This window comes from Amycolatopsis sp. H20-H5 (genome assembly GCF_035828755.1).
Classification (GTDB): Bacteria; Actinomycetota; Actinomycetes; order Mycobacteriales; family Pseudonocardiaceae; genus Amycolatopsis.
In genome coordinates this window covers 95,071-152,741 of the sequence record NZ_JAYMZS010000008.1, presented here as the reverse complement: position 1 = coordinate 152,741, position 57,671 = coordinate 95,071, and the positions used below count along the sequence as shown (strand labels likewise).

General features: G+C 67.7%; 51 protein-coding genes and 2 pseudogenes (2 of these 53 only partly in view). 25 read left to right on the top strand and 28 right to left on the bottom strand.

The features are described 5' to 3' along the window. The 5 genes in view from QMK34_RS06925 to QMK34_RS06905 are tightly spaced (at most 20 nt apart) and all read left to right on the top strand, a layout consistent with a single transcriptional unit that may run on beyond the window. Positions 1-1,527: the end of a type I polyketide synthase gene (locus QMK34_RS06925; protein ID WP_326412707.1), read on the top strand. It extends 2,682 nt beyond the left edge of the window; only the last 1,527 of its 4,209 coding nucleotides appear in the window; its start codon lies off the left edge, out of view; its stop codon occupies positions 1,525-1,527. Position 1,528: 1 nt separating this feature from the next. Further along, positions 1,529-2,767: a metal-dependent hydrolase family protein gene (locus tag QMK34_RS06920; RefSeq protein WP_326412705.1), complete on the top strand. Its 1,239-nt coding sequence runs from the start codon at positions 1,529-1,531 to the stop codon at positions 2,765-2,767. Positions 2,768-2,787: 20 nt separating this feature from the next. Continuing rightward, complete coding sequence (locus QMK34_RS06915) at positions 2,788-2,988, top strand: MbtH family protein (RefSeq protein WP_326412703.1); 201 nt, start codon at positions 2,788-2,790, stop codon at positions 2,986-2,988. 7 nt (positions 2,989-2,995) lie between these two features. Continuing rightward, positions 2,996-3,613: an NADPH-dependent FMN reductase gene (locus tag QMK34_RS06910; protein ID WP_326412701.1), complete on the top strand. Its 618-nt coding sequence runs from the start codon at positions 2,996-2,998 to the stop codon at positions 3,611-3,613. Positions 3,614-3,621: 8 nt separating this feature from the next. Beyond that, a complete protein-coding gene (locus QMK34_RS06905; protein WP_442785106.1) occupies positions 3,622-5,211 on the top strand; it encodes an acyl-CoA carboxylase subunit beta in 1,590 nt (529 codons plus the stop codon). Positions 5,212-5,352: 141 nt separating this feature from the next. On the opposite strand, the gene QMK34_RS47720 is transcribed toward QMK34_RS06905, so the two are convergent. The 3 genes and pseudogenes from QMK34_RS47720 to QMK34_RS06895 form a co-directional block, all read right to left on the bottom strand. Then, on the bottom strand, positions 5,353-5,589 hold the full coding sequence (locus tag QMK34_RS47720) for a hypothetical protein (protein WP_442785107.1): 237 nt from the start codon (positions 5,587-5,589) through the stop codon (positions 5,353-5,355). A gap of 4 nt (positions 5,590-5,593) precedes the next feature. Then, a pseudogene (locus tag QMK34_RS47715) lies at positions 5,594-5,644 on the bottom strand (hypothetical protein); the annotation flags it as partial. A 297-nt stretch (positions 5,645-5,941) separates the two neighbouring features. Next, positions 5,942-8,866 (bottom strand): helix-turn-helix transcriptional regulator, encoded by a 2,925-nt coding sequence (locus tag QMK34_RS06895; RefSeq protein ID WP_326412699.1) that lies wholly within the window; start codon positions 8,864-8,866, stop codon positions 5,942-5,944. A gap of 530 nt (positions 8,867-9,396) precedes the next feature. Here QMK34_RS06895 and QMK34_RS06890 point away from each other — a divergent pair. The 3 genes from QMK34_RS06890 to QMK34_RS06880 all read left to right on the top strand — a co-directional run bounded on the left by QMK34_RS06890 (position 9,397) and on the right by QMK34_RS06880 (position 13,001). Continuing rightward, on the top strand, positions 9,397-10,479 hold the full coding sequence (locus tag QMK34_RS06890) for a ferritin-like domain-containing protein (RefSeq protein ID WP_326412697.1): 1,083 nt from the start codon (positions 9,397-9,399) through the stop codon (positions 10,477-10,479). A gap of 68 nt (positions 10,480-10,547) precedes the next feature. Beyond that, positions 10,548-12,038 carry a DHA2 family efflux MFS transporter permease subunit gene (locus QMK34_RS06885; protein WP_326412695.1) on the top strand — a complete coding sequence of 497 codons (1,491 nt, stop codon included), beginning with the start codon at positions 10,548-10,550 and terminating at the stop codon, positions 12,036-12,038. 219 nt (positions 12,039-12,257) lie between these two features. Beyond that, positions 12,258-13,001: an SDR family NAD(P)-dependent oxidoreductase gene (locus tag QMK34_RS06880; RefSeq protein ID WP_326412693.1), complete on the top strand. Its 744-nt coding sequence runs from the start codon at positions 12,258-12,260 to the stop codon at positions 12,999-13,001. A gap of 387 nt (positions 13,002-13,388) precedes the next feature. Here the strand turns inward: QMK34_RS06880 and QMK34_RS06875 are convergent, their stop codons facing one another. From QMK34_RS06875 to QMK34_RS06865, 3 genes are all read right to left on the bottom strand, one after another. Continuing rightward, complete coding sequence (locus QMK34_RS06875) at positions 13,389-13,835, bottom strand: acyl-CoA thioesterase (RefSeq protein ID WP_326412691.1); 447 nt, start codon at positions 13,833-13,835, stop codon at positions 13,389-13,391. Positions 13,836-13,933: 98 nt separating this feature from the next. Continuing rightward, positions 13,934-15,127: a cytochrome P450 gene (locus QMK34_RS06870; protein ID WP_326412689.1), complete on the bottom strand. Its 1,194-nt coding sequence runs from the start codon at positions 15,125-15,127 to the stop codon at positions 13,934-13,936. A gap of 30 nt (positions 15,128-15,157) precedes the next feature. Further along, the gene (locus QMK34_RS06865; protein WP_326412687.1) at positions 15,158-16,177 is read right to left on the bottom strand and encodes a methyltransferase; all 1,020 of its coding nucleotides are present in this window, start codon (positions 16,175-16,177) and stop codon (positions 15,158-15,160) included. A gap of 149 nt (positions 16,178-16,326) precedes the next feature. Between QMK34_RS06865 and QMK34_RS06860 the strand changes: the two genes are divergently transcribed. Continuing rightward, the gene (locus QMK34_RS06860; protein ID WP_326412685.1) at positions 16,327-17,244 is read left to right on the top strand and encodes a proline iminopeptidase-family hydrolase; all 918 of its coding nucleotides are present in this window, start codon (positions 16,327-16,329) and stop codon (positions 17,242-17,244) included. Here the strand turns inward: QMK34_RS06860 and QMK34_RS06855 are convergent. From QMK34_RS06855 to QMK34_RS06840, 4 genes are all read right to left on the bottom strand, one after another. After that, positions 17,234-18,433: a cytochrome P450 gene (locus tag QMK34_RS06855; protein WP_326412683.1), complete on the bottom strand. Its 1,200-nt coding sequence runs from the start codon at positions 18,431-18,433 to the stop codon at positions 17,234-17,236. The two genes, QMK34_RS06860 and QMK34_RS06855, sit on opposite strands and share 11 nt — an antisense overlap. A 296-nt stretch (positions 18,434-18,729) precedes the next feature. Further along, positions 18,730-18,879, bottom strand: a complete 150-nt coding sequence (locus QMK34_RS06850) for a hypothetical protein (protein WP_326412681.1) — start codon at positions 18,877-18,879, stop codon at positions 18,730-18,732. A 69-nt stretch (positions 18,880-18,948) separates the two neighbouring features. After that, the gene (locus tag QMK34_RS06845; RefSeq protein ID WP_326412679.1) at positions 18,949-19,194 is read right to left on the bottom strand and encodes a hypothetical protein; all 246 of its coding nucleotides are present in this window, start codon (positions 19,192-19,194) and stop codon (positions 18,949-18,951) included. Positions 19,195-20,026: 832 nt separating this feature from the next. Beyond that, positions 20,027-20,620 carry a TetR/AcrR family transcriptional regulator gene (locus QMK34_RS06840; protein WP_326412677.1) on the bottom strand — a complete coding sequence of 198 codons (594 nt, stop codon included), beginning with the start codon at positions 20,618-20,620 and terminating at the stop codon, positions 20,027-20,029. A 143-nt stretch (positions 20,621-20,763) separates the two neighbouring features. On the opposite strand from QMK34_RS06840, the gene QMK34_RS06835 reads away from it, so the two are divergent. Continuing rightward, on the top strand, positions 20,764-21,846 hold the full coding sequence (locus QMK34_RS06835; RefSeq protein ID WP_326412675.1) for a nucleotide disphospho-sugar-binding domain-containing protein: 1,083 nt from the start codon (positions 20,764-20,766) through the stop codon (positions 21,844-21,846). An 855-nt stretch (positions 21,847-22,701) separates the two neighbouring features. On the opposite strand, the gene QMK34_RS06830 is transcribed toward QMK34_RS06835, so the two are convergent. The 5 genes from QMK34_RS06830 to QMK34_RS06810 form a co-directional block, all read right to left on the bottom strand. Further along, positions 22,702-22,905 (bottom strand): cold-shock protein, encoded by a 204-nt coding sequence (locus QMK34_RS06830; RefSeq protein WP_326412674.1) that lies wholly within the window; start codon positions 22,903-22,905, stop codon positions 22,702-22,704. 263 nt (positions 22,906-23,168) lie between these two features. Next, complete coding sequence (locus QMK34_RS06825; protein WP_326412672.1) at positions 23,169-25,247, bottom strand: AMP-binding protein; 2,079 nt, start codon at positions 25,245-25,247, stop codon at positions 23,169-23,171. Between the two features lie 27 nt (positions 25,248-25,274). After that, positions 25,275-25,697: a hypothetical protein gene (locus QMK34_RS06820; protein ID WP_326412670.1), complete on the bottom strand. Its 423-nt coding sequence runs from the start codon at positions 25,695-25,697 to the stop codon at positions 25,275-25,277. Next, entirely contained in the window at positions 25,694-26,602 is a 909-nt protein-coding gene (locus QMK34_RS06815) for a hypothetical protein (protein ID WP_326412668.1), read from the bottom strand. Before QMK34_RS06815 ends, QMK34_RS06820 begins: the two co-directional genes overlap by 4 nt. Positions 26,603-26,638: 36 nt before the next feature. Next, the gene (locus tag QMK34_RS06810) at positions 26,639-27,595 is read right to left on the bottom strand and encodes a hypothetical protein (protein WP_326412666.1); all 957 of its coding nucleotides are present in this window, start codon (positions 27,593-27,595) and stop codon (positions 26,639-26,641) included. 556 nt (positions 27,596-28,151) lie between these two features. On the opposite strand from QMK34_RS06810, the gene QMK34_RS06805 reads away from it, so the two are divergent. Then, entirely contained in the window at positions 28,152-29,390 is a 1,239-nt protein-coding gene (locus QMK34_RS06805; protein WP_326412664.1) for an extracellular catalytic domain type 1 short-chain-length polyhydroxyalkanoate depolymerase, read from the top strand. A 998-nt stretch (positions 29,391-30,388) separates the two neighbouring features. On the opposite strand, the gene QMK34_RS06800 is transcribed toward QMK34_RS06805, so the two are convergent. The 4 genes from QMK34_RS06800 to QMK34_RS06785 all read right to left on the bottom strand — a co-directional run bounded on the left by QMK34_RS06800 (position 30,389) and on the right by QMK34_RS06785 (position 33,173). Continuing rightward, positions 30,389-30,619: a response regulator transcription factor gene (locus QMK34_RS06800; RefSeq protein ID WP_326412662.1), complete on the bottom strand. Its 231-nt coding sequence runs from the start codon at positions 30,617-30,619 to the stop codon at positions 30,389-30,391. 373 nt (positions 30,620-30,992) lie between these two features. Beyond that, positions 30,993-31,262 (bottom strand): hypothetical protein, encoded by a 270-nt coding sequence (locus QMK34_RS06795; RefSeq protein ID WP_326412660.1) that lies wholly within the window; start codon positions 31,260-31,262, stop codon positions 30,993-30,995. A 181-nt stretch (positions 31,263-31,443) separates the two neighbouring features. Beyond that, positions 31,444-31,845, bottom strand: coding sequence for a hypothetical protein (locus QMK34_RS06790; protein WP_326412658.1), 402 nt, complete (start codon positions 31,843-31,845; stop codon positions 31,444-31,446). A 71-nt stretch (positions 31,846-31,916) separates the two neighbouring features. Then, positions 31,917-33,173, bottom strand: coding sequence for a cryptochrome/photolyase family protein (locus QMK34_RS06785; RefSeq protein WP_326412656.1), 1,257 nt, complete (start codon positions 33,171-33,173; stop codon positions 31,917-31,919). A gap of 138 nt (positions 33,174-33,311) precedes the next feature. Between QMK34_RS06785 and QMK34_RS06780 the strand changes: the two genes are divergently transcribed. From QMK34_RS06780 to QMK34_RS06760, 5 genes are all read left to right on the top strand, one after another. Beyond that, entirely contained in the window at positions 33,312-34,307 is a 996-nt protein-coding gene (locus tag QMK34_RS06780; protein WP_326412654.1) for a LacI family DNA-binding transcriptional regulator, read from the top strand. A gap of 119 nt (positions 34,308-34,426) precedes the next feature. Then, entirely contained in the window at positions 34,427-36,196 is a 1,770-nt protein-coding gene (locus tag QMK34_RS06775; protein WP_326412652.1) for a glycoside hydrolase family 35 protein, read from the top strand. Between the two features lie 37 nt (positions 36,197-36,233). Next, the gene (locus tag QMK34_RS06770) at positions 36,234-37,613 is read left to right on the top strand and encodes an ABC transporter substrate-binding protein (RefSeq protein ID WP_326412650.1); all 1,380 of its coding nucleotides are present in this window, start codon (positions 36,234-36,236) and stop codon (positions 37,611-37,613) included. 9 nt (positions 37,614-37,622) lie between these two features. Next, positions 37,623-38,573 carry a carbohydrate ABC transporter permease gene (locus QMK34_RS06765; RefSeq protein ID WP_326412648.1) on the top strand — a complete coding sequence of 317 codons (951 nt, stop codon included), beginning with the start codon at positions 37,623-37,625 and terminating at the stop codon, positions 38,571-38,573. Positions 38,574-38,632: 59 nt separating this feature from the next. Beyond that, a complete protein-coding gene (locus QMK34_RS06760; protein WP_326412717.1) occupies positions 38,633-39,448 on the top strand; it encodes a carbohydrate ABC transporter permease in 816 nt (271 codons plus the stop codon). A gap of 422 nt (positions 39,449-39,870) precedes the next feature. Here QMK34_RS06760 and QMK34_RS06755 read toward each other — a convergent pair whose 3' ends face one another. The 7 genes from QMK34_RS06755 to QMK34_RS06730 all read right to left on the bottom strand — a co-directional run bounded on the left by QMK34_RS06755 (position 39,871) and on the right by QMK34_RS06730 (position 47,581). After that, on the bottom strand, positions 39,871-40,623 hold the full coding sequence (locus QMK34_RS06755) for a 3-keto-5-aminohexanoate cleavage protein (RefSeq protein WP_326412646.1): 753 nt from the start codon (positions 40,621-40,623) through the stop codon (positions 39,871-39,873). Positions 40,624-41,552: 929 nt separating this feature from the next. Then, on the bottom strand, positions 41,553-42,602 hold the full coding sequence (locus QMK34_RS47710) for an NAD(P)/FAD-dependent oxidoreductase (protein ID WP_442785105.1): 1,050 nt from the start codon (positions 42,600-42,602) through the stop codon (positions 41,553-41,555). A gap of 34 nt (positions 42,603-42,636) precedes the next feature. Beyond that, complete coding sequence (locus QMK34_RS06750; protein WP_326412644.1) at positions 42,637-43,752, bottom strand: terpene synthase family protein; 1,116 nt, start codon at positions 43,750-43,752, stop codon at positions 42,637-42,639. A 283-nt stretch (positions 43,753-44,035) separates the two neighbouring features. Then, positions 44,036-44,404 (bottom strand): hypothetical protein, encoded by a 369-nt coding sequence (locus QMK34_RS06745; protein ID WP_326412643.1) that lies wholly within the window; start codon positions 44,402-44,404, stop codon positions 44,036-44,038. 529 nt (positions 44,405-44,933) lie between these two features. Then, positions 44,934-45,749: a class I SAM-dependent methyltransferase gene (locus QMK34_RS06740; RefSeq protein ID WP_326412641.1), complete on the bottom strand. Its 816-nt coding sequence runs from the start codon at positions 45,747-45,749 to the stop codon at positions 44,934-44,936. An 87-nt stretch (positions 45,750-45,836) separates the two neighbouring features. Continuing rightward, a complete protein-coding gene (locus QMK34_RS06735) occupies positions 45,837-46,370 on the bottom strand; it encodes a hypothetical protein (protein ID WP_326412639.1) in 534 nt (177 codons plus the stop codon). A 128-nt stretch (positions 46,371-46,498) separates the two neighbouring features. Further along, positions 46,499-47,581, bottom strand: a complete 1,083-nt coding sequence (locus QMK34_RS06730; RefSeq protein ID WP_326412637.1) for an IS630 family transposase — start codon at positions 47,579-47,581, stop codon at positions 46,499-46,501. Positions 47,582-47,766: 185 nt separating this feature from the next. Between QMK34_RS06730 and QMK34_RS06725 the strand changes: the two genes are divergently transcribed. The 8 genes and pseudogenes from QMK34_RS06725 to QMK34_RS06690 all read left to right on the top strand — a co-directional run bounded on the left by QMK34_RS06725 (position 47,767) and on the right by QMK34_RS06690 (position 55,919). After that, positions 47,767-48,453 (top strand): hypothetical protein, encoded by a 687-nt coding sequence (locus tag QMK34_RS06725; protein WP_326412635.1) that lies wholly within the window; start codon positions 47,767-47,769, stop codon positions 48,451-48,453. Further along, entirely contained in the window at positions 48,443-50,140 is a 1,698-nt protein-coding gene (locus tag QMK34_RS06720; protein WP_326412633.1) for a GH3 family domain-containing protein, read from the top strand. The genes QMK34_RS06725 and QMK34_RS06720 overlap by 11 nt, the downstream gene beginning before the upstream one ends. Beyond that, positions 50,133-50,993, top strand: a complete 861-nt coding sequence (locus QMK34_RS06715; protein WP_326412631.1) for a class I SAM-dependent methyltransferase — start codon at positions 50,133-50,135, stop codon at positions 50,991-50,993. Before QMK34_RS06720 ends, QMK34_RS06715 begins: the two co-directional genes overlap by 8 nt. A 22-nt stretch (positions 50,994-51,015) precedes the next feature. Beyond that, on the top strand, positions 51,016-52,419 hold the full coding sequence (locus QMK34_RS06710) for an NAD(P)/FAD-dependent oxidoreductase (RefSeq protein WP_326412629.1): 1,404 nt from the start codon (positions 51,016-51,018) through the stop codon (positions 52,417-52,419). A 53-nt stretch (positions 52,420-52,472) separates the two neighbouring features. Beyond that, positions 52,473-53,549, top strand: a complete 1,077-nt coding sequence (locus QMK34_RS06705; RefSeq protein ID WP_326412627.1) for a hypothetical protein — start codon at positions 52,473-52,475, stop codon at positions 53,547-53,549. Then, positions 53,546-54,280 carry a DUF6182 family protein gene (locus QMK34_RS06700; protein ID WP_326412625.1) on the top strand — a complete coding sequence of 245 codons (735 nt, stop codon included), beginning with the start codon at positions 53,546-53,548 and terminating at the stop codon, positions 54,278-54,280. Before QMK34_RS06705 ends, QMK34_RS06700 begins: the two co-directional genes overlap by 4 nt. Then, positions 54,270-54,947: a LysR substrate-binding domain-containing protein gene (locus QMK34_RS06695; RefSeq protein WP_326412623.1), complete on the top strand. Its 678-nt coding sequence runs from the start codon at positions 54,270-54,272 to the stop codon at positions 54,945-54,947. The genes QMK34_RS06700 and QMK34_RS06695 overlap by 11 nt, the downstream gene beginning before the upstream one ends. A 98-nt stretch (positions 54,948-55,045) precedes the next feature. After that, positions 55,046-55,919 (top strand): annotated as a pseudogene (locus QMK34_RS06690) (IS5 family transposase). A gap of 110 nt (positions 55,920-56,029) precedes the next feature. On the opposite strand, the gene QMK34_RS06685 reads toward QMK34_RS06690, so the two are convergent. Beyond that, positions 56,030-56,212: a hypothetical protein gene (locus QMK34_RS06685; protein ID WP_326412621.1), complete on the bottom strand. Its 183-nt coding sequence runs from the start codon at positions 56,210-56,212 to the stop codon at positions 56,030-56,032. Positions 56,213-56,566: 354 nt separating this feature from the next. Between QMK34_RS06685 and QMK34_RS06680 the strand changes: the two genes are divergently transcribed. Beyond that, positions 56,567-56,731, top strand: coding sequence for a hypothetical protein (locus tag QMK34_RS06680; protein ID WP_326412619.1), 165 nt, complete (start codon positions 56,567-56,569; stop codon positions 56,729-56,731). A gap of 182 nt (positions 56,732-56,913) precedes the next feature. Here QMK34_RS06680 and QMK34_RS06675 read toward each other — a convergent pair whose 3' ends face one another. Next, on the bottom strand, positions 56,914-57,671 hold the final stretch of the coding sequence (locus QMK34_RS06675; protein WP_326412617.1) for a recombinase family protein. It continues 1,153 nt past the right edge of the window; 758 of the gene's 1,911 nt are visible here — the last part of the coding sequence; the start codon falls outside the window, past its right edge; it ends in the stop codon at positions 56,914-56,916.

The window sequence follows — 57,671 nt, the reverse complement described above, 5'->3', positions numbered from 1 at the left end:
AGCTTCGAGTACGCCGGGCCCGTGCCCGAAACCCCGGCGGAGCCGGTGACCGCACCGGACGAGTCGGCCGGCGCGCCGCGCAACGACCGGGAGCGGCGCATCGCGCGGATCTGGTGCGACCTGCTCGGCCTGGACGAGGTGGGCGTCCACGACGACTTCTTCGACCTCGGCGCGCACTCGCTGATGGTCACCCAGCTCACCAAGGAACTGCGGCGGATGGGGGCGACCGCGCTGGCCGCGAGCGACGTCCTGCGGGCGCCCACCGTGGCGGCGATGGCGGCGCTGGTGGACAGCGCGCTGAGCGGCGAGCCGGTCGTGGTGCCCGCGGGTCCGGTGCTGACCGACGAGGTCGTGCTCGACGGGTCGATCACCGCCGCCGGGTTGTCCCCGGTGAGCGGCGAACCCGCGAAGGCGGTGCTGCTCACCGGCGCCACCGGGTTCGTCGGCGCGTTCCTGGTCGCGGAGCTGTTGCAGGCCACCACCGCCACGGTGTACTGCCTGGTGCGGGCGGCCGACGAGGAAGCGGGCCGCGAGCGCGTGCTGGCGAAGCTGGACTCGCTCGGACTCGGCGCGACGGTCCGGCCCAGCCGCCTCCGGATCGTCGTCGGCGATCTGGCCAAGCCCCTGCTCGGCCTGACGGAGGAGCGGTTCGCCGCGCTGGCCGACGACATCGACGAGGTCTACCACTGCGGCGCCTGGGTCAACTTCGTCCGGCCCTACCGGGTGCTCAAGGCGACGAACGTGCTGGGCACCCAGGAGGTTCTGCGGCTGGCCACCACGAAGCGGCTCAAGCCGGTGCACCACGTGTCCACCCTCGCCGTGCTCGCCGGGGCGATGCTTTCGGGCGCGGGCGTGATCCGCGAAAGCGATCCGCTGCCGCCGCCGATCGGCCACGACACCGCGTACAGCCAGAGCAAATGGGTCGCCGAAGGACTGGTGGAGCTCGCGCGCGAGCGTGGCGTGCCGGTGTCGGTCTACCGCGCGGGCGGGGTGCTGTCGGACAGCCGCAGCGGCGCCACCAACAGCGAGGACTACGTGACCAAGGTGATCCAGGGTTGCGTGCAGCTGGGCGCGGCGCCGTCGCGGCGCTACCTGCTCGCGGTCGGCACGGTGGACCACTTCGTCCGTGAGGTGGTCGCGCTCGCGGCCAGGCCGGAGTCGCTCGGGCGCACCTACCACGCCATCGACCCGGAACCGTTCCCCTGGAACGAGATCTTCGAGCGCATCCGGGACTTCGGTTACCCGGTGCGGAGCGTTCCGTTCGACGAGTGGCGCGCCGAGCTGATCGAGCACGTCGACCGCGACGGGGAGGACAACGCGCTCGCCCCGCTGATGGCGATGCTGGGCGACACGCCAGATCGGGACATGCCGGTGATGTCGTGCGAGCAGGTGCTGGCCGCGCTACCCGCCGAGGTCGCCGCGGCGCCGCCGCTGGACAAGGCCTACTTCGAGCGGATGCTCCGTTTCTTCGTGCGCGGTCGGCTGCTGCCGCCCGTGTCCACCGCTGTGTCTACCTCGGGAGTTTGAGATGTCGTTGCTGCTGACCGGTGCCACGCTGATCGACGGGCTGGGCGGCGATCCGGTCCCCGGCGCCACCGTGGCGGTCTCCGGCGACCGGATCGCCGGTGTCGGCCGGACCGCCACGGCGCCGGCCGACGCCGACCTGGTCGACCTGAGCGGGCTCACCCTGCTGCCCGGCCTGATCGACGCGCATGTCCACATCGGACATTCCAGTGAGATGCGCGCGGTGCTCAACAACGAGCTGTCGGTGGCCGAACGGGCCGCGGACATCTTCCGCACCCTGCGCGAGACGATCGACGCCGGGTTCACCGCGGTGCGCGACTGCGGCGGCATCGACCACGGCGTGCTGCGCACGGTGGGCCGCGGCCTGGTGCCCGGCCCGCGGATCTGGTCCTCGGCCTCGCCGCTGGTGCAGTGCGGCGGGCACGGGCACCTCGGCTCGCCGTTCCAGGCCCCGGACGAGTCGTTCGCCTTCCGGGTGCGCGGGCTGACCGCCGTCGGCCGGATCTCCGACGGACGCGACGAGGTCCGCAAGGCCGCCCGCGAATGCTTCCGCCAGGGCGCGAGCTTCCTCAAGATGGCGGTCACCGGCGGCGTCGTCTCGATCGCGGACACCCTCGACGACACCCAGTTCAGCATCGAGGAGATCGCCGTCGCGGTCGAGGAGGCCAAGGCGCGCCACACCTACGTGACGGTGCACGCGCACAACATCGCCGGTATCCACAACGCGGTCAAGGCCGGGGTGGAGTGCGTCGAGCACGGCACCGGCATCGACGAGGAGACCGCGGCGCTGATGGCGGCCGGCGGGGCCGCGCTGGTGCCGACGCTGGCGATCGCCAAGGTGCTCACCGAGGACTTCGAACAGCACGGCCTGCCCCCGCAGATCCGCGAGCGGGTCGGCGACACGATGCGCGGCATGACCGACGGCCTGCTGGCCGCCCGCGCCGCGGGTGTGCCGGTCGGCTCCGGCTCCGACCTGATCGGGCCGAAACAGAACCGGCGCGGGCTGGAGATCGCGCTGAAGGCCGAGATCCTCGGCGCGATGGAGGCCATCGTGTCGGCCACCTCGGTCAACGCCTCGATCATGCGGGTGGCCGACAAGATCGGCTCCGTCGAGACCGGGAAGCTCGCGGACCTGGTCGCCGTCGACTTCGACCCGCTCGCCAATCCCGAACTCTTCGATCAGCCGGAGCGGGTGGTGCTGGTGGTCAAGAACGGCCGGATCGTCAAGGACACCCGCAAATGAGCACAGGAGGGAACGCCGTCATGGCTGCCGAAACCGCCGACCGCGCCGACTACCGCGTGGTGGTCAACGCCGAGGAGCAGTACTCGATCTGGGACGCCACGCTGCCGGTGCCCCCCGGCTGGACTGACGCCGGGCACACCGGCGACCGGCAGTCCTGCCTCGACCACGTCGAGGCCGTGTGGACCGACATGCGTCCGCGTAGCCTGCGCGATGGTGGGTGAACGCGGCATGGAGAACCTGCCTGGCACCACCCCGCCGCGGCCGCTCGTGGTGGGCATCGGCGGCACCGGCCGTCCCGGCTCGGCCACGGAACGGGCACTGAAGGCCGCGCTGAGCGCCGCCGAGACGGCGGGGACCGAGGTCCGCCTGTTCGGCGGGCAGTTCCTCGCCGGGCTGCCGATGTTCGTGCCCGGTCGCGGAGTCCAGGGCGCGGCGGTGGCCGAGCTGGTCGACGCCGTCGGCCAGGCCAACGGCGTGCTGCTGGCCAGCCCGAGCTACCACGGCGGGGTCTCCGCGCTGGTCAAGAACGGGCTGGACCACCTGGAACACCTGGCCGACCGGACCCGGCCGTATCTGGACGGGCGGGCCGTCGGCAGCATCGTCACCGCCGCGGGCTGGCAGACCGGGGGGAGCACGCTCACCGCGTTGCGCTCGGTGGTGCACGCCCTGCGCGGCTGGCCGACGCCGCTGGGCATCACGATCAACACGGCCGAGCCCGTGCCGGGTGACGGCGGCCAGGCCGCCCGCGAGCGGTGCGAGGTCCAGTTGTGCACGATCGGCTGGCAGGTCGCGGAGTTCGCGGTGCGGGCCGCGTCTTCGCGGGTCACCGCGGGGGCGCCCCGGTGACGGCTCAGGTGACTCAGGCGGCTCAAGTGGACAGTGAGCCGCGGGCCCGGCCGGGTACGGCGGAACTGCTGGCGGAGTTCCGGCGCCGCCGCGAGCTCGCCCGCCAGCCAGGGTCGGCGCGCGCGGCGAAGCGCCAGCACGTGCTGGGCAAGTTCACCGCCAGGGAACGCATTGAGCTGTTGCTGGACACGGATTCGTTCGTGGAGATCGACGCGTTCGCCCGGCACCGCTCGACGAACTTCGGCGTGGACGCGAAACACCCGGTCGGCGACGGCGTGGTCACCGGCTACGGCACCGTGGACGGGCGCCCCGTGCACGTCTACGCGCAGGACGTCACCTCCTTCACCGGCAGTGTGGGGGAGGTGTTCGGGGTCAAGGTCGGCAAGGTCCTCGACCTCGCGATGGCCGCCGGGACCCCGGTGATCGGCATCTGCGACTCCAGCGGCGCGCGGCTGCAGGAGGGCGTGCTCGCGCTTTCGGCCTACGGCCAGGTGGCCCGCCGGGTGGTCACCGCGTCCGGGGTGATCCCGCAGATCTCGGTGATCATGGGCGTGTGCGCGGGCGGCGCGGTGTACACCCCGGCCGCCACGGACTTCGTGGTGATGGTGGACAAGACCTCGCACATGTTCGTCACCGGACCGGACGTGATCCGCGCGGTGACCGGCGAGGTGATCGGGCTCGAGGAGCTCGGCGGCGGCCGGGTGCACACCAGCGTGACCGGCAACGCGCACTATCTCGCGTCCGACGAGACGGACGCGCTGAACTACGTCAAGGACCTGCTCTCCTACCTGCCGGGCAACAATCTCGAGAGCCCGCCCGCGTACCCGCCGGTGGAACCGCCGGACCCGGCGACCGAGCTGGACACGATGATCCCGGACGTGCCCGAGCACGGCTACGACATGCGCGACGTCCTCGAACGGGTCGTCGACGACGGCGACCTGCTGGAGGTGCACGCCGCGTTCGCGCCCAACATCCTCTGCGGGTTCGCGAGGATCGAGGGCGCCACCGTCGGGGTCGTGGCCAACCAGCCGCTGCACCTGGCGGGCGCGCTCGACATCGACGCGGCCGAGAAGGCGGCGCGGTTCGTGCGGTTCTGCGACGCGTTCGGGATCCCGATCCTGACCATGGTCGACGTCCCCGGCTTCATGCCGGGCACGGTCCAGGAACACGCCGGGATCATCCGCCGCGGCGCGAAACTGGGCTTCGCCTACATCGAGGCGACGGTCCCGAAGGTCACGGTGATCACCCGCAAGGCCTTCGGTGGCGGGTACGCGGTGATGGGCTCGAAGGAGCTCGGCGCGGACCTGTGTTTCGCCTGGCCGGTCGCGCAGATCGGGGTGATGGGCGCGCGCGGCGGGGTCGAGATGCTGTTCCACCGCGACCTGGTCTCCGCCGCCGAGCCGGAAAAGCTCCGGGCCTCGCTCACCGCCAGCTACGAGGAAACCCTGACCAGCCCGTACATCGCGGCCGAACGCGGCTGCATCGACGACATCATCGTGCCGGCCGAAACCCGGAGCGCGGTGGCGAAGGCACTGCGCTCGCTACGGACCAAGCGGGTGCAGACGCCGCCCAAGAAGCACAGCAACATCCCGTTGTGACGGGCGCGGGGGAACCAGCGGGCGAGGTGGTCGTCCAGGTCCCGCTGGTGCTCGCCGATGGCAGTCGGGCGTAGCGGGACGGCCGTTCGGTAGAGGTGGCCCTGTTTCAGGTCTATTTTCACGTCGTTTTTCACGTCGTTTTCACGTCGAGGTCGCGCAGGCGGCGGCCGAGCAGGTCGGGGCCCGCGCCGAAATCGGTTCCGGCGACGGCGCGCGACCGCCGCCGGAAACCTCGATGGTGGGCGGTTCCGCGCGGTCGCTGACTCCCGCGGCGGCGATCTCCTCCGGCGGCTCGCCCCTGAGCGTGTCGTTCCGTGAGGGCTCGCCGGGGAAGCCGAAGCCGAGCAGTTTTGCGCACCGTGCCGCGCGCGCCGTCACCGCCGACGAGGTACCGCGACCGCAGCCGTTCCCCGTCGGACAGCTCGACGGTCACCCTCGTCGTCCTGCTCGAAACCGGTGACCGGACAACCGCGCCGGACCTGCGCGCCCAGTCCGATCACCCGTTCTTCGAGACGTGCGCGGAATCCGGGCCCTCGGGTGCGGGTTTGGGAATGGCGGCGAAGAAACCACGGCCGGACGCCGTCTTCCGTGTTCGAGAAGACGATCGAGCAGGCCGTAGAGACCGATCGGCTTGGAGGTCGCCGCGACGCCCTCTTCGTGTCGTGAACGTGGAACTCGCAGCGGTGAATGTGGGACTCGTGCCCCTGGGTGTGGGACTCGCTGCGCGGTGTCAGCCGTCGGTTTCGTTGCGGGTCACGTAGCTGGCGACCCCGGCGCGGCTGGACACGCCGATCTTGGCGAAGATGTTCGACAGGTGCATCTCCACGGTCTTTTCGGCGATGTGCAGCCGGCGGGCGATGAGCCGGTTGGTCATGCCCTCGCCGACCAGGTCCGAGACCTCCTTTTCGCGGCCGGTGAGCCCCCACGCCCTGCCTTCGGCGCGGCCTCGCAGGTTCGACGACTTCGCGGCCAGCCTGCGCCGCTCGGTCCTGGCCTGCCTGCTCAAGGTCAACGCGCCGAGCCGGGAGGACGCCAGCTCGACGCTCTTGAGCTCGCGTACGCCCTCGTCGTGGGAGCCGTCGTGCCACAGCGCCGTGCCCAGCACCGTCCTGGCCCGCAACGCGTCCAGCGTCATACCGGCCTTTTCCAGTCCCCACACCGCTTCCCTGGCCGACTGCAAGGCCGAATCGGAGTTGGTGGCGAGCGCCACCTGTGCGCACGCCAGCCTGGCCAGTGCGCGTCGTCCCGGCTGTCTGAGCGCCGTGGCCACCGCCTCCGCGGACTGCGCCCACTTGGCCGCGGCTTCCGGCCGCCCGGCCATCAGCTCGGCCCGGGTGAGCAGCTCGTACCAGGCCACCCGCGAGCAGACGTCCGCGTCGGCGAGGTCCGGCCCGCCCGCGGCGGACACCAGCGCCATGGCCTCCTCGTAGTCCCGGCTCATCAGGCGGACGTCGGCGAGCATGCGCATCGCCAGCGTCTCGCACCAGCCGCTCGCCGACTCCCGGTTCTGGTCGGTGGCGATCAGCCCGCTCTCCAGCGCCCGGTCGAGATCGCCGAGGGTGGCGTCGATCCAGGACAGCGTCGAGTACGCGCTGGTCGTCTGCTCGGGACTGCGGGACTTCTCGGCCAGGTGCACCGCGTGCTCGGCCGCGGCCCGCGCCTCGGCCAGCCTGCCCCGGTTGCGCTGGGCGAACACCACGCCGACCAGCAGGTGCGGCAGCACCAGCCAGCGCTGGGTGCGGGTGGCCACCTCGACCGCCTTCTCGAAGTGCCGCAGCGCTTCGTCCCAGCGTTCCAGCAGCACCTCGCTCCAGCCGATCCAGACGACGGCGTCGAGGCTGTGCGCGAAGTCGTTGTCCAGCATGGCGTCCAGCAGCAGCACGGCCCCGCGGGTGTGGTCGGCCGCCGCGCCGATCTCGCCGGAGGTCACCTCGGCCATGGCGAGCAGCCCGAGGCAGGCCACCTGCAGCGGGATCTGGTCGTGCTGCTTCGCCACGGCGAGCGCGCGCGCCGCCGCCTCCCGGCAGGACGCGGAGTCGCCGCTGCTCAGCTGGCAGCAGGCGAACTCGTAGGTCAGCCGGGCGCACGCCATCGACTCCGGCTTGCCCAGCACCTCGATCTCCGCCCGCAGCATCGCCTCGGTCTCCGCGTGCGCGCCCAGCAGCCGCTGGACCAGCGCGGTGAACGCGACCGCGTTCGCGTGCTCGGCCTTCGGCTCGGTGGGCAGGATCCGCAGCGCTTCGTGCATCGTGTCGCGGCATTCGCGCAGGTAGCCCAGTGCGCCGCGGGCCTTGGCGAGCCGGATGAGCAGGCGGGCCCGGCGGGCGTCGCTGGCCGGGCCGCCCGGCAGCACGCGCAGCGCGGTGGCCAGCCAGGGCGCCGCGGTCGCGGGATCGGAGGCGCTCACCGTGGTCGCGGCCGCCTCGAGGACGTCCGCCGCCTCGAGGTCGCCGTAGCGGGCCCAGCGTTCGACGTGGGGCGCCCGCTCGACCGGGGCGGCGCCCCTGTCCTGCAGCACCCCGTCGATGTTGACGTGCATCTCGATCCGGCGGCTCAGCTCGGTGCCGGCGCGGATCGTCCTGGCCACCACCGGGTGGCGGAACGTGAAGTACTGCCCGGACACGACCTCGCGGAGCAGGTCGTGGCGGATCAGCTCGCCGATCGCGGTCAGCACCGCGGGTTCGGACATGTCGAGCACCCTGGCCACCAGCCCGGGGTCGAACTCGGTGCCGATCACCGCGGCCGCCTCGGCCACCGTCCTGGTCACCGGCGGCAGGTCGTCCAGCTCGCGCAGGAAGATCGCGTTCTCCCCGGTCTGTTCGTGCCCGGCCGGGCCGGGGAGCGCGCTGCCGCCGGGGAAGGGCATGCGTTCGGCGGCGAGTGCCTTGAGATACGCGGGATTGCCGCCGCTGTCGTGGTGCAGTTTGCGGCGCCAGCTCGCGGTGCCTTGTCCGGCCAGCAGTTCGCCGGTGTCGCGCTCGGTCAGCGGCGCCAGGCGCATCCGGTGCCAGGCGACGTGCTGGGACCGGTCGGAAACGGCCTCCCGCAACGCGATCCCGGCTTGGCGGTCACGGAAGCCCAGCACGAACAGCACCGCCCGGTTCGGCGGACGGCGCAGCAGGCCGCCGAGCAGTTCCAGCGACGCCGGGTCGGCGGCGTGCAGGTCGTCCAGCACGAGCACCAGCCTCGGGTCCGCGAGCTCCTCCAGCAGCTCGCGGACCGGCCGGGGATCCAGCGTCCTCGACGGCGGTTCCGGCGGGCCGGGCCTGGTCATCGGCGCCGGATCGGCGGCCAGCGCGGGAAAGGCGCGCGCCAGCTCGGCGTGGCTGAAGGGGGAGCTGCGCTCGACCGTGCGCCGCACCAGCTCGTACTGGTCGTCGAACGCGTCCGCCCAGACACCGTGGGGCCGCCGCCGCTGCGGGCTGCCGGCGAGCACCACGGCCTCACGGGCGCGCGCCATGCCGACCATTTCGCGCAGCAGGGTCGTTTTCCCCATACCCGCGTCTCCGGTGACCTCGATGACCCGGACGGTCGGGAGGCCGAGGGTGAAATCGTCGAGCGTCTGGGTGAAGGAAGTCAGCTCGAGTTGGCGTCCCAGCGGCCGCGCTGTCCAATTCGTCCCGTTCGTTCCGACCTGGTTTCCGACCTGGTTCATGGTTGATTGCTCAAGCATGGACACGTCGAACCGATCTACTGTGGTCACGCGGTTCCCCCTGTGTGGCCGGACAGCGGCCTCGCTGCTGGAGCGTCGGCCTTATCCTTGCGATCGTCAGTGGTTCGATAGCGCACGCGGCTGTCACCGCAGTCAAGCGCCCGGATGGGTGTGTTTCCCCGATCGGGCGTACTTATCCCCTCCAAAACCAGTCTAGTCGACTCATTGTTCGACAGGAGGTGCTTGCTGAGAAAAGCGAACGGGCGGGGTGTCCGACAGTGAAACACCAGGGTGCCTCGTAGTGCCTCTTGGTGGCTGTGATGAGCCTGTGATCCAGCAGTGGGGACGTGTTCGCCCGAATGGGGGATGGGCAGGCGCGGTGCCGCCCCAGGGATATCCCCACTGCTTCGCCGGGCCACCTGCCCACAGACTGGACATTGAGACTCTCCTCGTCTGTGCGGCCCGAACGTCCCGAACCGGGGTGTGGCGAGGCCGGCGCGGGGGAGCCGCCACGAATTTCCTGGAGGGCGTTAGTGAGCACCCGTGTCTACGCGCTGCCGATCGAGCAGACTCGCTGGGAGGTGCCAGGGGACGGCACCACCGTGTTCGACTGGAACTACGACGAAGGCAGCGACCGTCTCCTGAGCCTGTACGAGAAGGGCAAGCAGAAGCAGTGGGACGCGTCCGACCGTCTCGACTGGTCCATCGAGGTCGACACCAACAACCCGATGGGCGTCCCGGAGCAGACCATCGCCATCTACGGGTCGCGGGTGTGGGACTCCCTCGGGCAGAAGGACCGCGGCATGGTGCGCCACCACCTCGCGTCCTGGCAGTTCTCCCAGTTCCTCCACGGCGAGCAGGGCGCGCTGATCTGCTCGGCGAAGATCGTGCAGACGGTGCCGGGGATCGACGCGAAGTTCTACGCCGCCACGCAGGTGATGGACGAGGCCCGCCACGTCGAGGTCTATTCCCGCTACCTGCACGAGAAGCTGAAGATGGCCTACCCGATCAACCCCGGCCTCAAGGCGCTGCTCAACGACGTCATCTCCGACTCGCGCTGGGACATGACCTACCTCGGCATGCAGGTGCTGATCGAGGGACTGGCGCTGGCCGCCTTCGGCCTGATCCGCGACAACGCGTCCGAGCCGCTCGCGCAGGCGCTCAACACCTACGTCATGCAGGACGAGGCCCGGCACGTCGCCTTCGGCAGGCTCGCACTGCGCGAGTACTACCCGCAGCTGACCCAGGCCGAACGGGACGAGCGCGAAGAGTTCTGCATCGAGGCCTGCCACCTGATGCAGGAGCGGTTCGTCGGCGAGGAGGTCTGGCGCAACCTGGACATCGACGCGGACGAATGCGTCGAGTTCATGCGCAACTCCGAGCACTTCCGCTCATTCCGCAGTCACCTGTTCTCCCGGATCGTGCCGACCCTCAACGACATCGGGCTGTTCGGCAGCAAGATGAAGCACGCCTTCGGGGAGATGGGCATCATCGGCTACGAGGAATACGACGTCCAGTCGATGATGGAGCACGACGAAAAGATCGCCGGCGACCTCGACCGCGCTCGCATCGAGCAGGTCGAGAAGGCGATCAAGCTGGGTGCCGACGAAGACTGACCGGCACCGCGGGTCTCCACGGATCGATTTCTCGAGAAAGTGACAAGAACCAGTGGTCAGGAACGACGATGACTGAGCCAGCACGCACCGCGCGGGGATACCGCGCGGTCACCGTCACCGCAGCGGGGGGCACTTTCCTCTCGATGCTCGACTCCACCGTGACCAACCTGGCGATCCCCGACCTGCACCGGGACTTCTTCTCGGCCAGCGTCGTGGGACTGTCCTGGGTGGTCAGCGGATACGCCGTGTTCTTCGCGGCACTGCTCGCGCCCGCCGGGCGGCTCGCCGACGTGCTCGGGCGGCGGCGCCTGTTCGTCCTCGGCATCGGGCTGTTCACGCTGGCGTCGCTGCTCTGCGCCCTGGCGCCGAGCCTGCCGATACTGGTGATCGCCCGGATGATCCAGGGCGCGGGCGCGGCGGCGATGATCCCGGCCTCGCTGGCGATCCTGCTGCTCGACGGCCCCGCGGACAAGCGGGCGAGTTCGATCGGGCTGTGGAGCGCGGCTTCCGCGCTGGCCGCGGCGGTCGGCCCGAGCATCGGCGGCGTGCTGGTCGACCTGTTCGGCTGGCGGTCGGTGTTCCTGATCAACCTGCCCTTCGGCGCCCTGCTCATCTTCTCCGCGCTGCGGTTGCTGGAGCGCCAGCCCCGCCCGGAGCGCGGCAAGATCCCCGATCCGATCGGCACCGTCCTGCTCGCCGCCGGGATCGGCGCGCTGACCCTCGGGGTCACCGAGGGCGGCAGCTGGGGCTGGGGCGACGTCAAGACGATCGCCGCGCTCGCCCTCGGCCTGCTGGTGCTGGTGGGGGTGGTGGTGCGCTCGCGCAGCCACCCGGTGCCCGCGCTGGACACCACGTTGTGGGGCAACCGGACCTTCATGGCGGCCAACGTCGTTTCGCTGTTCTACGGCATGGCGCAGTATCCGTGGCTGCTCGTCGGCGTCCTCTACATCACCGACACCTGGCGGTATTCGGAGCTGCAGGCCGGTCTCGCGATGTCGCCGGGCGCGATCGCGGCCTCGATCGCGGCGTTGGCCATGGGCAAGATCGCGGCGAAGTTCGGCGGCCCGCGCTTCGCGACGCTGTTCGGCCTGGTCGCGTTCCTGGCCTGCGGGGTCTGGTTCATGTTCGGCACCACCGAGTACCCCGCCTTCGTCTCGCTGTGGCTGCCCGGTGGTTTCCTGGTCGGCATCGGGATGGGCGCGGCGACCTACGGCACCTCCGCGGCGGCGGCGATGTCCGCGCCGCCGCTCAAGTTCGCCAGTGCCAGCGGGCTCAACACCACCGCACGGCAGTTCGGCGGCGCGCTCGGCGTGGCGATCCTCGCCGTGATGCTGCAACTGCAGGCCGCTCCCGACGGGAGGATCAGCCTCGCGGCATACACCTCGGTCTACACCGTCTGCACCGGCCTGGTACTGGCGGCGCTCGTGGTGGCGTTCGTCTGGCTGCGGTTCACCCCGCCGCCCGCCCCGCCCGCCCCGGCCGCACCGGCCGCACCGGCCGCATCGGTGGCCGCGCCCGCGGCGGCGCGCACGGAAGAACGGGAACCCGCGGCGGACTAGTGTCGTGTGATTCTGCTTCCTGACGATTTGCTGGGGATCCAGGTGGATGCATCGGTGCCGCGAGGCGCCGCCTGGGCCCCGGCAAACGTAAGACGAGCAGGATCACGCGACACTAGTGTCTTGGGCTCCACGGTGACAACCCGCCGGCACGGCGGGTCGGGGGATCAGGCTCCCCGGACCCGCCGTGCCGGTGTTCTTCACGGAAAGGGATAGGGACGAATGAGCGACAGCACGGGGGAGCGGCGCCGGGTGGCACTGGTGACCGGGGCCAACAAGGGGATCGGCCGTGAGGTGGCCCGGCAGCTGGCGGTGGCCGGGTTCACCGTGATCGCCACCGCGCGGGACGCCGAGCGCGGCGGCGCGGCGGTGCGGGAGCTGGTCGCCGAGGGCGCCGGGGACCTGCGGTTCCTCCGGCTCGACGTCACCGATCAGGAGACGGTGGCCGAGGCCGCGCGCTTCGTCGAAACGAACTTCGCCGGGCTGGACGTGCTGGTGAACAACGCCGGGATCACCGGTATCACCCGCGGGCAGCGCAAGGAGCTCGACGAGCTGACCGTCGACGATCTGCGCGCGCCGCTGGAGACCAACTTCGTCGGCGTCTTCGCTGTCACCCAGGCGATGCTGCCGATGCTGCGCAAGGCTTCCGGGCGGGTGGTCAACCTGACCAGCACGCTGGCCACGTTCGGCCGGGTGGTGAAAGAGGGACCGCAGCGCGCGGACCTGTTGCCCTACCTCACGGCGAAGGCCGCGGCGAACATGGCTTCGGTCGTCTACGCGGCGGCACTGCGGGAGGCGGGGGTGACGGTCCACGCCGTCTCGCCCGGCTACATCGCCACGGACATGAACAACTTCGCGGGGACCAAGTCCGTCGAGGAGGGCGCCCGTGTCGTCGTGGGGGTCGCGACGACCGGTGAACTGCCCGAGCGGGCGCTCCTCGTCGAATCCGGCACTCTGCCCTGGTAAGACGCTGCCCTGGCAGCGATGATCGCGGCTACCCGGCCGGAAGTCCCTGAAGGCCACCTTCACAGCGTCTAACGCCGTCAAGGTGGCCTTCACGGCATCACCACAGCGGTCAGATGGGGATGAATCAGGCGTAAATGTGGCGTTTGTGTCCCTTGTGGACGGCCGTGGCCCACCCTGTCGGACTCCCGCGCCTCGTGGCGGCGCCTGAAGGTCGCCCTTGTCAGGTTCACCGTTGCAAGGGCGACCTTCAGCAGCCCGCAGAGCCTCCCGAATCAGTCGAATGCGGATGAATCGGGCATAGTTGCGGTGTTCGTGTCCCTTGTGGACGGTCCGCCGCTCATTCTCCCGGCGGGTCACAAGAAGTGCGAAACCTCAGTAGTAAGGGCTTCAGTCCTTGCGCAGGCCTTCGAGGATGGCGCGGGCGGCCGGCGTCCACGACGTCGGCCGCCGCGTTTCCTGGTCGAGCCGGATGTGCACGCGCTTGCCCTCGGCGTGCACGATCGAGCGGTCGGCGGAGAGTATCCGGAACCCGTAGGTGGCGCTCGAACCGCCGAGCTTGTCCACCCACAGGTGCACGCCGATCGTGCTGGTGCCGCGGATCGGCGTCAGGTAGCCGATCGAGAATTCGGCGACCACCAGGAAAACGTCGGGCTGGCTGTAGACGCCGTTTTCGAAATGGAACCCCTGCCGCGTCCAGAAACCGGTCAGCGCTCGCTCGACCAGGATCGGGTACCGGGTGTTGTGCACCATCCCCATCAGGTCGAGATCGTCGAAATGGGTCGGCAGTGGTTCGACGTGGCCGAATTCCACAGCGGGCTGCGCCTCAGCAGTCACGGCAGTCCTTCCGGTCCGGAAAAGTTCCGAAGTAGTAGCGATTGTGTGCCGGTCAGCCTACCACGGGACACTCCCGCGCAGAGCTGCCGGAAAGCCGTTCACCAGGCCACCGGGAATTGCTTGAACCCGCCGAGCGCGGCCTTGTCCCGCCATTCGAGCTGGTCCGGATCGACCGCGAGACGCAGTTCCGGAAAACGTTCGAACAACGCGCGCAACCCGATTTCCAGTTCGGCCTTCGCCAGGCTCGCACCGATACAGAAATGCGGTCCGTGACCGAGGGAAAGCAGCGTCCCCGTCGTCCTGGTGACATCGAAGGTGTCCGGGTCTTCGAGCACCGACTCGTCCCGTGACGCCGCGCCGACGTGCGCGAGCACCGCGGCGCCCTTCGGGATCACGACGTCCCCGAGCGGGATGTCGCAGGTGGCGATCCGCGGGTTGATCACGACCCCGGGGTTGTCCAGCCGGATGAGTTCCTCCACCGCGGCGGGCCAGCGCTCCGGCTCGCGGCGCAGCAGCGCCACCTGGTCCGGGTTTCTCAGCAGGGTCAGGGTGGCGCTGGCGATCACCGTCACGCTGGTGTCGTGCCCGGCGACCAGGATGGCCGTGCCCAGGTGCATGACCTCCGACTCGGTGAGCGTGCCCTCGCTGTCGGCCACCGAGGTGAGCACGCTCAGTAGATCGTCGCCGGGGTCGGCGCGCTTGGCCACGACGAGGTCCTTGAAGTACGCCTTCATCGCGCCGAAGGCCTCGGCGATCTCCGCGCCGGTGAACTCGCCGAGTGACATGATCCGCTCGGTCCAGTCCACGAACTTCTGGTGGTCGGCGAAGGGCACCCCGAGCATTTCGCAGATCACCCGCAACGGAAGCGGCCTGCCGAAGGCGAGGTTGAGGTCGACCGGCCCGCCGTCGGCGGCCATCTCGTCCAGCAGTTCGGCGGTGACCTCGGCGATCCGCGGCCGCAGCAGCTCCACCCGGCGGGCGCTGAAGGCCTGGTTGGCGAGCCCGCGGACCCGGGAGTGGCGCGGCGGGTCCATGTTCTGCACGCTGTCCGGGTTGGGCAGCGTGGCCTGGTAGCGCGGGGCGCCCTCGGCGAACACCGCTTCACGGCTGAAGCGCCGGTCGGACAGGACCGTGCGGGCGTGCTCGTAGCTGGTCACCAGCCACCCCGGGTCGCCGGTGGCCAGGTTGATCGGGCACACCGGCTGGTCCCGGCGCAGCTGGGCGTACTCGTCGACCGGCGGTGAGCTCGGATCGGTGCGCAGGATCGGGTAGGCGAGCGGTTCGGTCGACATACGAGGTGCGCTCCTTGCGGTGGAAGGGATTCAGGCGGGCACGGCCTCGACGACGGACAGCGTGCCCGGGGTGGGGATGATCCGGGCCACCTTCAGGTCCGCCGCGCTGAGTAGCCTGGTGAACTCCTCTTCGGTGCGCTCCTTGCCGTCGAAGATCGTCATCATCGCGACGTCGTAGAGCTTGCTGGCGTGCGGTTCGTTGCCCGGCGGGATGACGGCGTCGACCACCAGCACCCGGCCGTGCTCGGGCAGGGCCGCCCGGCAGCTGCGCAGGATCTTCAGGCTGTCCTCGTCGTTCCAGTCGTGCAGCACGCGCTTGAGCACGTAGAAGTCCTCGCCCTCGGGAACGGCGGTGAAGAAGTCGCCGGCGGCGGTGCTCCACCGATCGCTCAGCGAGTCGTCCAGGATGTGCTTGGCCAGCACCGATTCCTGCTCGAACAGCACCCCGCGCAGGGTCGGGTTGCGCCGCAGCACGGTGTTCAGCAGGCCGCCGGGACCACCGCCGACGTCGACGACCCTGGCGCCCTCCGGGAACTCGTAGGCGGCCGCGATCGCCTCCTGTTCGAGTACCGAGATCGCCGCGATGCCCGAGTCGAACAGCGCCGCGCGTTCGGGGTCGCCCGCCAGCAGTTCGAACAGCGGAGCGCCGAAGAGGTCGTCGAACACGGTCTTCCCGGTGCGCACGATGTCTTCGAGCCGCCCGGTGGAGCGCCAGTAGATGTCGTCGGTCAGCAGCAGCACGGTCTGGCGCACCGAAGGCCGCGCGTCGGCACGCAGCGGCTCGGACAGCCCGGTGGCGTGGAACGCGCCGGTCTCGTCCTCCTGGAACACCCCGCGCGAGGACAGGTAGCGCAGGATCCGCTGAAGATGCGAGGCGTCCGCGCCGGTCGCCTCGGCGAGTTCCGCGGCGGTCCGCGGCCGGTCCGCCAGCAGCTCGGGAATCTCCAGCCGGATGATCACGCGCAGCGAAGCGGGGTACAGATACGCCAGCGCGTCGCCGAGCAGCTGCCGGATCATCGCACCGGGGTCGGTGGGCTGGGTCGTTGCCACGGGGTTTCTCCTTCGGTGCCGGATCTGTCACGCTGAGTGTCGCGACTCCGGTTGACGGGCCGCTGACGGATCGCTGACGCCGTCAGCGGCCGGTCAACGGGACTGGGCAGGATGGTGCTGTTCCCCCAGGCCGCCCGGAAGGTGCCACGATGCCAGCGGAAACCCACCTAGCCGCCGAAGGAACCCTGAGCTGGCAAGGCTTTCAGACGTGGTACCGGGTCGTCGGCGGTGACGGCGCGGACCGCGCGCCGCTGGTGGTGTGCCACGGCGGGCCGGGGATGACGCACGACTACCTGTCTTCGCTCGCGGCGCTGGCGGGCACTGGCCGCGCCCTCGTGTTCTACGACCAGCTCGGCAACGGCCGCTCCGGCCGCCGTCCCGACGCCCCCGCCTCCTTCTGGACCCCTGAGCTGTTCGTGCGTGAACTCGAAACACTGGTCGAGTCGCTGGGTTTCGACGACGGTTACCACGTCCTCGGGCACTCCTGGGGCGGGATGCTCGCGCTGGAACACGCGACCCGGCGACCCCGCGGCCTCCGCTCGGTGATCGCGTTCAGCGCCTACGGCTCGTCGGCGCTGTTCCGGACGGAAGTGGCCGCGCTCGTCGCCGCCCTGCCTGCCGAGACGCGCGCCGCGATCGAGCGGCACGAGGCGGCGGGCACCGTCGAGTCCGACGAGTACCAGCAGGCGGTGCGGGTGTTCTACCGCGAGCACGTCTGCCGGACGAGGCCGGTGCCGCCGGAAGTCGTGCGCACCCTCACCGCCATGGGCCAGGATTCGACGGTCTACACGGCGATGGCGGGCCCCAGCGAGTTCACCATGACGGGATCCCTGCGTGACTGGGACATCACGGACCGCCTGGCCGCGGTGGACGTCCCGGTCCTGCTCGTTTCAGGACGCCACGACGAGGTGACGCCGACCGCGGTGTCGCAGCTGCGCGAAGCGCTGCCGAGCGCGGAGTGGGAGCTGTTCGAGGAGTCGAGTCACATGGCACACCTGGAGGAGCCCGCCCGCTTCCACCGGACGGTCACCGGGTTCCTGGCGAAAAACGACGTCGCTACCAGGTGACCGGCAACGCCTTCGGCCCGCGCAGCAACCTGCCCGACTTGAACACCACTTCTTCGGCGGGCACCGCCAGGCGGAGCCGGGGCAGCCTGCGCAGCAACGTGCCGAGTCCCACCTGGAGCTCGACCCTGGCCAGCGGCGCGCCGAGGCAGTGGTGCAGACCATGCCCGAACGCGATGTGCGGGTTGGCGGTCCGGTCGAAGTCCAGTTCGTCGGGCCGGGCGAACGCCGCCTCGTCGCGGTTGGCCGCGGCGATCTGCGCCACGACCGCTTCCCCCGCCTTGATCACGACGCCGCCGAGTTCGACGTCCTCCTTGGCGATCCGGCAGAAGGTGACCACGCCCAGCGGGGTCAGCCGCAGCAGTTCCTCCACCGCGGCCGCCACCAGCTGGGGTTCCGCGACCAGCCTGTCCCAGTGCGCGCACTGCTCCAGCAGGGTGAACACGTGCCCGCTGAGCTGGTTGGCCGTCGTCTCGTGCCCCGCGCTGAGCAGGGTCGTGCCCAGGCGCACCAGTTCCCGTTCCGAAAGCCGGTCCTCGACGTCGCGGGCCGCGACCAGCGAGCCGAGCAGGTCGTCACTGGGCTCCCGCCGCCGCCGCGCGACCAGTTCGGTCAGGAACTCGTCCAGTGCGTCCTGTGCGCCCATGATCTCTTCGATCGAGGTGCCCGAGATCGCCGTGGCCAGGTCCGACCACTCGTGGAACTGCGCCCGGTCCTCCTCCGGCACGCCGAGCAGCTCACTGATCGTGGTGATCGCCAGCGGCAACGAGAAGTCCGCCACCAGGTCCGCCTCGGGACCCCGCTCGACCAGCCGGTCGACGAGGGCGTCGACCTGAGCCTGCACCTTGGGCCGCAACGACTCGACGCTGCGCACGGTGAACGCCCTCGCCACCGTCCGGCGCAGCCGGGTGTGCTCGGGCGCGTCCAGCGACAGGATGCCCGGCTCCGTCTCCAGCATCGGCAACGTGCGCGGGACGTCCCGGTCCATCGCCGCCGCCCGGCTGAACCTCGGGTCGGCCAGCACCAGCTTGACGTCCGCGAGACTGGTCACCAGCCACGCCTGGCCGCCGTAGGGCATTTCGAGCCGCCCCAGCTTGCCCGAACGACGGAACTTCCCGTACTCCGGCGACAAGGCCAGCTGGGCCGCCTCCGGAAACGGGTACGGGCACACCGGCCGGTCGACCGTCGTCATCGAATGCACTCTCCTCGCGGTAGGCGCCCAAATCCTGCCCGAGTCTAGTGGAAACACCGCTGCCTCAGGCCGGCCGGAAAGTCACCGCCGCATCCTCGGATCGTGCGTCGGGTCGGTTTCAGGGCGCAGTTCGTAGCGCCAGGGTTCGTTGCGGTGGATCTGGCACGGCCCGTGCGCGGCGCCGTGCTCGGCCAGCCACGCCCTGGCAACGGTGGGCCCGATGTCGACCGCGTTACCGACACGGGAGCGGACGTGTCGGGGGTGGCCACCCAGCGCGCGGCCTCCTTTTCCGAGCCCTACTTCGAGATCGCCTGCTGGAGCAGTCGTTCCTGGTACCCCGGGGAACGCCAGCCACCGTTGACGAAGAACTCGACCGAAGATCCGCACGGGGTCGGGGACAGCGCCCTGTGCCGTGCCGAGGTCTGTCGTGCTGTTGTCTGGCTCATGCCGCCAGTCAAGGCGACGTGGTGTTGCCGTCACGTACGTGGTTTTCGATAGGCCGAACCGGGGCCGATTCAACTTGCCGAAATCAGATTGTGCGTCCTGGCGTAGACCGCGAGCACGTCCTCAATGCGAGCGGCGAACTCCGCATTCGCTCGTGGCGGGATGTTCCAGCACTTCCTCAGATGAGGGCGCAGTTCCGTAAGGATTTCGACCCAGTTGCTCGGATGCGGCTGGCCGGTGGTGACCACCAGCGTGGTGCCGGGTGCGTCGGCTAGTTCGATCGCGTAAGCCAGGGGGCTCAGGCGCGTGGTCTTCACCGCGTCGAGTACCTGCGTGGCTGAGAACGCGTCTGAGAACTGTCGCAGCAGCCGCAGCTCGAAGCCTCGATCACCTGTCCTTCAAAGCCGCTTACCCTCCACAAAGGACGGAAAGTCCACCCATTCGCCCGTTTCATACCGACATGACCGTTTCATGCGTGCCCCTGAAGGCCACCATGACAGCGTTAAACGCCGTGAAGGCTCCCATCAGGGCACACGGCAAACTTGCGGTAGCGACCGAAGGGACTTTCCCTCGACTCAACCTTGCAAAGTCCCCTTCATCAGAACAAGACCGTGTGAAAGTCCCCGTCAGTCACGCGGCCCTGGGCGCCAAACTGGACGACATGACATCAGTTTCCGGACGCCTGGCTAAGGGATTGACCATGGCCCGATTCCGACCACGACGGTCGGCACGGTCTCATTGCCGTGTGCGCCCGAGCGGCGCATGGTCCTTCGTCGACCTCCCGGCGCTGGCCGGTATCGTCATGGACCTGCGGCCGACGTTCGACAGACACCCGGTCTGCACACCCGCTGTTGGACAAGTACGCCCCGTGGCTACACGACCTGCTGACACCTCCCGCCCGCCCTCGGGGCGGGCAACATCACCGCCTAACGCCACCGCGAAAGCCTGTCTGTGGGCCCGACCCCTTCTGCACCGCAGGTCCGTGCCGACGGCGATAATCTGACCGACTCTTAACGAAATCGGCCAGCGACACGCGACAGCGTTCGGCCGGATTCACCGCATGGCGGCGAGCGACCCTCGGACTGCTGTGCCCACAGCCCAGCGGCGATGATCACGGCCTGGCGTCTTGTGACTGTCGTCGGCTGAGCGTTATGTCGTGGCTGCCACCAGCGGGATGAGCACGTCGTCCACGATCTCGTCGATGACGGAGTCGGGGATGGGTGTGCTGTTGAGCAGGAAGTAGTCCCGCAGCAGGCAGGGCCCGACGCTCGCGACCCTGGGCGTGAGCGCGCCCGCGCGAACCTCGCCGCGCTCGGCCGATCGACACAGGATCTTGAGAAACAGGTCGTGCCTGCGGTCGACGAACCGTTGCCGCGCGAGCCTGGAGATCTCCGGATCCGCGATGGAGTCAGCGAGCACGCGGCGGGCCACCTCGCCCAGCGGTCCCGCCATGATCGTGGCCATGTGACGGAGCACGGCGACCAGGTCGCCGCGCAAGGTGCCTGTGGTGGGTAGCTCCTCGGGGGTGGGAAAGCTGTGCACCAAGGCGTCCATCACCAGGTCGGTCTTGTTCGCCCAGCGGCGATAGAGTGACGCCTTACTGGTCCGTGCCCGATCGGCGACCCGGTCCATCGTCAGGGCCGGGTAGCCGTTCTCCTTGAGCTCGTCGATCGTGGCCGCGTAGATGGCGTCGTTGAGCTTGTCCCCGCGCCGACGCGGCCCCTTGCGGTGGTCCGCGGTCACCACACTGCCCCCATAGGGTCCGTTGCGTTCTCTGTCGTGCGTACACTACCTTGGGCTTAGTGAACGTTTCGTTCTCTAATATCTGGAGGGTTCCCGTGCGCGTACTGGTCGTGTCCACGCCTGGAATTGGGCATATTTTCCCGATGATCCCGCTGGCCTGGGCGCTGCGCGCGGCAGGACACGAGGTTCTGGTGGCCACCGCGGGCGCGGCGCTGGTGGCCGCGCGGGCAGGTCTGCCGGTGGTCGATGTGGCTCCCGGTTTCGACATGGGCGCGCAGTTCGACAAGATGCGGCGCGAACAGCCGGAACTCGTCGCGGAAATGCTGGCCGCCAGGCTGACCGATCTGCGCGCCGTCATTCCCCAGTTCGCGAGAATCGCGGACCTGCTGGTCGACGGAGTCGTCCAGGCCGCCGAGCAGTGGCAGCCCGACGTCATCGTGCAGTCCACGACCCAGGGCTCCGGCCTGGTCGCGGCGAGCAAACTCGGCATTCCCCTGGTGGATCACGGTTTCGGCCTCGCCAGGAGCGGTGATGTGCACGACCTGCTGCGCGAGAACATGGGCGCGGCCTTCGCGCGGCACGGTGTGGACACCCTGCCCGGCCGCACCGCGCACATCGACGTCGCCCCGCCGAGCCTGCTCACCGAGCGGCCGACCGGCTGGTCGATGCGCTACGTGCCCTACGGCGGCGGGACTGTCCTGCCACCGTGGCTGCTGCGAGAGCGCGGCGGCAGGCCCCGGATCGCTGTCACCCTCGGCACCGTGGCCCCGAGCACGACCGGCCTCGGCCCCGTCGAACGAATCATCGACGCCGCCGGGGGCATCGACGCCGACTTCGTGATCGCCCTGGGCGACGCGGACACCAGCGGCCTCGGCACGTTGCCGCCGAACGTGCAGGTCGCGGGCTGGATCCCGTTGCCTGCCTTGCTGCGCGTCAGTTCGGCGCTGGTGCACCACGGCGGATCGGGTTCCACCCTGGGCGCGCTGGTCGCCGGCCTGCCGCAGCTGGTGTTGCCCAGCGGTGCCGACCGGCACATCAACGGCAACGCCGTGCACAACACCGGCGCGGGGATCTGTGCCGAGGAGGAGGAACTCGACGCCCGGTTGCTGGAGCACCTGCTCGGCGAGGAGAAACTGCGCAGTCGCGCGCGTGAGGTCAGTGCCGAGATCGCCGCACTGCCCTCCCCGGCACGCATCGTCGACGACATCACCGCCCTGACCCGGTAGCCGCCCCTGGGCGCCACCGTCGTGACCCCAGGGCGACACGCTGAGAACAACGCCGCCGTGCCATGATGCTCGACCTGTGCCGGGGCTTGCGATTTTCAGCGTCATCCAGGATGCGCCGGGCTCGCGGGCTCCATCGGAATGGGCCGAGTCTGACCGGATTGTCTTGGGGGTCAGTGAGGGTGCCTGAGAACCGACGAACCATCGCTGACACCGGTGGTGCGGGGACCCAGCCGGGTTGTTCTGTTGTCCGGGCTGCTGTACCCGGCAACTGACCGGGCATGGCAATCTTCTGGCGACACCAGGCCGGTGCTGATGAATCGCGCTGGACGTACGAGTGTTTCCGCGATGACGAAGGACGAGGAGGCCAACGTCCGCTCTTCGCGCGGAAGGAGTTCCGCCGGCCAGTTCTGGTAGGTCACCGGTCGTAGACATCGCTGCGCGGAAGCCGCGCCGATCGAGCCAAAGTTTCGGTTCCACCGCGCTGGACGCCTCGACCCTGATCATGCCGATTGGCGGGTTCCTGCCCGCCACCCACCCGGCAGCCGGAACGCCGCGGTGTCGCCCTGCAGGGCATGATCGACCGGTTCGTGGACGAGGTTCTTGTCAACTGATCGTGCCCCTGCGTGGGTATCGCGCAGCGCGACAGCCGAATGTTGATGCGCGCGAGCAATGGGGGAATCGACCGATGACAGGTTGCGTACCTGCTCGTCACGCTCAGGAGTTGCACCGCTGAGAAAGGACGCACTTGACGTTCATAGACTGGCGTTTCGTGCCATTGATGATGATGGAAGAAGGTAACCACGACGGAGCGGCCACAGCTTGTCCGGTTGTGCGGCCGGCTCCGTCGCGGGTTGCTCAGATGGCGTGAACGCCCTGGGCCTGCGGGCCCTTCTGCCCCTGGCCGATCTCGAATTCCACGCGCTGTCCTTCGTCCAGGGACTTGAAGCCGGTACCCTGGATCTCCGAGTAGTGCACGAACACGTCAGGACCGCCACCGTCCTGAGCGATAAAACCGAAACCTTTTTCGCCGTTGAACCACTTCACACTGCCCTGAGCCATGCCTGGAACTCCCTATAGCTGAACTGATGATCACGTGAATACCGCCTGTCATGCTAGACCCTTGCCGGACGCTGTGGGGCACACTTGGGCTGGAAGTGCGGGTGCCTGCGGAGGCGGCGGGAAGTCGCGCCGCGGGGGATTGGCGCCGTGCTCGATGTGTCCGGTCGCGTCGTGCCGGCCCTGTCGGTCGCGCTAAGTGGGGGACCCGCGTAAAGAGTCCTTCTCGTTCCGGCTCAGTCGTGACCGGCAGCTGTCCGCCCGCGCTACCACAAGTCGTCTCGAAGCACCGTTTTCAAGACTTTGCCGGTGGCGTTGCGGGGCAGGTAGGGAACGAAGTAGATGTCGCGGGGGACCGCGAACCTGGCGATTCGATGGTGAACGTGGAGCCGGACGCCATCAGGGTCGAGTGCGGCGCCCGGGCGCAGGACGACGTACGCCGCGAGGCGCTGCCCGTACTCGGTATCGGGCACGCCGAGTACGGCGACCTCGCTGACCTGCGGCAGGGCGTGGATGACGTCCTCGACGGGCCGGGGATAGACGTTCTCCCCGCCGGAGACGATCATCTCGTCTTCCCGCCCCGACACGAACAGCCGGCCGGCCGCGTCGAGGTGGCCACGGTCCCCTGTCGGTGTGAGGCCGTCCACGGTGGGCAGGGTGGTGCCGCCGGTGTAGCCGTCGAACACCATTTCGTTGCCGACGAAGATGCGTCCGTCCACGCCCGTCGGGACCTGTTTGTCCCCGGAGTCGATGACGCTGATGCGGGTGCCCGTGGGGCATCGGCCCGCGGTGGTGGGCGCCGCGCGGAGATCGGCGGGGTCGGCGATGCTGGCCGACGACACTTCGGTGGTGCCGTAGAGGTTGTAGAGGATGTCGCCGAACTCGTCCATGAAAGCGGTGACGACCGACGCGGGGATCGCGGAACCACTGCTGGCGACGATCCGCAGGCTGGACGTGTCGTACCGGTCGCGGACGTGTGGCGGCAGTTCCAGGATGCGCTGCAGCATGATCGGGATCGTGAACATCGCGGTGCACCGGTCTTCGGCCACGGTGCGCAGGGCGTCTTCGGGGTCGAAGTATCGGGCCAGCGACAGGGTGGCCCGCAGTGGCATGCCGATTTGCAGACCGGCGAGGCCCCAGGTGTGGAACAGGGGTGCCGCGACAAAGAGCCGTTCATCCACCCGCAGCGGGATCCTGCTCAGGATGCCGCTTGCCGCGCTGAGGCTCCGGGGGTTCGGGCGGCGCGCTCCCTTGGGCATTCCCGTGGTTCCGGAGGTGAGGACGATGATGCGGCCCTGGCGTCGCACCCGCCGAGGCGGCATCGCGGTAGCTTCGGCGATCAGGTCGTCAATCGTCTGTGACCCCGTGGGACGAGGGTAGCCGGTCGATCGTTCGGTCCAGGTGCTGACTCCGACGGTCGTCCCGGCCAGCCGGCCGAGCACGGGGAAGAACTCGTCGTCGAGCAGCACCGCCGCCGGGCGGTGCTTGCCGACGACTTTCTCGGCCATGGTTCGGGACAGGCCGTTGTTGACCAGCACCACGTCGGCGCCGAGCTTGCCGCAGGCGATCATCGCTTCGACCATGCCGCTGTGGTTGCGGCACATCAGGGCGACCCGATGTCCCTCGCGGATTCCCCTGCTCGCCAGGGCACCGGCGAGCCTGGTGGATCGTTGCTCGGTCTCGGCGAAGGTCAGGTCCCTGTTCTCGTCGCGCAGCGCCAGCGTCTGAGGCGCGCGGACCGCCGACGCGCGGTAGCCGCCGGCGACGGTCAATCCCCAGCGCGACAGTGCGAGCAACTGGCGCGACAGCCTGTCCGGTCGGCCAGGCGTGAACACCACGGCCTTCGCGAGAACGCGCGCAGCGCCGAGCAGTGGCGTACCGCGGCGGAAGCGGCCACCGACGTGACCGGCGGCCGCCGGGGTACCGAGGTAGTGACTCATCCGGGTGGCCGCGTCGCGAAGCCACGTGGCGATCTCGTGGCCGGTCAACGAAGCGAGCAGCACCGTGTTGGTGTCCGCCATCGCCAGCCGCACGGCGAGCCGGGTTCGGGTGGCGGTCAGCGCGTGCACCTCGATCGCCACCCAGGGACGCGCTGCTCGTGCGGTACCCCACACGAGCAGCTGGTCGGTGCGCCGCACCACCGCCCGCACCCGTTGTTCCACCACCGTCTTCCCAGGCCCGGTGAAGCACATCAGGTACTGCCGGGAACGCTCGTCGTGCAGAGGCGCGCACGAGCTGACTTCGGTGACGAACCTGGAGTAGAGCTCGGGAGCGGCGACCAGCTGCCACACGAGCTCCACCGGGTGCTCAAGCACAACGGCCGCCTCGAGCACGTCATCTCGCATGGAGTCCTCCTGTCCGAAGGGGTCCGCTCAGCGGATCTCGAACGGGCCGAGGTCGACAGCTCGGCCCAGCACGCGAGGGTTGCCGTCGACGTCGGTCGACGAGGGGGTGCCCGCGGCGCCCTTGTCGACGATGTCGCGGGCGCAGGCGTAGGCGCGGTAGTCGGTGAAGTCCTGTGGCGTCAGTGCGCCGTAAGGTCCTCTGCTGCCGTTGAAGACGGTGTCGCGCTGGTTGACGCTGGTGTCGAGGAGTTCGAGGTTAGCTGAGAAGTGCTCATTGGTGCTCTTGCCGGAGCGCCGGTACGTGGTGGCTTTCGCTTCGGCGCGAACCAGGACGTTGTTGCGGACCGTGGTGTCGGTGTTGGCGAGTTTGGCGGCCTGCTCCTCGAGGTTGATGATCTGGAACCTGAATCCGCTGAGCAGCAGGTTGTTCTCGATCACCACCCCGCTCATGCTGCCGAGGTTGATGCCTTGGCTGTCGTAGGTCTCACAAACGTTGTCGCGGAAGGTGATGTCCCGGATCTCGTAGGTGCGGGCGCTGTTGTTCTGCGCGATGAGGCACTGCCGGGAAATCCGCAGGCAGTAGTTGTTCTCGATGAGCGTGCCTGACGAGCGGGTGCCGTTGTTGTAGGTCTGAAAACAGTCGGTGTGGGGTTGTCCTTGCTGGCGAACTCGTTGATATCGTGGATGTAGTTGTAACGGAACACGTGCCTGCCCCAGAAACGGATACCGTCGACGTCGTATCCCTGCCCGGACCGGTCCTTGTGCAGGTCGTAGATGTTGTTGCGTTCCACGACAGTGCCGGTGCCGTCGTCGATGACCATGCCGATGCTCTCGATGCCGGTGACCGTGTTGCGGGAGACCAGGCCGTTGTCGCAGGCACCGCGTTCGCACGAGATGCCATAGATGAGCTTGCCGCCGTTGACCAGGTTGTTGACGATCTTGATGCCATCACCACCGAAGACGATGCCTGACGTCGGCGCGTTGTAGTCGCCGCCGACTACGGTGAAACCGTCCAGCATCGCGCCCTTGCCGTGGACCGAGGCACCTTTGATCCGGCCGGCGCCGGTCGACCGTACGGTGACACCGGCCCTGTCCAGGTTCACCAGCTGGTCGGTGTAGTCACCCGGGCCAACGCAGATCACCGAGCCCGCGTTCGCGCCGGAAATGGCCGAGGTGATCGAACTGCCGGGGTGCACCGAGACCGTGCAGTCAGTGGTCTGCGGATTTCCGTTGCCAGCGGTGCCGTACCGGATCGGTTGCTGGGTGAGCCCGCCGGTCGCGGCTGTGCCCGGCGGGACAACCATCACGACTGCGAGCGCGGTCAACACCGCTGCCGCCAGTGTCGGGATTCTCATGATGGTGATCTCCGTGTTCTGAAGAATGCCGACGGGTCAGGTCCACAGGTAGGTGACGGTGACGAAGGCGTTGTCGCGCAGGCCGAGTCCGTCGTAGAACGTCCCGTCGGCCAGGTCGATGCCCGCGGGATTGGCCACGGTGCGGCCGAATTCGTCCCGGCCGCCGTTGAACCCGTTCTGGTACGCGGCTTGGGCTTCCGGCTGCCCCTGCGGTAGGTTTTTCCAGCTCTGCCTGGTGACTGAGGGATTCCAGTAGTCGTCGGTGGTGTTCCACGGGCCGACGTCCCAGACCGGGGCAGTTTCACAGCGTCCGCCGGGCGTGCAGACCCGGACGCTGTAGGTCCGGCTGCCGTTGGCCGACAGCCCTCGCCGCGACGGCAGCGCCACGAAGTGATCGCGCGGTGCGATGACGTGACCGTTGGCGGTGGTGCCGCCGACCAGCCCCTCCCGGGTGGCGAACACCCGATAGGTCACCGCCGAGGGAGCTGCCTGCCCGACGGCCGCGTTCCCGGAGGTCGAGGTGTTCACCCGGACGTTCCTCACCGCGGGGCCGGGACTGCCACGCTCTGCCGTGAGAAACACCCGTGTCTGGACCAGCGACGTCGGCTCGGTGAACGTGGCGGGCACTTGGCCGCTCGCTTCGATCCATTCACCCCAGGTCCCGTCGGCCCGCCGGCCCCGCACGTCCACCGCGGCCCCGGAATCGCGGGCGGCCGAGACGTCCACCATCGCGGTGGCACCGGTGACGGGCGCGGACAGCCGCCGGGGAGCGAACAGTGCGATACCGACGCTGCTGCCGCTGCGCGAGGATGCGGTGGTCGCGGTCAGCTCGCTGATAGTGGCGACTCCGCTGGCGACCGAGATATGGGAACTGCCCGCTTCGAGAACAGAGAAGTCGGAACTCCAGGACCCCTGCGACGAGTTTGGCTGAGCGGTCGCGGCCGGTACAGACGCGGCGACGACGGCCAGGACAAGCCCGGCGCACACGGACACGGATCTGAGCGCCGTACGTTTTCTCGTCAGTTTTTTCGCATGGAGAACCATCATTTCCTCCTGAAAGTCGAATAGCGCTCACGGATTTGCCGCTGTCCACAGTGCCTGTTTATTCCAGCACCGAGGGACCCGGTTCGACACTGCGGTCGAAGCCTGGCCGTCGGTCCGTCGTTCAGCGCGGATGCACTGAAAGGTCTTGCCATGCAGGCATATCACGGGTCCGAAGCACTCGGTGGGGAGTGGGACCGTAGGGCAAGGCAGAAAGGTACAGACCTCACCGGCATGAGGCAACCTACTAACGTCAGTTACGGTGTCGTAGGTTTTGGTCGCGTAACTTTCGGTACCGTAACTTGGACATCGTCGGCACGTGCCATAAGAACGAATAATGCTCACGTTCGCGTTTTCTGGCCAGCTCTCGCGTTACTACAGTGCCAGCCACCATAGTGAGCGAGGTCTACATGTGGTCACGCCCGATATCCAGGCCAGCCGGATGGCTTTATCCTGACCGAACCCCCGCAGCGACCCCTCTCAACGGCGAGAAGGAACCCACATGCGCATGACACGACGTGTCCACGCTCTAGCACGCCTCACCGCCGCACTAGCCGGGCTCGTAACGGCCGCGACCCTCGTGGTCCCGGCGACGCCCGCCGGTTCGGCTGGCGCCACGGACCCGCCTGCCTCGGCTTTGGTGCCGGTGGGCTCGTTTGGCCCCAACCCCGGCGCGTTGTCCATGTACACCTACACCCCGTCAGGGCTTGCCACGGGCCGTCCCGTGGTCGTCGCCCTGCATGGGTGCACCCAGACCGCGTCGGACTACTACACGCACGCGGGGTGGCCCGCACTGGCCGACCGGTGGAAGTTCGAAGTGGTGTTCCCCCAGCAGTCCAGCGCCAACAACTCGTTGCGGTGCTTCAACTGGTTCTCCACCGCTGACGACACGCGCGGACAGGGCGAAGCGGCTTCCATCAAGTCCATGGTGGACAAGGCGGTCGCCGACCACGGATCCGACACGGCGAAGGTCTACGTCACCGGGCTGTCCGCGGGCGGCGCCATGACGGCCGATCTGCTCGCCGCGTACCCGGACGTCTTCGCCGCGGGCGGCATCGACTCCGGGCTGCCCGCGCAGTGCGCGACCACCCAGATCCAGGCGACCAACTGCCAGCAGAACAAGCAGAACCTCACCCCGGCGCAGTGGGCGGCGAGAGCCAACGCGCAGGCACCGGGCTATACCGGCCCCCGCCCCCGGGTAGCGATCTGGCAGGGCGCCTCGGATTACGTCGTCTACCCGGTCAACGGCACCGAACTGCGCGACCAGTGGACCGCCGTCCACGGCATCTCCCCAACCCCGACCAGCACCCGAACGCTGCCCGCCGGGACCACACTCACCTCCTACGCCGACCGCACGGGCACGACGAAAGTGCAGCTCTACTCGATCGCCGGAATGGGCCACGGCACCGCCGTCGACCCTGGCACCGGAGAGACCCAATGCGGCAGCACCGCCGCGTACTTCCTTCAAGCGATCTGTTCCAGCTACTACACCGGCGTATTCTTCGGGCTCGACGGCGGCATCACCATCCCGCCGAGTTCGACCACGGCACCGCCCACCACACCGGCCGGGCAATGCGTAACAGCGACGAATTACGTCCACGTTCAAGCCGGGCGAGCCCATCAGTCCGGCGGGGAGGCCTACGCGAACGGTTCGAATCAGGACATGGGGTTGTGGAACACGTGGATCACCCACGTCCTCCGCCAGGACGCGGTGGACAGCTGGACCTTGGCCGACGGCCAATGCTGAAGCCGGAAACCAAACCCGTCGGGAAATGGCTCCTGTATGGACGGTCGACCGGTCGTGAAGCCCGCAGCGGCCAGCATCGTCGTCAGCACCTCGGTTGGCCGTCGGCGGGCTCGGTCTCTGGGGAGTACCCGAGACCTTGATCGAGGCCCTGCTCCCGCTGCCGCGGGGTTGTTGACGGCGGTGCTGACCTCGTAGGGGCGCAGGGCAGGTTCGGGAAGCTGCCGAGGAGTTCGCGGACGTGGCCGGGGTGAGGTTCGTCGAAGGGCATGAGCGTGGGCCGCGTACCAGCGACCGGGCGATCGCCATTCCGCCGGAGAGCCGGGCCGGGCGCTGGCCCGCTCGATCGGCCAGCTCTACCTGGTCGAGCAGCTCGAGTGCATTCGCCCGCGCCCTTGCCCGCCTGGGATAGGTGGGCCAATCAGGGGCACTGCGGCTGTCCGCGTTGGTGTCTGCCGCCGCGATCAGTCGCGTGGTTTTGTGTCTAGTCATCCGTCCTGGCGACGTTCCGTACGGAGGTCCGCACGAGAACATGCTGTGGGCACCAGTTGGGCGTTTCGTCAAGCTTCGTCGAGGCGGGGTACGAGCACATAGTCCTCGACGGCTCGGTAGCTGAGGAAAGGCCGACGGTGCCGGCGCGACCAGCCCGGACACCGTCAGGGCGACCAGGACAGCGAGCGTAGTCGCCGCTCGAAGCCTCGGGCGCCTGGCCTTCGAAGCCGCCTACCCTCCACAAAGGACGGAAAGTCTGCCCATTCGCCCGTTTCATACCGCCACGACCGTTTCATGCGTGCCCCTGAAGGCCACCATGACAGCGTTAAACGCCGTGAAGGCTCCCATCAGGGCACACGGCAAACCTGGGGTCGCGACCGAAGGGGACTTCCCTCCACTCAACCTCGCAAAAGTCCCCTTCACCAGAACAGGCCGTGTGAAAGTCCTCGTCAGTCACGCGGCCCTGGGCGCCAAACTGGATGGCATGACATCAGTTTCCGGACGCCCTCTCAGCGATCCGGATACGCGTCATGAGCGAGTAGGGCAATCTGAGTGCGGTTGTTCACCTGCAGTTTGGTCACTAGCTTCGATGCATGGGCCTTTGCCGTGGCGGAGCTGATATAGATATCATCCGCGATTTCCGTGTTCGTTTTGCCCTGGCCGACAGCGATGACGACTTCCCGTTCGCGGTCGGTGAGTCGTTCCAGTGCGGCTTGCGCCTGTTGCTGGCGGCCGGGCATAGGTCGAGAACCGCCTGGCGAGTTTCGAGGTCCGGCGACTGCGCCGGGTGGTGGGCAGGGGAGCGGCTCGAGTCGATCAGGATGCTCACCATGAAAATGGGTGCTCTCGCCGCGCTGGACCAGCGCATCGGGCTGCGCTACGCCATGCCACCCATGACATCCGAGGAAACCGGCAGCTACCTGGGTCACCACCTCGGCCTCGCTGGACGGTCGGACACCCTGTTCTCCGACGAGGCCGCCGCGCTGATCCACCCAACCAGCCGCGGCTATCCCCGAGCGGTCAACAACCTCGCCCTACCGGCCTTGGTCGCCGCGTTCGCCGACGACAAGACCATCGTCGATGAATCATTCGCCCGAACTGCAGTTACCGAAGTCACGGCAGAATGGTGTCGAGTGTGGGCAGGCTGGCCAAGCGACGGGCGCGGTCGCCGACACGTACCACGGTCTTGCCGCTGGCTCTTCCCGCCTCGGCGCGCTCGTGGACCTCGCGCAGTCGTGGAAAGTCCACGACCTGATCAACCCGCGGGGGGTAGCGGCCGCCTGCCCCCAGGGTGGCCGCCCGCCGCAGCAGAGAGGAGTCGTTCACGGCGTTGACAACCGGCACTCCCAGCCCAGCGACGCGCTGGCGGTCTGCGACGGTCACCGCCCGCTCAGGTGGTTCCCACTGCAAGTGGGAGCCACAGCCCGTTGCCAGGTGACATCATGATCGACGCGCATCCTGTCGCCCACGGCCGGATGCCCCCGGTCCGGCCGGACCGACCCCCGGAGGGTCGGTCCATACTCTGGGCTACTGGCTCGCCTGACACGCGGGGAAAGCGTGCCGATCAGAAGTCCAGCCGTCGTTTCTCCTGGTCGATCACCGCGTCCACATCGGACAACCGGGCCAGACTGTTGAGTGGCTGCCGCATCCGTGGGTTGTCCCGAAGCCGGTCCGCGTTGTGTTCGAGGAAGGCCCAGTAGCCGGCGGTGAACGGGCAGGCATCGGCGCCGACACGTTTCTTCGGATCGAACTCGCAGCCGCGGCAGTGATCGCTCATGCGGTTCAGATAGGCGCCGCCTGCTGCGTAGGGCTTGGTTCCCACGATCCCGCCATCGGCGTATTGGCTCATGCCGATCACGTTCGCGGGCATGACCCAGGGGAAGCCGTCGACGAACGCCGTCGCGAACCATTCGGTCAGCTCGCGCGGCTGATACCCGCGCTGCAACGCGTGGTTGCCCAGGATCATCAACCGTTCGATGTGGTGGACATATCCACGTTCCCGGACCCCGCGCAACGCCGTACTGAGGCAACGTGCGGTCACAGCGTCCGGCTCGGCATCGAGCCACCACGGGGGGAGGGGCTCATGGCCAGCAGATGGTTGCGGTCGAGATAGTCCGGGCCGAGGTGCCAGTACAGGTGCCATACCCACTCCCGCCAGCCGAGGACCTGGCGGATGAAGCCCTCGACACTGGCTAAAGGCGCGGCGCCGTCGCGGTAGCGACGTTCAGCCTGCTCGACGACCTCGAGCGGGCTGAGTAGTCCCATATTGAGCGGTACCGACAGCAACGCGTGCGACATCGCCCAGTCCTCGCCGAGAATCGCGTCCTGGTGCGGGCCAAAGGTCGGGAGCCGGTGATCGAGAAACGTCGTGAGTGCGCGGAGTGCTTGGGTACGGCTGACCGCGAACTGCCGCGGGCCATCCACACCCAGCGTCGTGACTGTGCCGTCGCGAACTCGGGCGTCAAGGTCTGCCTGGACGTCGACGTCGATGTCGTTCTCCCGCGGCTGCCACGGTTTCGGTACCTGTAGCGTGCGCTGCTTGGGCGGTGGTTTCCGGTTGTCGTGGTCGAAATTCCATCGTCCGCCGACCGGTTCGCCATCGGGCTCCATGAGGATTTCGAATCGCCGCCGCTGATCCCGGTAGAAGTCCTCCATGACGAATCGCCGGCGACCGTGGGCCCAGTGCGCGAATTCGGCCTTCGACAGCGCGAACCCCGCGGTCGGCAGGATTTCGGCGACCAGACCGTCGGCGTGCAGGCGGCGCACCAGCCGATCCGCCGCGTGTGATCCGGGTTCGTGGACGACGACCGGCCTGCCGAACGAGAGCAGTCCCTTCCGGTAGGTTTCGGAGCGAATCAGGGTGACTCGATCCCCGAGGTCGGCCGCGAGCTGGCGCATTCCGGCCAACACCAAGTGCAGCTTCTGCCGGTGATACCGCTTGTGGGCGAAAGCGTGAGCGGACTCGATCAGCACAATTGGCCGCTTCGTGAGTGCGCCGCTACGGAAGTGCGGACCCAGCTGATCGGCGAACAGCCACAACGGCGTTACGTCTTCCACAAGTGGATTTTGCCCTTTCCGGCCGCGGTTCGCAGGGTGCGGAACCACGATCGTGTTTGAGCCGCAACTCAACGCGACGACGTGGGGCCGGTCGCCTCGGCATGCTGATCGCGCCGCAGAAGAGACCGGAGCCCTGAGGCAGGCCGCGTTGAGCCGCTCGACCCGCCGTCCACCTTTTGTCTTCCCGAGATCCGCGCTTGGGTGACCGCCGCGATCTCCCCGGACGATCAGCGTCAACCGATGCCCGGTTGGCCGTCGTCGGCCTGCGGCCCCGTCAGCGACATTCTGTGACCGCGACTTGCCCGCTCGGGCGGCACCCGTTTGTCACCGTCTGCCGACCGACGGCTTTACTGTCGGTTGCGGAGGAGGTGGGTGGTGAGTCCCGAACGAATGCGGCGCGAGAAGCGGGCGACGATCGAAGACGTCGCCCGGGTCGCGGGTGTGGGACGGCAGACGGTGTCGCGGGCGCTGAACGACAAGGCTGAAATCGCCCCCGAGACCCGGCAGCGCGTGCTGGCCGCCGTGGCGGAGCTGGGTTACCGCCCGAATGCCATGGCCAGGGGTATGCGCACCCAGCGTTCGGACGTCATCGGGCTGGTCGTTTCCGATATCGCCAACCCGTTCTACCCCGCCGTGGCCCGCGGGGTGTACGACGCCGCGCAGGACGCGGGGTGCAGCGTCGTGCTGTACAACACCGACGCCGATCCTGTCCGCGAACGAGGTGCCCTCGAGGATCTGCTGGCCAGATCGGCGCGCGGTGTGGTCGGGTTCTTCTACGGCACGGCCGAGTCCGTGCTCGGCGAGTACGCCAAGTCGATCTCGCTGGTGGTCGCCGACCGAGTGCTCACCGATCCCGCGATGAGGTCGGTGAGCAACGACTTCGCCACCGGTACCAGGGCCGCGGTGGCCCGCCTGCTCGGCCGGGGACACCGGGACCTGGGCATGCTCGACAGTTCGGTGGGAGTGGCGCTTGACGAGCGGCGCTCCGCGTTCCTCGAGGCCTGTGCTGAAGCCGGGCTGGGGAACCTGTCGGCGCGGGTGGTCCAGGGGGCACCGAGTATCGATGGCGGGCTGGCCGCCAGCAGGACCTTGCTGGCGGGCTTTCCTCAGGTCGACGGCATTTTCGCGTTCAACGACCTGATGGGCATCGGGGCGGTCAGGGCTGCTCTTGAGCTGGGCCGGGCTGTTCCGGCGGACTGTGCGGTCGTCGGGTTCGACGACCTGCCGATGTCGGCCCTCATCCATCCGCCGCTGACCACGGTGCGTATCGACAAGTACGGCCATGGTCAGGCGCTGGTGCGGACGCTGTTGACGGAGGAACCGCAGCGCCTGGTCCTCCCGGTCACCCTGATCGGCCGGGCCACAGCCTGAACAGCGGCTTCCGCGCCCGATAGGGCTCGCCGAGTTCACCCTTGACGACCGCCGACCGCTCGCCCATACTTCCCGGGAACATTCCCGGGAACGTTCCCGGCCAGCTGGAAAGGGCGCCGATGGCAGGCCAGGTGTCGCTCGGAACGCAGCACATCCAGATCGACGGCACGCCGACTCGGATCCTCTCGGGCAGTATCAACTACTTCCGGATCGTGCCCGAGCAATGGCGTTCACGCCTGCGGTGGGCGCGCTATCTGGGCTTGAACACGATCGAGACCTACGTCCCCTGGAACCTGCACGAGCCGTATCCCGGCGAAACGACCTTCCAAGGCCTGCTCGATCTGGTCAGCTTCCTCGACACCGCACAGGAAGAAGGACTGCACGTCATCCTCCGCCCGGGACCGTACGTGTGCGCCGAACTCGACTTCGGCGGACTGCCGGCGTGGCTGCTCGCCGAAAGCGGTCTCCGCCTGCGGACCAGCGACCCGGCTTATCTCGCCTGGGTGGAGGCGTGGTTCGAGCAGCTGATTCCGCGCGTGGCGGACCTGCAGCACGACCGCGGTGGCCCGATCATCGCGATGCAGGTGGAAAACGAGTTCGGCGCCGCCGCGAAAGACCGCGGTGCCGGCGACTCGCAATATCTGACGTGGCTCGTGGAGCGCCTGCGCGGGCACGGGGTGACGGTGCCGCTGCTGACCTGCGACCAGGACGACGCCACGATGGTCGCGCTCGGTGGCCTGCCCGGTCTGTGGCCGACCATGAACTTCGGCTCGAACCCCGACAGCGCGTGGTCCACGCTCGCCGCGCACCGGCCCGGCACCCCGAAGATGTGCATGGAGTTCTGGAACGGCTGGTTCGACCATTGGGGCGAGGAACGCCACACCCGTGACCCGCAGGACGCGGCCGCCGTACTGGAGCAGATGCTCGCCGGCGGCGCGTCGGTCAACCTGTACATGTTCTGCGGCGGCACGAACTTCGGTTTCACCAACGGTGCCAACCACTTCGAGCACTACCAGCCGACGATCACGTCGTACGACTACGACGCGCCGCTGTCCGAACACGGTGTCCCGACGAAGAAGTTCGAGGCCTATCGAGAGGTCCTGGCCCGCTACACCACGCTGCCCGCGGTCGAGCCTCCCGCCCCGGCGCCGCTGCTGCCGGAGCGCACCGTGCTGCTGACCAGGATGATCCCGCTGCTGGACGCGTTACCCGCACTGTCGGCCCCCTTGACGGCCGCCGCGCCACTGACCATGGAACGTCTCGGCCAGAACTTCGGCTTCACCGCCTACGCGTTCGATGTGCCGCAGGCCGGCGCCTACACGCTGTCCATTCCCGGCGTCCGGGACCGCGCCCAGATCATCGTCGACGGCGTCGAGCGCGGCGTCCTCGAACGGGAGAGCGCCGAGACGACCATGCAGCTGCACGTCGATCGCCCGGCCACCACGGTCACCGTGCTGGTCGAGAACCTCGGACGCGTCAACTACGGACCGGAGCTCGCCGACGCCAAAGGCATTCTCGGGGACATCCTCCTCGACGACGTCCCGGTCGGCGAGGTGACCATGTACCCCTTGCCTCTGGACACTGTGGACGCCCTGGACTTCACCGCCGCCGCCGAAACCGTTCCGCGGACTGCCGGTCCGGTGTTCTGCCAGGGTGAGTTCACTGTGGACGAACCCGGGGACACATTCGTCGCCCTGCCAGGGTTCGGCAAGGGGCTGGTCTGGGTCAACGGGTTCAACCTCGGCCGCTACTGGGACCGTGGTCCCCAGCGCACCCTGTATCTGCCGGGGCCGGTGCTACGGCCGGGGAACAACACCCTCGTGATCCTGGAACTGCACCACCTGCCGCTCCCGCGGGTGCAGCTCACCACCATCCCAGACCTCGGCTGAGCACGCCGACCCCTCCGACCGACGAAGGACCGACGCAATGGCGCGCACCTCTTCCCATCCCCTCGTACTGTCCTCCCGCGGGCGAACGCTGCGGCGGATCGCCGCGGTCGTCGCGGCAGTCGCACTGACCGCCGCCGGTGTCACGGCCTGCGGGGGACAGGACGGACCCGCCGCCACCTCGGGTGGGTGCACGCCCGCCGGTGGCAAGGTCGAGCTCACGTTCTGGTCCTGGGTGCCCGGTATCGACCAGGCCGTCGCGGCCTGGAACAGCGGCCACCCCGACATCCACGTGACGGTCGAGCAGACCCCGCAGGGCAATCAGGGCACCTACAACAAGATGTTCACCGCCCTCAAGGCCGGGCAGGCACCCGATCTCGGCCAGGTCGAGTTCGACAGCCTGCCCGGGTTCCGAGTCCAGCAAGGACTGCGCGACATATCCGGCTGCCCCGGCGTCGGCGAGGCGAAGGCGAAGTTCGTGGGCTGGACCTGGGCGCAGGCCTCGGTCGGCGGCGACGGTGTGTTCGCCGTGCCCCAGGACACCGGGCCGATGGCGCTGTTCTACCGCAAGGACCTCTTCGACAAGTACGGCATCGCCGTGCCGACGACCTGGGACGAGTACGCCCTGGCCGCCAAGAAGCTGCACGCGGCCGACCCGAAGCTCACGATCACGCACTTCCCGCAGAAGGACGTCAACTGGTTCGCCGGGCTGGCCTGGCAGGCGGGCGGGCACTGGTTCGCCCAGGACGGGCAGCAGTGGAAGGTCAGCCTCGCCGACCCGGCGACGGCGAAGGTCGCCGACTACTGGCAGGGCTTGATCTCCCAGGGACTGGTGTCCAACCTGCAGGGGTTCTCCGAATCGTGGAACAAGGCGCTGGACTCCGGACAGGTCGCCACCTGGACCGGCGCGGCCTGGGGCGTCGGCACCATCGCCAAGGCGGCTCCCTCCACCGCGGGCAAGTGGGCGGTCGCCCCGCTGCCGCAGTGGACCAAGGGCGAGCGCCGCTCCGGCAACTGGGGCGGCTCGACCACCGCTGTGCTGGCCGGGTCGAAGCACCCAGCGGAAGCGGCCGAGTTCGCGTTGTGGCTCAACACCGACCCGCGGTCGCTGGCGATCCTGACCGCGCAAGGCGGCGTCTATCCCGCCACCAACGAGGCGCAGGCGACGGCGACGGCGTCGCCCGACAACACGAAGTTCTTCGGCGGACAGGACGTCAACGCCGTGTTCCGCGAGGCCGGTGCGGGCGTCAGCCAGGACTTCACCTGGGGCCCGGCGATGGAGCAGACCTACGCCCACGTGCGTGACGGGTTCGGCGCGGCCCTGGCAGGCGGGGGATCGGTGCGCCAGGCGCTCACCGACGCCACCGCCGCGACGATCACCGACCTGCAGCGCCAGTCCATCCCCGTGGCGTCGAACTAGGAACCCGCGATGACCGCCGTGTCCCCAGCCCCCGTCCCGCTCAAGACCCGCCGCAACCCGCTGCCCGCCCGCGCACCTCGGCGGCGGCGCCCCGCGACGCGTGCGGCGTGGGTGCTGCTCGCCCCGTTCCTCCTGGGTTTCGCGATCTTCTACGTGGCACCGATCGTCGTCGCCGTCGTCAAGAGCTTCAGCACCGTGACCCGGACGTCCACCTACGGACGCCCGCGCGAGGTGTTCGCCGGGCTCGGCAACTACGCCGCGGCGCTCGCTGACCGCGGTTTCACCGCGTCGCTGGGCCGGGTTCTGCTGTTCGGGGTGATCCAGATCCCGGTGATGCTGGGCCTCGCGCTGATCCTCGCGCTCGCGCTGGACTCCGCGGTCGTGCGGCTGCGCCGCTTCTTCCGGCTCGCGTTCTTCCTGCCGTACGCGGTGCCCGGCGTGATCGCGGCGGTGATGTGGGGCTTCTTCTACGCCCCCAACCTGTCGCCGATCAACCAGCTGCTCGGCCCACTCGGCCTGCACCCCGACCTGCTGTCGGGCAACGTGATCCTCTACTCGATCGCCAACATCGTCACCTGGACGTTCACCGGCTACAACATGCTGATCCTCTATTCCTCGCTGCAAGCCATCCCGCCGCAGCTCTACGAAGCGGCCAGGCTCGACGGAGCGTCGGGCTGGGCGATCGCCTGGCGGATCAAGGTGCCGATCATCGCGCCGTCGCTGGTGCTGACCGCGGTGTTCTCCATCATCGGGACTTTCCAGCTGTTCACCGAACCGCAGGTGATGGCGGGCGTCTCGACCGCTGTGTCCTCGAGCTACACCCCTTCGATGGCCTCCTACGCCCAGATCTCCGCGCAGAACTACGGACTGGGCGCCGCGATGAGCGTCATCGTCACCCTCGTCATCGTCGTGCTGTCCGCGGTCTTCTTCCGCATCACCCGCAAACGAGCCGCCTTGTGACCGCCACTGAGCTCAAGCCCCCGCCGACCCGCCGTCGCCGCGACGCGCGCCTGTCGGTACTGCCCACGGCCGCGATGTTCGTCGTCGGGGTGTACTTCCTGCTGCCCGTTTTCTGGCTGGTGGTGTCCTCGACGAAATCAGCGTCCCAGCTCTCCTCCACCTTCGGCCTGTGGTTCGCCGACAACCAGCTCGGCCGCAACCTCGAGCAGACGGTGACCTACGGCGACGGCGTGTACCTGCGCTGGCTCGCCAACAGTGTGCTGTACTCCGTGGTGGGGGCGGCCGTCGCGACACTGCTCTCGGCCATGGCCGGGTACGCGCTCGCCAAATTCACCTTCCGCGGCCGTACCGCCACCTTCTCGACCATCCTCGCCGGTGTGCTGGTCCCCCCGACGGCGCTGGCGGTGCCGCTGTTCCTGATGCTCGCCGGCGTCGGCATGACCAACACCGTCTGGTCGGTGCTGCTGCCCAGCATGATCAGCCCGTTCGGCGTCTACCTCGCCCGCGTCTACGCCGCGGCGTCGGTCCCCGACGAACTGCTCGAGGCCGGCCGTATCGACGGCGCGAGCGACCTGCGCGTCTTCTTCACCATCAGCCTCCGGCTCATGGCACCCGCGCTGGTCACCGTGTTCCTGTTCCAGTTCGTCGCGATCTGGAACAATTTCCTGCTGCCCTTGGTGATGCTCACCAGCGACCGGCTCTACCCGGTCACGCTCGGCCTCTACACCCTCAACACCCAGCTCACCCGTGACCCCGGACTCAAAACCATCGTCGTCACCGGCTCCCTGCTCTCGATCATCCCGCTGATCCTGGCGTTTCTCGCCCTACAACGGTACTGGCGCACCGGGCTCGCCGCCGGCGGCGTCAAAGCCTGAAACCGCGTGCCGAGCGTTTCGCTCTTGCCGCCAGGGCAGTGTTCGACGTGCCCGGTGGGAGCTCCGGTGAACCGCGTCGGCTCGTTTTTCAGGTGTGCTCGATGGTGTTCCAGCGGTGTGTGCGGCGGTGTGGGCGGGCAGGCAGACGCGGGGAGACGGCAAAGGCTTTATGTCCCAGCCGTGAGCGCGGGGTGGACCGCGATTGTGGACAACAACGCGACGCCAAGGGCTCCGCCGATCTGTTGGCAGGTGGTCACCATCGCTGAGCCGACTCCGGCGTCGTCGGATCGCAGACCAGTAGTCGCGATATTCATCACGGTAGCCACGATCAAGCCGAGCCCCAGCCCGATGATGAGCAGACTGAGTAGATGAGGTGTGGCGGGTTCAGTGCAAGCTGCGAGCGTCGGTTACTGAGATTATGCTCATCGATCTGGACGTTTATGCTGCGCGAGTATGCGGGCGGCCGCAGCGACGAGGTCGCCGTTGTCTTCCGCGATCCGGCCGTCTGGGAGCACGGGCGTGTCCTCCAGTCCCGTCCGGATACCGTGCTTGAGAGGAACGGCGCGTACGTTGACCGCCCACGATGCCACCCCGTCGCCATGGTGGACCTGTTCCAGTACGACGCCAGCTGCTGCAAGTACACCTTCGATCGCTTCAGCGTGCGCTACGGCCGCCGCGGGGTCGGCGTCGAGGGGTTCGACCATGACACGCACACAATGCGGAGCGATGCCAGCCGCGACGAAACGATAGGCATCATCGAGACATAACAGGCCAGCTTCGATGCCAATACCCCGGGCGACCAAAAGTTCACACAGCTCACCGATACCGTCTTCACCCTGGTTTGCGGTCACCAGGTCCGGCAGCACGGTCCATTTTTCAATCAGCGAAATTCTCCGCTGTGGGTCGGGCTCGACGTCGGCCGAGGTGCTCAGTGAGATCGGAATGCCGGGACAGGCAGCGCGCACTGCTCGTAGCGTGGTGGCGCAAGGTTCTGCAGCGAAGGTCTGTTTGCCGTCTTCACCATAGGGATGTAGGTGTAAAGATCGTGCGCCCGCGCCGACTGCCGTGCGAGCCTGCGCTGCGATATCACCTGGCGTGCGAGGTGCCGCGGGATGGACGCGATCACCATTCAATGCCGCCTGCAGTAGCGGTAAAGTGGATTGATTTTTCGACATCGTCAGCCTCCATAGACTTGAGAATGTCAAGCCCTGTTACTTGCCGACCTGCACGGTCGCCCACGCGACTCAACGTCGCATTGCCCGCGCCGGTTCATTCAGACAATGATACTGCAACTGGACGACATGTGTGGCCTACTCGCCGGCCTGGGTGTCAACCCTGGCTGATCTCACCCCGGCCGCGCTGCTGCCTACGGGCACGAGACTCGCCGGGCCGCACGATCACCCGCCTCAGCACCAAGGTGGCAACTTCCGGCCGACCCAGCGGTCGTCGCCGCAAGCCACCAGGTCGGTCCTGATCTCTGTCGGTGACGACAAGGTCGAGATCACCGAACACTCGATTGTCGCCTGGACTTCCCGGCGCTAAAGTCGTCCCTGGTCCGGCCGTGACCAGCAATAACACTGAGACTGGGCGTACGTCGTCGACATGGCCCACGGGACCCTCGAGGAGACGTTGGGGGCGTTGGGCAGGCACGCCGCCGATCGCCGTGACCGTCAGGATCGTCGGCGCGGGGTGGAACGAGGGTGTGGCGCCTGGGCGGGCTCCCGGTCGCCGCGGACCTGGACCAAGGGGTGCCGGACCGTCCGGCGGGGTTGCGCGGTAGGTATCACGGATAAGCCCCGAGGCACCCGCCGGTGGTCGGATTTTCACACGGCCTGTTCTGGTGAAGGGGACTTTGCAAGGTTGAGTCGAGGGAAGTCTCCTTCGGTCGCCACCCCAGGTTTGCCGTGTGCCCTGATGGGAGCCTTCACGGCGTTTAACGCTGTCATGGTGGCCTTCAGGGCACGCATGAAACGGTCGTGGCGGTATGAAACGGGCGAATGGGTGGACTTTTCGTCCTTTGTGGAGGGTAGGCGGCTTCGAAGGACAGGCGCCCGAGGCTTCGAGCGGCGGCTGCTGCGACAGTTCTCAGACGCGTTCTTATTGCTCACACGCCGACCAGATGAGCCCACGTCACTCTGTCACGTCGAAGTTGATATCGAGCCGAGGCCCACTCGGCGAGCCAGTCACTGTAGTGGTGTAGTTGACGACGGTCTCCCTGGGCGAACATGGCGGCCGCGCGACCTCCGACGCTACCAGTCAGCAAAGCGGGACCCATTCCCTCACCGGTCAGCGGATCCACGACTCCAGCGGCGTCGCCGCAGGAGATCATACCGAAGTCGTGGTGCCAGACCCTGCCGTCTCCTGACCACAGCGGTTCGTAACCGCCGCGCCACTGTGCAGTGGCGTCTTTGTGTGACCCGGCACTGTTAGACAATATTTCTATATTTCGCCGGAGGTCTGAGCGCGACAGCGAAAATACTCCGGTATTGCGCGTTCCACTCATCGCCGGAAAATCCCAATGGTAACCGGGGCCATGGGCGGCCGCATCGAATTGAAAGCATAGATTGTCACGACCCGAGTCCGGCTCGTAACGCGTGACAGCAGCAGCGCGGGTAGGGTTCCCGTCAATTCCCCACGAAGCACTCGTCCGCGTCGCCGCGCCATGCGCCAGCACCACCGCATCGGCCCTCAATACCACATGTTCGCGTGTGTGCAGAACCACCCGTATCTGCAACCCACCCCGACCGGCGACGCACAACTGTCCCGCTCGCGCGTGATAGCGGACATCAACGCCCGCTGCCGCGGCCCGGTCACGGAGTGTTTGATCAAGTATTCGCCGCGGCACCATCCAACATCCTCCGGTCATCAGCTCGTCCCAGCATCGACCCGCGGATGCCTCGAACCGCACGTAGTCGACGGTCCGCCCGCCCAACCGGGAAGGATCGACAACACCGCTGGCTCGCAGCTCGGACAACGCCTCGTGCACAAGCGCGTCACCGCAAGCCTTGTCGCGATGCGGACCGCCCCGTTCAAGCAGAATCGTGTGCACTCCGGTGGTGGCCGCGGCGAGGGCCGCACTTGAACCAGCCGGGCCACCCCCTATGACCACTACCGTCGGAGGGCTCACCACCGGCGCTCCTCTCGTGCGTGTCATGCCAGCCGGTTCGACCCAGAACCGTTCTCCAGATCTAACCCGTTGACCGGCCTGCGGCATCGTCGAGCATCTCCCACCACCACGCAATGGTGGGAATGGGCAGCGGTTCCATCACGTCGTCGACCGGTCCGGTGTCACGCACAGTCGGCATGCTGGGCCGTTCGATGACGACGTCGTCGTCCGGGTTGCGGGGATCCTGGTATCGCTCGCTCGTCAACGCCCATTCCAGGTAGCCGCGAATCCACTGGCCAAGCCCAGTCAGGTAGCGGGCGAGTTCGGGTGCCGCGTCGCGAAGCACCTGCTGACGCAGGCGCATGAAAAGGCACATGACTCGATCATGGAAGGCGGTGGCGATCGGGACAGCTTGTTGTATCGAGCAATCGTTTTCGAGGGCCAGCACACTCAGTGCACCGGGGATGGATGGATATCCGTACCGATGACTGCGGAACACTTCCTTGTCATATCCAAAAATGTCGTTGCCCCACGCAGTCAGAAAACTGACCATCTCCTCCAGTGCTTGAACTCGCGGATCATACTTGTCGTTAGGTGCAAGGCGATAGTCACCGACGATCGGAATCATCTTCACCACCAACTGGCCTCCCTGACTCATACGGGTAACTACGTACTCGTCGAGCCCGGGAGTCTGCCGCTCCGGCCGTGTGGTAATCGACAGCAGCAGGTTGAGAATGAAGGAGTGCACGCTGTCGGCCCACTGTGTGATCGCCACCGGGCCGGCATGTCGGTGGAGGCGGAGCAGGGCATCCCGCAGCGACCTGGTCATCCACGGCTGGTTTCCTGATAGTTCCGTGGCGGGTCTTTCGAGCATTCGGGCGAGCCACAGCAGTTGCACGCTCAGCTGAGGTGACACGCCGGTGGTCGACTCATCCGCGATCGAGTCGTCGACGGCGTAGAACCAGAGGGTGAGGTCACTGTAGATCTGGCGAAGCTGAGCGGAGCCGTCTGGCACCGTCAGGCAGGCGGACAGGCCAATATTCATGTCCGCCAAGCGGTCCCGTTGCTTGCCGTCACGGCAGACTCCGAAGCGGTCCAGCCATGCGACCGTGCCCTGGTTGATCTCCTCGGCGCCCGGCGCAACCTCGACAGGAATCGGACAGTAGAACGACGGGATCGTCAGCGGACTGAACGACATGATTACCACCTGTAACAGGAGTACTCGTCTTCAGAATTGTCCTCATGAACCGTGGAGCGACGAGGTTCGTGAAGGCGAAGTCTCTGCACCCTCCCCTCGATCACTCTCGGCAACGTTATCGCGCACAGAATCCGCCAGCGTTTAGCCAGCGGGCAGGCCAACGCTGGCGGATCGGCGGCAGCGCCCAGCCCTCAGTTCACCAGGACCCGACGAATCCGGCGCCGGTCGAAGTCACGAGCGCTCGCGCGTGAGCTCGATGGAACACGGGTTGAGGTCCCCGTGGTCAGCCCCCGAGCCCATGGGCTTTGAAACCGAAATTGGATGTCGACTCTCCAGGGCGCAGTGTGTAGGACTTGCCTTTGCATTTGGAGTCACTCCAGAACACGGCGTCATAGTAACTGTTGTTCACCGCTGATTTGGCATGTCCAATGGGCTTGTCCAGACTCCTGCAGTCACCGTATGCGACCGGCCACGATTGATCGTACTGGCCGTTAAAGTTGGTGTCGTGATAGTAAGTGATAGGGCCGCTGTCGTTGGCGTGAATTTGGTCGGCACCGGCCGCCGCTGGGGCGACCAGTGAGACGAGCCCTGCGGCTGCTGCGACAAAAAGTCCCTTACGCAGCACGGGCGCAGAAAAACGAAACATATTCACTTACTCCATCCTGACGTGTTTGAGTGGACGAAATTCCATGACCTCGCGACCATAGGCGCAACTCACGGCCAGCCTCAACTATGATCATTTACAACCCCGTTCGTCTTCGTGCTGTCGGTAACCTCTGTCCGGGCGTGTCGAGTCTGACCTATTGCGCTAACGCATTCACTGTGCGGCCGGAGTGGGCCGGTCCGAGGCATAGTTGCAGGCCACCGGCGATGGCGACGTGGCCGCAGGGCGGGACGCGGTGCTCCCATTCGACTGCGGCAGCCGAGCCGATCGCTGGCGGCATGGTGTCCGCGAGGACTGTTGTCGGCGAGCAGGGGCAACGCTCACCGGTGTCTTGAGGTTGCTGATCGCGTGCCCGCCAGCGGATCGCACGCGACCGCTCACGCCAGGCGACTACTACTCCTTCGGGCACAACCAGAGCCACGGCCACGGCATGGTGATGAGCCGGTAACGCCACCGCCCTGGTTGATCACGTTAGGTGCTCGTGACTCACCCAGAACAAGATCCCTTTCACCCACGCCTAGGCTGCGGCGCCCAGTGTGTGCCGGACGGGCTGAGTGAATGAGAACCGGCCCGACTCGTTACCGAACCCGCGGGCCAGTTCGACCATCCGCTGCCGCAACGCGGGGTGCTCGCGCCGCGGCACCGCCTCCCACATCGCGCGCTGGCCGTGCGACCAGGAGAACTCCACCAGGTGCTCGGCGTCGCGGAAGACCGCCTCGACCACGCGGTGCGCCGTGCGCACTTCAATAAGGCCGCCTTCGCGGAGCGGCCCCTCGACGCCTTCGTCGGAGGCGAACGGTCCGCGGCTGCCGCTGGTCCGCGCGTCCAGCATCTCCTTCGGGAGGTAGGGCGTGAAGACGGCGTCGATCTCACGCCACCGCTCGTCCTGGGGTCCGAAGGTCGTCACGCCCATCCGGCCGCCGGATACCAGCAGGTCTGTCCACGAGCGGATCGCGGCGGCGGGGTCGGGCAGGAAGAACAGCACGAGCGACGACGCGACGACGTCGAACGATGACACGGGCAGGCCGGGCGCGGCGGCGTCGGCGATCCGCACCTCGACCTGCGGCAGGTCCAGGAAGTCCTCGGCCGTGCGGTTCACCATCCGCGGCGCGAGATCGATGCCGAGCACGCGCCCGGTCAGCCCGACGGCACTGGCCAGCGGGGCGAGCAGCGCCCCGCGCCCACAGCCGACGTCGAGCACTCGCTCTCCTAGCCGTACGGCCAGTTCCTCGACCAGCCCCGATGCGATCGGCCGGAACCATGGCACGCCGACGTCGTCGTAGGTCTCGGCGGCCCGGTCGAACACGCCGACGATCCCCTTAGGAGTAGTCATAACGGCACCTTGCCACCGCGACCACGTCAAAGCCAGTGTGACAAACAGCGGCACATGGCGTTGCCGGCCGCATCTGTCGGCAGTGATCTAAGCTCCGCCGCCGTGTCGACGACTCAGTACCGTCGAGCAGGATGATGTCCCACCGGACGCCTCCGCAGGGCGCGTCGGGTGGAGGGCGTCCGTCGGGGGTTTGGTGACTTTGCGAGCGGGGTTGGCGCGTTCGTCGATCAGATCGTCGTCTTCGGCGCGGCGATAAATGCGGCGCACGGCGGCGACGAAGTCTTCCGCGGCGTTGCGTCCGCCGCGGGAGTTGCGCCGGACCAGTGCGTTGGCTTTGACCTGCTCGGCAAGTGCGCGGATGTCGCTGGCGCTCACTGCATCGAGTCGCCGGGCGCCCCAATGCCGGTGTACGTGTTTCCAGTAGGAGCCGTACGCCCGCGCGGTGGTGACCGACAGGGTCGCGGCGACCTTGGGGATGTAGACGTCGAAGGTCGGCATCTCCGGCTTGTCCGCCGGGTCGGCGAGCAGGTCTTCGGCCGTGACACCCATCCGCGACAGCAGCAGCCGCGCGGCGCCGATCTCCGCGTGTCCCGCTGTTTGCTCAGCGGGATTCTTGGTCATCGTCCACCTCCCAGCAGCTGCGCGTGGTAGGCGGTGATCAGGGGGTCTATGGCTGCGCAGGATGCACAGGGCGTTCGAAGTGGAAGAACATCAGGCCTATATCCTAGTGTCTTGTGATTCTGTTGTTTTTACTTGGTGTTGTTGTCGACGAGTTTCTTGATGTTGGTCTGGACGAGGCGGACTTTGGCGAGGATGTCCTCGGCGGTGGCGGTCCAGGTGAACGGCTTGGCGTCGGTGTTCCAGTGGGCGATGTAGTCGCGGATCTGCTTGATCAGGACTGTGACGCTGGTGAAGGTGCCGCGGCGGATGGACTGGCGGGTGGCGATGCCGAACCAGGTTTCGATCTGGTTCAGCCAGGAGGAACCCTTGGGGGTGAAGTGGAAGCGCACGTGCGGGTTTTTCTCCAGCCACGCCATGACGTCGGGCGTGGTGTGGGTGGACAGGTTGTCCAGCACGACGTGGATCTCGGTGCCCGCGTGAGGTTTCACCGCTTTCTTGAGGAAGGCGAGGAAGTCGGCACCGTTGCGGGTGGGGGTGCACTCGCCGAACACCTCTGCGGTGCTCACGTTGAGTGCGGCGAACAGGTTCGTGGTGCCGTGCCGGACGTAGTCGTGGGTGCGTTTCTCGCTCGCGTCGAACTCGATCGGCAGCAGCGGCTGAGTGCGGTCCAAGGCCTGGATCTGCGTCTTCTCGTCGATCGAGAGCACCACAGCCCCGCCCGGCGGGTCGAGATACAGCCCGACGATGTCAGCGACCTTCTCGGCGAAAGCCGGGTCCTTGCCGACCTTGAACGTGCCCTGACGATGCGGCTTCAACCCGTTCTCACGCCACAGCTTCGCCACGTAATGATGCGACACCGACACCCCCTCGGTGCGCGTGATGAACACAGCCATCTCCCGGCTCGACCAGTGCGACAACCCCGACTCACCAGGCGGACTGGTGCGCGTGGCCGCCAGGATCCGAGCCCGGATCGACGCCGGAACCTGCTCCCGGCCCGCCCCACGCGGCCTCTCCAGCAACCCCGCGATCCCCTCGGCACCATAACGGGACAACCAGAAATTCACCGTCGGCCGCGACACCCCCGCCAACGCCGCGATCTCCAGCTTCTGCCGACCCTCCGCCCACCACAACACGATCCGCGCCCGCGTCGCCACCGACGCCGGCACGTCCGAACTGTCCATCAGCGCCCGCAACTCAGCACGCTCGTCCACCACCAACTCCATCCGACAAGTAAACCACACGTAAACTAAACAGCATCACGCGAAACTAGTCGCCAGGAGCCGCTCTTGGCTATCCGCGATTCACCGATTCTCAATCCGAAATATGACTGGTTAAATTTCTGGAAAATTAATCTATCGTGTCAGGGCGTCCGGTATTCGAGCTGGGGAGAAAAGTAGTGACCGTCACCAAGATCGATCATCGGCTCGGCCGGCAGATGGACGGCGCCGGCCGGGCAATGGGGCCACCGTTCACGGTCCTGCTGGGAGCTGACTACTCCGGTAAGTCGAGCGCGCTGGTCGAGCTGGCCGATTCGTGCGAAGTGGTGTCGGTGGACGACGAGTTCCTCGTTGACGGGCGGGGTGTTGTGCGCGCTCTCAAGCGTGCGCTGGTCAAGGAGGTGCTGCCCGCGCTCGACGACGTTTACACGGTCGACTTCGCGATCAGTCTGCTCCAGACTGCGGTAGTCCACCTGCGTGACCGGATCGCTTCCTGTTCCGGCGTCCGACCTGTCGTGGTCGATTCTTATTACTACAAGATTCTCGCCAAGTGCCGGTTGCTGAGCGGGAAGCCGAATCCGGCTTTCGACTGGTGGCGCTCGTTTCCGAAGCCGGAGCAGGTGATCTACCTCGAGGTGGATCCGGTGACGGCCTGGCGTCGCTGTGGCGATGGCGCGCGCATAAACCGCTTGGAGCATCACGGTACCGAACCGATTTATCCGGCCTTCGTGGATTTCCAGCGAGAGTTGAAAGTCTTGATGCTCGAGGAGGTGGAAGCGGCTCCCATTAGGGTGATCCCTGAGCGCGCCGGAGTTGCCGCGACCGTGGCCGAGATCCGTGAAGCGATGGTGCGACGTGTCGCCTGAACCCGGCTCGGACCGGTTGGACCGGTACCGCGCGCGTGTGTTCGCCGAGCGGGCCGGGCTACTGGCCGCGAATACCAACCTCCTGGCGCATCAGGCGGAGGTACTCGAGAACCTTCTCGCGCACAACGCGGACACGGTCTTCGGTCGTGAGCACGGATTCGACAGCATCCGGACACTGGCGGACTTCCGTAAGGCTGTCCCGATCCGCGATTATCGCGCACTGGAACCGTGGGTGGAGCGGACGGCGGCAGGTGAGCCCGGCGTGCTGTCGGCGGACGACCCGGTCGTCTACTTCACCAGCAGCGGCAGCACCGGTGCGCACAAGAAAATCCCGGTGACCGCCGAGTTCATGCGCAGCGTGTTCTTCCCGTTCTTCTACGCCGCTTGGGCACCGTTGGCGGAACACCATCCGGACGTTCTCGCACGGCCGGACGCGGTGCTGAATCTCAAACACGATCCGCTGCCCGTAGCCGGGATCACGCGGTCCGGACGTCCCCACCTGGGGGCCAGCCAGGTCGACTTCGGCGCAATGTTCGGCGAGCCCCTGTCCGCCGAGCCCGGGAGCGACGCGTCCTGGTCGACGCTGCGGTTCCCTGTCGCGCCAGACGATCACTTGGAGAAGGCCTACCTGCGGCTGCGGCAGGCTATTGTGGGCGATGTCCGCTGCGTCATCGGCATCAACCCGGCCGCGGTGGCCGCACTGCCCTACCAGCTTTCCTTGTGGTGGCAGAGGATCGTCCGGGAGATCCACGATGGGACACTGGGTGGGCATCCGTTCGCGGCCCCGGATCCTGGCCGCGCCGCCGAACTCGAACGTCTCGCGGCGATGTTCGGGACGGTGCGACCTGCACATGTCTGGCCGAACATGCGGGCGATCTTCTGCTGGACCAGCGGACTCGCGTCGCTGTACCTTCCCAGGCTGCGCGAACAGTTCGGCGCCGACGTGCAACTTCTGCCCGCGCCGGTGGCGGCGTCGGAGGGCCCGGTCGGGGTAACCCTTGACCGCCACGCCACGGCGGGAAGCCTGGTCTCGACGGCGTCGGTATACGAGTTCGTCAGCGCGGACGATGAACTGGACGCTGGGTCGGCCACCTTCGAGCCGCACGAACTCGAACCCGGCCGTGAGTACCACGTGGTGTTCAGCCACATCGGCGGCCTCTACCGTTACGCGGTCGGAGATGTGGTCCACGTCGTCGACGTCGACGGTGGCGTACCGCGGGTCGAGTACGCGGGCCGGGCCGGCGGTGCTGACGTCGCCGGAGAGCGACTACGCGAGTCCCAGGTGCTACGCGCTTTGAGAAGCGCGCTGTCGACCTGTGGCTTGGAGATCCGAAACGCGTCCTGCCACCCAGAGCGGGGTGATGGAGCGAAGCCGGGGTATGAGTTCGCGCTCGCGCCGCAACAGCACTGGGGTACGGCGGAGGTGGCGAAGCTCGGCACCGTGCTGGAGACCGCGTTGTGCACTGAGGCGCCCGCCTACGCCGCCGCTCGTCGCAGCGGTGGGCTTCGGCCGCTCGCGGTCCGGGTCCTCGACCGCGAGGCGTTCGCGCGGGACTGGCACGCCGAGGTCGGCGCTGGCACCCGTCCTGCCCAAGTCAAAGACCGGTTGATCCGCACCGATCCGGCCAACTGGCGCCGGTTGACCGAATCCGAACCCAGCCCATCGGGGGAGACTCGCCATGCCTGACCTTGCCGCCGTCGAACGCACAGCGCTGCTGACCGCCGCGCTGCGAGCCGCCGAGTCGCGTCGTCCGGACTGCCTCTATTCCGATCCTTACGCCGAGGCGTTCGCCGGTGAAATCGGTCCCGGCCTGCTCGACGAGATCCGGGCGGTAACCTTCCCGCCCGAGCGGGATCGCACGTTGCCCAGCACACCGGACTACAACGCCATCCGTACCCGGTTCTTCGATGATTTCCTGACCGGTGTCGCCTGCGATCCGGGGATGCGCCAGCTCGTCATCGCGCCGGCCGGAATGGATTCGAGGGCCTTCCGGCTGGACTGGCCAGGGCACGTCACGTTGTTCGAGGTGGACCGGCCCGCCGTGGTCGAGGTCAAGGAGCAGGTACTGGGCGCGGAGGTGCCGCGCGTGGACCGGCGCGTGGTCGCGGTCGATCTGCGCGCGCCGGACTGGGAGACTCGGCTCGTCGATGCCGGTTACGAACCGACACGGCCCTCGACCTGGCTGTTGGAAGGACTGCTCTACTACATCCCGGAAGCCGACGCCCACCGTATTCTCGACCGGGTCCGGGCCCTGAGCGCGCCCGGCAGCGCGATCGCGGCGGACGTCGTCAACGCCGCTGCGCTCCGGTTGCCCTCTATGAAGGGGCTTCTCGAAGTCTTCGCCCGATGGGGCTGTCCATGGTTGTTCGGCACCGACGAACCCGAAGAGTTTTTCGCGCGGCACGGGTTCTCGGTCCAGGCGGTCCAACCCGGTGAGCCGGGCGCCGACTTCGGCCGCTGGCCTGATCCGGTGCCGCCGCGCGCTGTCGGCGACGTTCGCCGTGTCTTCTTCGTGCATGGAACGCCGGCCACCCGCTGAACCTCAGGAAGGAAAGTTCGCGATGGCAAGGATCGTGATCGTCGGCGCCGGTGTGGCCGGCCTGGCGGCAGCGCTGGCCACGGCTCGGGAAGGGCACGATGTCCTTGTGCTGGAAGGATCGGCACCCCCTCCGGAGGGTCCGGTCGAGGAGGTCGCCTCCCGGTGGCATCGACTGGCGGTGCCGCAGGCACGGCATACGCACTCGTTGACTTCGCTCGGGGTACAGGCACTTCGGGCGAGGGCACCAGATGTGCTCGACGCCCTGCTCGAGGTGGGGGCACCCCTGCTCGACCTGACCCGCTCGGCACCGCACGATCAGCAGCCGGACGACCCCGACCTGGTCGCACTCGGCTGCCGGCGCACTGTCCTCGAACTGGTGCTGCACCGCGCCGTCCGCGACACGGCGGGAGTGGTCTTCCGGTACAACGACCCGGTGCGCGGCGTCTCCATCGGTGCGGACCGGCGGGTCACCGCAGTGCTCCTCGACGGCGTCACCGTGGCGGCCGATCTCGTCGTCGACGCCACTGGCCGCCGAGGCCGAGCCAGGGACTGGCTGATCGCCGCGGGGCAGAGCGTCCCTCCCGACCGGGTCGTCCCCACGAAGCAACTGATCCTGGGACGCTTCTATCGGCGACCTGGCCCACTTCGAGCCCTGAACCGAGGTAACGCCGCGGGGGTCGTCAGTGATCACTACATCGGCGTGTTGCACCCCGGTGACTGTGAGCACTTTTCGGTAGCGATCGGCCTCCCACTGCGGGACAAGGCATTCTCGGCTGTCCGCGAACCGGCCGTTTTCGACGCCGTCGCGGCCGCGACACCCTGGGTGGGCGATTGGTTCGCGGACGGCCGGGCGGTCCCGGTCTCGGGGGTCGGGGTTCTCGGGAGCCCACCCAACCGGCTCGGGGGGCTGGCGATAGATCCGGCGCCGCCGGTGGCCGGGGTGGTGCAGGTGGGCGACGCGGCGTGCGTGACGGATCCGACCTTCGGCCGCGGCATGTCGCTCGCGCTGGTGCATGGGCTGGGCCTGGCCGACCTGGTCGCGGAAACCTCCGGCGACGATCTCATGGCTCGCGCGGCAAGGTTCGCCGCGGACCTCTACGAGCCCTGGTTCGAGCACGCGGCGGCGGAGAGCACCGACCGGCTCCGGCGGCTCCGGCAGGCGGCGCTGGGCGACGCCGGATCTGGCGGAGCGCCGACCGGATTGCGGGCCGTCGGCCTGGCCGCGACCCGGGATCCCGTCGTTTGGCACGGGCTGACCCGCGTGCTGATGGGACTCGATCGCCCCGACCTCTTCGACAAACCGGCCTTCGCGGCGCGGGTGAGTACCGCACTCGCCGAGTACCGGGGCGTCGTCCCGCGAGGGGCCCCCACCCGAGCGGAGCTTGTCGATGTGATCGCCCGCACGAGCAGGGTGGTGTCACACTGAGCGCCGCTCCTGGCGCGAGGCCGAAGAAGCGGAAGGGAGTGCTTGTCGCGCCGGTGACGATCACCCCGACGAAACCCTTGACCCCCAGCCACCTTAAGGGTCTGCTTTGGACAGACGTCATGTACCGCGCTACCGACCTGCTGACGTCGGTGACCTACCGGTACAGCCCGAGCACTTACCACCCGTGCGAGCAGACGCTCGGCTTCTGGGAGTTCCTCGACCGCACGGTCGGTGAGGTCGACTACTCGAACTGCTCCGAAGATGACGTCGGCGAGTTGTACGTGCGCTACCGGGCCGGACAAGAGCGCGCCCCGTTCGCCGATTGCCGGCCCTATCTGGAGGCGGTCGAGAACTCCGGTTGGGTGCATCCGGCGAGTGCCAGGGTACTTGAGCTGTGGGCCGCTCATTACGCCCGTCTCGGCCTGCACAATCCGGGACTCTCCACGCACCAGCCGCCCGGCCTCGGACTAGACGAGGTCATCGATCTGCTGATGGCCGCGGGGCTTTGCCTGGACCTGCGAAACAGCGGCGGGCCGGTGTACCTCGACCTGACCGCGGCTGGCCTTCCCTTGCGGCAGATCGTGAGTGCCGAAGGCCGACCGAACTACCTGGCTTGCGCCCTGCGTGAACTGGTGCCTCTCGTCCCTCTTCACGATGAGACAGTGCTGCTATATGACCGCGGCCTGGAACCCGACTACGTGCTGCTGCACAAGGCACTCGAACGGCTCGACGGGACGGTGCACCGGGTTTCGCTCGGCCGTGTGCCGGTGGACGGGCGCATCACCTCGGCCAGGCAGGGTGATTGGCGCACCCTTTCGGTACGCACCCTCTTGGACGACGTGACGTCGCGCCACGACGAGATGACCGTACGCCTGGGAATGCGGCTCTACTTCATCGCGAAACTGGGGCCGGGCGACAGGGAATCGTTTCGCGCCGATCTGCTCGAGAGGACCATGACGCGGGCGGAGCGCCTGCTCGCGGCCGCGACGGGTGCGACGGGGGACGTCGAATATCTGGAACCGCACCGGGGTGTTCACCAGCGCGTCGACCCCTACCGACTGACCTCGGGACTGCTCGCCCGGCACCGGGATCCGCCCGGTGCCGCTATGTTGGCCGCAGTGTACACGTGAATCTCACACAGGAACTGCTGCGCGCCGAACTGGCCCGCCGAGTTGGCGCCGTTCGCCCCGATCTGGCCGGCAAGCTTGATCTCTCGACAATCGACGGCCTGTTCGCGGCTCAAACGGAGATAGCCGGTGCGGATCCGGATTCGGTCACCGGTGTGGTGTCCGTGCTACGGGCGTTCGACCCGGCCGCCTGGATCAGCGAGACGATCACCTTCGCCGCGACCCTCACCCCGGCTGAAGCGGACGTCTGGCGGACCGCGCTGACCCGGACCTATTTCCTCGCCGGCAATCCGGCGAACCTGGTGGACCGGTTCCGGTTCGCGCACGTCGCGGACGATGGGAACGTGGCCTGGACCGCTCCGGTGGACGGCCGGGTGAGCCTGCCGCTGCGACGGCTGCTCAAACTACTGGAAGCGCCGGCTCCACTGCCACACTGGCGCCAGCTCGACCTCGCGGTGCCCGGCGGGCCGAAGACAGGGCGGACCAGGGGGCTCTATATCGCCACCGCGGGTGCGACGGTCGCTCGCAGCCTGGTGCACCTGAACCACCTGCTGGTCGAAGCCGTTTTCGACGGCCTCGTCGCCGGGGGTGACCAGCTGCAGGTGCGTCAGGTGCCACGCCTGCTCGGTGTCCCCTCGACCTTCGTCGCGCTCCGCGTCGCCGCCGACCCTGGCAACCCTCACCTGCTCCGCGCTTTCGCGGGACTCACGAAGGAGGTTCCCCTTGCCCGATAAACCGCGTCCCCTCCGCTTCGGCTATCACGGATTCGCCGGCGTGCCGGAGGCGATCGCCCACGCCGCCCGAGAAGCCGGAACCGAGGTCGAGCTGATCGAGTACGCCGTCGACGACCCGTTCCGGTTGCTGCGGTCCGGTGAGCTGGACCTGATGATTGCCAAGTTCTGCTGTCATGAGCCGGACTTGGCTACGTCGGCCACGCTGATGACCGACGCCCGCGCCGCCGTTGTCGGTGCTTCGCATCCGCTCTCGGGGCGTGACTCGGTGTCCATCGAAGAGGTGGCGGCTTACGACGGGTTCGAGTGTCCAGGAACTATGCCGGGCTATGTGTGGGACACGGTCGTCCCGCGGCGCACGCCGGGCGGACGTCCGATTCGGCGGCGGTATTCGGTGCGTTCGACACAGGAGATGATGGAACTGGTTTCGAGAGGCGAGGCCGTGCACATCTCGTTGCTCTCGTTGGCCGCTTTCGCACCCCACTCGGTCCGTGTCGTGCCGATCCACGACCTACCGCCCGCTCCGGTGTTTCTGACTTGGTGTCGCGAGCCCGGCGCACCTGGCGTGCGTGCGTTCGTCGCGCGGGCCGAGGCCGAGATGTCGGCGGCACCGGTGGACGTCCGGCGAACGCACCTGCGGCCCACTCATCTTCGAACCACGGGGGCATAACGGGCAGGGTTGATTTCTCCGCGCGAATCGCCGGTGCGCTGGGGGCCACTAGAGCGTGTCTGCTAAAGATTGGGGAGTTGGTGCGCGATGCTGAGCAAGTGCTGCGTGCGGACGAAATCTCTGACGAGTTGTGGGCGTTGATCGAGCCGGTGTTGCCGGTGGGCGGACATCAGGGTCGTCCCTGGAACGACCACCGCCAGACACTGGAAGGGATCATCTGGCGTTACCGGACCGGGTCACCGTGGCGGGACGTTCCTGACCATTTCGGGCCGTGGCAGTCGATCTGGGAACGACACCGACGCTGGGCCGACGACGGCACCTACGTACGGATGTTCGCCGCCGTGCGGGCCGCCGCACCCGAGCGTGACGAACAGCTGCGCACTCTGCTCTCGATCGACTCCACCATCGCCCGCGCGCATCAGCACTCCGCTGGTGCGCGCCACGATGCCCACACAGGGGGCACGATCGAATGACACGAATCTCGCCCACGAACCAGCCGATCACGCCCTGGGTCGTTCTCGCGGCGGACTGAGCACCAAGATCCACGCCCTGACCGACCGGTTCTGCTGTCCGTTGACGGTGCTGCTCTCACCCGGCCAGGCCGGTGACAACCCGTACCTCAAGCCGCTACTGGCGGCACACCGCCACGGTGACACCGAGACGTTCCGGTTGCTGGCGGACTAGGCATATTCCCACCCCAGCACCCGAGCGCACCTGCGAGCGAAGAAGATCGCCCACACCATCCCCGAACGCTCGGACCAGATCAAACGCCGCAAGGACAAAGGATCAGCAGGCGGACGACCACCCGCGTTCGATGCCGAGATCTACAAAGACCGCAACACAGTCGAACGCGGCTTCGGCCGCCTCAAGCAATGGCGAGCCATCGCCACCCGCTACGACAAGTACGCCACCACCTACCTCGGCGGCGTCCTCCTCGCCTGCATGCTCATCCACCACCGCACCCGCAATTAGCAGACACGCTCTAGGCCGACGAGCCGCTGGGCCGGTCACACAGGAACCTCAACAGCCTGGCCCGCCGCGAGGCGGCTGTGCACCAGATCACCCTGAAAATACTGCTGGGTCTACGCCACCGTCCCGCCCGGCGACACCGGCCCGGCGATCCGGGGTGTGTCTCCGCTGAACAGGAACCGCAGATCGGTCCGGACCGGCCGCTGCACTCCGACAGTCCGGAGACCCGGTTCGGGACGTTCGACTCCACCGACCTGACCGGCTACGTGGCTGTCCTGGACCAGATCCTGCGGCACCTCGCGACGATCCCCCCCCCGTGTGGGCGCTTCACGGATCGCTGTCCAACTTCGCGGCCGACACGACCGACGCCGCCGATACCGGGCTCCAGCGCCGCGTCGGGAAACGCAGGACCAGCTAATTAGCGGTTTGCACAGATGTGGACCGCACCGGTGGTCACAGTCGTGTGGGCGGGTCGTTCTGTGGTCGATCAGTTTCGTTGCGTCACAGTGTGCTCGGCAGCGGGCGAGTTCGGCGTAGAAGGAGTCGAGCGTGTTCGCTGTCGGAGCGCCGACGCTGGGTGAGCCGAGTAGCGGTTCGATTTGATTCTTCAGGTCGCGGACGGTGCCAGGATCCATGTCGGCGGTCTCGAGATGCTGCTGGATCAGGTGGGTCAGAGTCGCGTTCGTCCTGGGGTTCCGCTGTTGGTTGACTTCGTTGATCAGCCGGGTGCGGACTTTTTCGGCCTCGGCTTCCGCGTTCGGCCCTGGCTGGACGAACTCCTGCAGGTACTGGCGCTTTTGGTAACGGTGTCGTGACCGGTGTAGACGCGCACGCGCAGGGCACCGCTTGGAGCGACGTCGATGCTCCCTCGCTGTCGCTTCCAGGTCGGCGTATAGGTGGCCATGAGCTCGAGTTCACAGCGAACTCGCGTCTTGATTGATGTCTTGCCCTGACCGTGCGGTCGTCCCGAGCGTTACGCTCGGGACGAAACCGCAGATCAACTAGGGTGCCCCCGGCGGGGCACCGTACAGAACTGTCCGTGTGTGCCGGCTGAATCAGCGGGCGATGCTACGGCCAGTTGCTGGACGCGCGGGATGGTGTGGGCGGCGATGTCGACCTTGAAGGCGGCCTGGTGGGTGTGCTTGTTGTAGATGACACTGAGAGAGAAGGCGTCACAGAGCTGCCGGAGTAGGTGGTGGGGCATGGCGGCTAGGTCCAGGGTGGTCTCCGGCAGGTACTGGATGAGGTCGACGGCGTTAATGGGGTGCGCCGGTGCGGCGTCTTGTAGCTCGGCCAACTCGGCGAGCTTGGTGCGGTGGTCTGTGGCGAGTGAGGTGAGCCGCCGCTGAAGCCTGTCGAACACCGCGCCGGTCGGGTCGTCGCGTTCTTCGAGGGTGCGCAGGAGCCGCTCTTGGCGGAGTTCGAGGTCGTCGATGGTGCGGCCGACTGCCTCGATCTTCTCCACGTGGGCGCGGGCGTGGTCGAGGTCTGCGGTGTTGACGGACGCGGCGAGGAGCTCTTGTCGGTCGGGGCCGAAGACGTGGGTGTTGAAGAAGTCCGTCGCGGCGGCCAGCAGCTCCCGTTCGGGAAGCCAGATCGTCGGTGGGTGGCCGTCGGGTCGACTCTGGCCTCGGGGTTGGCAGTAGTAGTAGGTGTTGGCTTTGCGCGTCTTGCCGAACATGCGCTTGCTGCACAGCTCGCACACGATGTAGGACCGCAACCGGTAGACGTTCTCTGTCTGCCGGTGCGGGTTGG

Bases quoted from the DNA above. Each gene is read 5' to 3' on its own strand.
- QMK34_RS06920 (WP_326412705.1), top strand. From the start codon at position 1,529: ATGTCGTTGCTGCTGACCGGTGCCACGCTGATCGACGGGCTGGGCGGC.
- QMK34_RS06915 (WP_326412703.1), top strand. From the start codon at position 2,788: ATGGCTGCCGAAACCGCCGACCGCGCCGACTACCGCGTGGTGGTCAAC.
- QMK34_RS06910 (WP_326412701.1), top strand. From the start codon at position 2,996: ATGGAGAACCTGCCTGGCACCACCCCGCCGCGGCCGCTCGTGGTGGGC.
- QMK34_RS06895 (WP_326412699.1), bottom strand. From the start codon at position 8,866: ATGAACCAGGTCGGAAACCAGGTCGGAACGAACGGGACGAATTGGACA.
- QMK34_RS06885 (WP_326412695.1), top strand. From the start codon at position 10,548: ATGACTGAGCCAGCACGCACCGCGCGGGGATACCGCGCGGTCACCGTC.
- QMK34_RS06880 (WP_326412693.1), top strand. From the start codon at position 12,258: ATGAGCGACAGCACGGGGGAGCGGCGCCGGGTGGCACTGGTGACCGGG.
- QMK34_RS06870 (WP_326412689.1), bottom strand. From the start codon at position 15,127: ATGTCGACCGAACCGCTCGCCTACCCGATCCTGCGCACCGATCCGAGC.
- QMK34_RS06860 (WP_326412685.1), top strand. From the start codon at position 16,327: ATGCCAGCGGAAACCCACCTAGCCGCCGAAGGAACCCTGAGCTGGCAA.
- QMK34_RS06855 (WP_326412683.1), bottom strand. From the start codon at position 18,433: ATGACGACGGTCGACCGGCCGGTGTGCCCGTACCCGTTTCCGGAGGCG.
- QMK34_RS06850 (WP_326412681.1), bottom strand. From the start codon at position 18,879: ATGAGCCAGACAACAGCACGACAGACCTCGGCACGGCACAGGGCGCTG.
- QMK34_RS06835 (WP_326412675.1), top strand. From the start codon at position 20,764: ATGATCCCGCTGGCCTGGGCGCTGCGCGCGGCAGGACACGAGGTTCTG.
- QMK34_RS06830 (WP_326412674.1), bottom strand. From the start codon at position 22,905: ATGGCTCAGGGCAGTGTGAAGTGGTTCAACGGCGAAAAAGGTTTCGGT.
- QMK34_RS06825 (WP_326412672.1), bottom strand. From the start codon at position 25,247: ATGCGAGATGACGTGCTCGAGGCGGCCGTTGTGCTTGAGCACCCGGTG.
- QMK34_RS06820 (WP_326412670.1), bottom strand. From the start codon at position 25,697: ATGAGCGGGGTGGTGATCGAGAACAACCTGCTGCTCAGCGGATTCAGG.
- QMK34_RS06815 (WP_326412668.1), bottom strand. From the start codon at position 26,602: ATGAGAATCCCGACACTGGCGGCAGCGGTGTTGACCGCGCTCGCAGTC.
- QMK34_RS06805 (WP_326412664.1), top strand. From the start codon at position 28,152: ATGACACGACGTGTCCACGCTCTAGCACGCCTCACCGCCGCACTAGCC.
- QMK34_RS06800 (WP_326412662.1), bottom strand. From the start codon at position 30,619: ATGCCCGGCCGCCAGCAACAGGCGCAAGCCGCACTGGAACGACTCACC.
- QMK34_RS06790 (WP_326412658.1), bottom strand. From the start codon at position 31,845: ATGATCCTGGGCAACCACGCGTTGCAGCGCGGGTATCAGCCGCGCGAG.
- QMK34_RS06775 (WP_326412652.1), top strand. From the start codon at position 34,427: ATGGCAGGCCAGGTGTCGCTCGGAACGCAGCACATCCAGATCGACGGC.
- QMK34_RS06770 (WP_326412650.1), top strand. From the start codon at position 36,234: ATGGCGCGCACCTCTTCCCATCCCCTCGTACTGTCCTCCCGCGGGCGA.
- QMK34_RS06765 (WP_326412648.1), top strand. From the start codon at position 37,623: ATGACCGCCGTGTCCCCAGCCCCCGTCCCGCTCAAGACCCGCCGCAAC.
- QMK34_RS06755 (WP_326412646.1), bottom strand. From the start codon at position 40,623: ATGTCGAAAAATCAATCCACTTTACCGCTACTGCAGGCGGCATTGAAT.
- QMK34_RS47710 (WP_442785105.1), bottom strand. From the start codon at position 42,602: ATGACACGCACGAGAGGAGCGCCGGTGGTGAGCCCTCCGACGGTAGTG.
- QMK34_RS06750 (WP_326412644.1), bottom strand. From the start codon at position 43,752: ATGTCGTTCAGTCCGCTGACGATCCCGTCGTTCTACTGTCCGATTCCT.
- QMK34_RS06740 (WP_326412641.1), bottom strand. From the start codon at position 45,749: ATGACTACTCCTAAGGGGATCGTCGGCGTGTTCGACCGGGCCGCCGAG.
- QMK34_RS06735 (WP_326412639.1), bottom strand. From the start codon at position 46,370: ATGACCAAGAATCCCGCTGAGCAAACAGCGGGACACGCGGAGATCGGC.
- QMK34_RS06715 (WP_326412631.1), top strand. From the start codon at position 50,133: ATGCCTGACCTTGCCGCCGTCGAACGCACAGCGCTGCTGACCGCCGCG.
- QMK34_RS06710 (WP_326412629.1), top strand. From the start codon at position 51,016: ATGGCAAGGATCGTGATCGTCGGCGCCGGTGTGGCCGGCCTGGCGGCA.
- QMK34_RS06680 (WP_326412619.1), top strand. From the start codon at position 56,567: ATGCTGCTGGATCAGGTGGGTCAGAGTCGCGTTCGTCCTGGGGTTCCG.